58 protein-coding genes (1 of these 58 running past the window's edge) are annotated in these 57,671 nt (G+C 31.7%); 27 read left to right on the forward strand and 31 right to left on the reverse strand.

The annotated features are described in order from the left end of the window. Positions 1-42: 42 nt before the first annotated feature. Positions 43-453 carry a BrxA/BrxB family bacilliredoxin gene (locus tag KLA_RS13890; protein WP_013621169.1) on the reverse strand — a complete coding sequence of 137 codons (411 nt, stop codon included), beginning with the start codon at positions 451-453 and terminating at the stop codon, positions 43-45. A 124-nt stretch (positions 454-577) separates the two neighbouring features. On the opposite strand from KLA_RS13890, the gene KLA_RS13895 reads away from it, so the two are divergent. The 5 genes from KLA_RS13895 to KLA_RS13915 all read left to right on the forward strand — a co-directional run bounded on the left by KLA_RS13895 (position 578) and on the right by KLA_RS13915 (position 5,485). Continuing rightward, the gene (locus KLA_RS13895) at positions 578-1,321 is read left to right on the forward strand and encodes a TerB family tellurite resistance protein (RefSeq protein WP_013621168.1); all 744 of its coding nucleotides are present in this window, start codon (positions 578-580) and stop codon (positions 1,319-1,321) included. Between the two features lie 30 nt (positions 1,322-1,351). After that, positions 1,352-1,936, forward strand: a complete 585-nt coding sequence (locus KLA_RS13900; RefSeq protein ID WP_013621167.1) for a HupE/UreJ family protein — start codon at positions 1,352-1,354, stop codon at positions 1,934-1,936. 78 nt (positions 1,937-2,014) lie between these two features. Next, on the forward strand, positions 2,015-2,437 hold the full coding sequence (locus KLA_RS13905; RefSeq protein ID WP_034646463.1) for a deoxycytidylate deaminase: 423 nt from the start codon (positions 2,015-2,017) through the stop codon (positions 2,435-2,437). A gap of 8 nt (positions 2,438-2,445) precedes the next feature. After that, positions 2,446-4,074, forward strand: coding sequence for a S41 family peptidase (locus KLA_RS13910; RefSeq protein WP_013621165.1), 1,629 nt, complete (start codon positions 2,446-2,448; stop codon positions 4,072-4,074). Positions 4,075-4,117: 43 nt separating this feature from the next. After that, complete coding sequence (locus KLA_RS13915; protein WP_034646464.1) at positions 4,118-5,485, forward strand: aldehyde dehydrogenase; 1,368 nt, start codon at positions 4,118-4,120, stop codon at positions 5,483-5,485. Between the two features lie 61 nt (positions 5,486-5,546). On the opposite strand, the gene KLA_RS13920 is transcribed toward KLA_RS13915, so the two are convergent. The 3 genes from KLA_RS13920 to KLA_RS17865 form a co-directional block, all read right to left on the reverse strand. Next, positions 5,547-6,017 carry a hypothetical protein gene (locus tag KLA_RS13920; protein WP_013621163.1) on the reverse strand — a complete coding sequence of 157 codons (471 nt, stop codon included), beginning with the start codon at positions 6,015-6,017 and terminating at the stop codon, positions 5,547-5,549. Positions 6,018-6,111: 94 nt separating this feature from the next. Continuing rightward, positions 6,112-6,297, reverse strand: a complete 186-nt coding sequence (locus KLA_RS13925; RefSeq protein ID WP_013621162.1) for a hypothetical protein — start codon at positions 6,295-6,297, stop codon at positions 6,112-6,114. A gap of 55 nt (positions 6,298-6,352) precedes the next feature. Beyond that, positions 6,353-6,517, reverse strand: a complete 165-nt coding sequence (locus KLA_RS17865) for a DUF1328 family protein (RefSeq protein WP_013621161.1) — start codon at positions 6,515-6,517, stop codon at positions 6,353-6,355. 304 nt (positions 6,518-6,821) lie between these two features. Here KLA_RS17865 and KLA_RS13935 point away from each other — a divergent pair, with 304 nt between their 5' ends. The 9 genes from KLA_RS13935 (at position 6,822) to KLA_RS13975 (ending at position 15,526) form a co-directional block, all read left to right on the forward strand. Next, positions 6,822-7,331, forward strand: a complete 510-nt coding sequence (locus KLA_RS13935) for a Dps family protein (protein ID WP_013621160.1) — start codon at positions 6,822-6,824, stop codon at positions 7,329-7,331. Positions 7,332-7,376: 45 nt separating this feature from the next. Then, complete coding sequence (locus KLA_RS13940) at positions 7,377-8,255, forward strand: mechanosensitive ion channel family protein (protein WP_013621159.1); 879 nt, start codon at positions 7,377-7,379, stop codon at positions 8,253-8,255. Between the two features lie 208 nt (positions 8,256-8,463). Next, a complete protein-coding gene (locus KLA_RS13945) occupies positions 8,464-9,090 on the forward strand; it encodes an ABC transporter ATP-binding protein (RefSeq protein WP_051456119.1) in 627 nt (208 codons plus the stop codon). Continuing rightward, on the forward strand, positions 9,087-10,295 hold the full coding sequence (locus tag KLA_RS13950; RefSeq protein WP_034646466.1) for an ABC transporter permease: 1,209 nt from the start codon (positions 9,087-9,089) through the stop codon (positions 10,293-10,295). The genes KLA_RS13945 and KLA_RS13950 overlap by 4 nt, the downstream gene beginning before the upstream one ends. Positions 10,296-10,347: 52 nt before the next feature. After that, complete coding sequence (locus tag KLA_RS13955) at positions 10,348-10,794, forward strand: hypothetical protein (protein WP_013621156.1); 447 nt, start codon at positions 10,348-10,350, stop codon at positions 10,792-10,794. Between the two features lie 161 nt (positions 10,795-10,955). Then, on the forward strand, positions 10,956-12,515 hold the full coding sequence (locus KLA_RS13960) for a DUF748 domain-containing protein (protein ID WP_034646468.1): 1,560 nt from the start codon (positions 10,956-10,958) through the stop codon (positions 12,513-12,515). 42 nt (positions 12,516-12,557) lie between these two features. Next, on the forward strand, positions 12,558-12,959 hold the full coding sequence (locus KLA_RS13965; RefSeq protein WP_013621154.1) for a hypothetical protein: 402 nt from the start codon (positions 12,558-12,560) through the stop codon (positions 12,957-12,959). 4 nt (positions 12,960-12,963) lie between these two features. Then, positions 12,964-14,064 (forward strand): DUF748 domain-containing protein, encoded by a 1,101-nt coding sequence (locus KLA_RS13970; protein ID WP_034646469.1) that lies wholly within the window; start codon positions 12,964-12,966, stop codon positions 14,062-14,064. 100 nt (positions 14,065-14,164) lie between these two features. Then, a complete protein-coding gene (locus tag KLA_RS13975) occupies positions 14,165-15,526 on the forward strand; it encodes an NAD-dependent succinate-semialdehyde dehydrogenase (RefSeq protein WP_034646470.1) in 1,362 nt (453 codons plus the stop codon). Positions 15,527-15,600: 74 nt separating this feature from the next. Here the strand turns inward: KLA_RS13975 and KLA_RS17660 are convergent, their stop codons facing one another. The 5 genes from KLA_RS17660 to KLA_RS14000 all read right to left on the reverse strand — a co-directional run bounded on the left by KLA_RS17660 (position 15,601) and on the right by KLA_RS14000 (position 20,994). Continuing rightward, positions 15,601-16,431: a TlpA disulfide reductase family protein gene (locus KLA_RS17660; protein ID WP_051456117.1), complete on the reverse strand. Its 831-nt coding sequence runs from the start codon at positions 16,429-16,431 to the stop codon at positions 15,601-15,603. Between the two features lie 3 nt (positions 16,432-16,434). Continuing rightward, on the reverse strand, positions 16,435-17,019 hold the full coding sequence (locus KLA_RS13985; protein WP_161633468.1) for a TonB-dependent receptor plug domain-containing protein: 585 nt from the start codon (positions 17,017-17,019) through the stop codon (positions 16,435-16,437). Positions 17,020-17,065: 46 nt separating this feature from the next. Beyond that, positions 17,066-18,370: a M56 family metallopeptidase gene (locus KLA_RS13990; RefSeq protein ID WP_034646472.1), complete on the reverse strand. Its 1,305-nt coding sequence runs from the start codon at positions 18,368-18,370 to the stop codon at positions 17,066-17,068. After that, a complete protein-coding gene (locus KLA_RS13995) occupies positions 18,370-18,729 on the reverse strand; it encodes a BlaI/MecI/CopY family transcriptional regulator (RefSeq protein ID WP_013621148.1) in 360 nt (119 codons plus the stop codon). The genes KLA_RS13990 and KLA_RS13995 overlap by 1 nt, the downstream gene beginning before the upstream one ends. Before the next feature lie 180 nt (positions 18,730-18,909). Further along, complete coding sequence (locus tag KLA_RS14000; protein ID WP_034646473.1) at positions 18,910-20,994, reverse strand: M13 family metallopeptidase; 2,085 nt, start codon at positions 20,992-20,994, stop codon at positions 18,910-18,912. A 245-nt stretch (positions 20,995-21,239) separates the two neighbouring features. Here KLA_RS14000 and KLA_RS14005 point away from each other — a divergent pair, with 245 nt between their 5' ends. The 4 genes from KLA_RS14005 to KLA_RS14020 all read left to right on the forward strand — a co-directional run bounded on the left by KLA_RS14005 (position 21,240) and on the right by KLA_RS14020 (position 23,290). Next, positions 21,240-21,683 (forward strand): molybdenum cofactor biosynthesis protein MoaE, encoded by a 444-nt coding sequence (locus KLA_RS14005; protein ID WP_034646475.1) that lies wholly within the window; start codon positions 21,240-21,242, stop codon positions 21,681-21,683. A gap of 2 nt (positions 21,684-21,685) precedes the next feature. Continuing rightward, positions 21,686-22,114, forward strand: a complete 429-nt coding sequence (gene moaC, locus KLA_RS14010) for a cyclic pyranopterin monophosphate synthase MoaC (protein ID WP_034646477.1) — start codon at positions 21,686-21,688, stop codon at positions 22,112-22,114. Positions 22,115-22,121: 7 nt separating this feature from the next. Next, the gene (locus KLA_RS14015; RefSeq protein WP_034646478.1) at positions 22,122-22,850 is read left to right on the forward strand and encodes a hypothetical protein; all 729 of its coding nucleotides are present in this window, start codon (positions 22,122-22,124) and stop codon (positions 22,848-22,850) included. 137 nt (positions 22,851-22,987) lie between these two features. Further along, positions 22,988-23,290, forward strand: coding sequence for a hypothetical protein (locus KLA_RS14020; RefSeq protein WP_034646479.1), 303 nt, complete (start codon positions 22,988-22,990; stop codon positions 23,288-23,290). A 1-nt stretch (position 23,291) separates the two neighbouring features. Here KLA_RS14020 and KLA_RS14025 read toward each other — a convergent pair whose 3' ends face one another. Continuing rightward, complete coding sequence (locus KLA_RS14025) at positions 23,292-24,233, reverse strand: NAD-dependent epimerase/dehydratase family protein (protein ID WP_034646480.1); 942 nt, start codon at positions 24,231-24,233, stop codon at positions 23,292-23,294. A 152-nt stretch (positions 24,234-24,385) separates the two neighbouring features. Here KLA_RS14025 and KLA_RS14030 point away from each other — a divergent pair, with 152 nt between their 5' ends. Both KLA_RS14030 and KLA_RS14035 read left to right on the forward strand, forming a co-directional pair. Continuing rightward, the gene (locus KLA_RS14030) at positions 24,386-24,889 is read left to right on the forward strand and encodes a hypothetical protein (protein WP_152536855.1); all 504 of its coding nucleotides are present in this window, start codon (positions 24,386-24,388) and stop codon (positions 24,887-24,889) included. Continuing rightward, entirely contained in the window at positions 24,882-25,370 is a 489-nt protein-coding gene (locus KLA_RS14035) for a nuclear transport factor 2 family protein (RefSeq protein WP_013621141.1), read from the forward strand. The genes KLA_RS14030 and KLA_RS14035 overlap by 8 nt, the downstream gene beginning before the upstream one ends. A gap of 73 nt (positions 25,371-25,443) precedes the next feature. Here the strand turns inward: KLA_RS14035 and KLA_RS14040 are convergent, their stop codons facing one another. Further along, on the reverse strand, positions 25,444-26,142 hold the full coding sequence (locus KLA_RS14040) for a hypothetical protein (RefSeq protein ID WP_034646484.1): 699 nt from the start codon (positions 26,140-26,142) through the stop codon (positions 25,444-25,446). A gap of 385 nt (positions 26,143-26,527) precedes the next feature. Further along, positions 26,528-27,739: a GTPase HflX gene (gene hflX, locus KLA_RS14045; RefSeq protein WP_013621139.1), complete on the reverse strand. Its 1,212-nt coding sequence runs from the start codon at positions 27,737-27,739 to the stop codon at positions 26,528-26,530. 119 nt (positions 27,740-27,858) lie between these two features. Here hflX and KLA_RS14050 point away from each other — a divergent pair, with 119 nt between their 5' ends. After that, a complete protein-coding gene (locus KLA_RS14050; RefSeq protein ID WP_013621138.1) occupies positions 27,859-28,794 on the forward strand; it encodes an endonuclease in 936 nt (311 codons plus the stop codon). Between the two features lie 8 nt (positions 28,795-28,802). Here KLA_RS14050 and KLA_RS14055 read toward each other — a convergent pair whose 3' ends face one another. Then, positions 28,803-29,516 (reverse strand): 3'-5' exonuclease, encoded by a 714-nt coding sequence (locus KLA_RS14055; RefSeq protein WP_034646487.1) that lies wholly within the window; start codon positions 29,514-29,516, stop codon positions 28,803-28,805. 122 nt (positions 29,517-29,638) lie between these two features. On the opposite strand from KLA_RS14055, the gene KLA_RS14060 reads away from it, so the two are divergent. After that, positions 29,639-30,391: a hypothetical protein gene (locus tag KLA_RS14060; protein WP_034646488.1), complete on the forward strand. Its 753-nt coding sequence runs from the start codon at positions 29,639-29,641 to the stop codon at positions 30,389-30,391. 56 nt (positions 30,392-30,447) lie between these two features. On the opposite strand, the gene KLA_RS14065 is transcribed toward KLA_RS14060, so the two are convergent. The 8 genes from KLA_RS14065 to hemB form a co-directional block, all read right to left on the reverse strand. Further along, positions 30,448-30,918 carry a methylated-DNA--[protein]-cysteine S-methyltransferase gene (locus tag KLA_RS14065; RefSeq protein ID WP_034646523.1) on the reverse strand — a complete coding sequence of 157 codons (471 nt, stop codon included), beginning with the start codon at positions 30,916-30,918 and terminating at the stop codon, positions 30,448-30,450. Further along, complete coding sequence (locus KLA_RS14070; protein WP_013621134.1) at positions 30,918-32,081, reverse strand: CNNM domain-containing protein; 1,164 nt, start codon at positions 32,079-32,081, stop codon at positions 30,918-30,920. Before KLA_RS14070 ends, KLA_RS14065 begins: the two co-directional genes overlap by 1 nt. A 119-nt stretch (positions 32,082-32,200) precedes the next feature. Beyond that, positions 32,201-32,470 carry a hypothetical protein gene (locus tag KLA_RS14075; RefSeq protein WP_013621133.1) on the reverse strand — a complete coding sequence of 90 codons (270 nt, stop codon included), beginning with the start codon at positions 32,468-32,470 and terminating at the stop codon, positions 32,201-32,203. A gap of 100 nt (positions 32,471-32,570) precedes the next feature. Then, positions 32,571-33,449: an AraC family transcriptional regulator gene (locus tag KLA_RS14080; RefSeq protein WP_034646489.1), complete on the reverse strand. Its 879-nt coding sequence runs from the start codon at positions 33,447-33,449 to the stop codon at positions 32,571-32,573. Positions 33,450-33,534: 85 nt separating this feature from the next. Next, positions 33,535-34,449 carry a sialate O-acetylesterase gene (locus tag KLA_RS14085; RefSeq protein WP_034646490.1) on the reverse strand — a complete coding sequence of 305 codons (915 nt, stop codon included), beginning with the start codon at positions 34,447-34,449 and terminating at the stop codon, positions 33,535-33,537. 174 nt (positions 34,450-34,623) lie between these two features. Next, positions 34,624-35,922 (reverse strand): hypothetical protein, encoded by a 1,299-nt coding sequence (locus KLA_RS14090; RefSeq protein WP_034646491.1) that lies wholly within the window; start codon positions 35,920-35,922, stop codon positions 34,624-34,626. 80 nt (positions 35,923-36,002) lie between these two features. Then, entirely contained in the window at positions 36,003-36,752 is a 750-nt protein-coding gene (locus KLA_RS14095; RefSeq protein WP_034646493.1) for a hypothetical protein, read from the reverse strand. Positions 36,753-36,958: 206 nt separating this feature from the next. Further along, a complete protein-coding gene (gene hemB / locus KLA_RS14100) occupies positions 36,959-37,948 on the reverse strand; it encodes a porphobilinogen synthase (RefSeq protein WP_013621128.1) in 990 nt (329 codons plus the stop codon). A 72-nt stretch (positions 37,949-38,020) separates the two neighbouring features. Here hemB and KLA_RS14105 point away from each other — a divergent pair, with 72 nt between their 5' ends. The 4 genes from KLA_RS14105 (at position 38,021) to KLA_RS14125 (ending at position 46,175) form a co-directional block, all read left to right on the forward strand. Beyond that, positions 38,021-40,666, forward strand: coding sequence for a DEAD/DEAH box helicase family protein (locus tag KLA_RS14105; protein WP_034646494.1), 2,646 nt, complete (start codon positions 38,021-38,023; stop codon positions 40,664-40,666). A gap of 107 nt (positions 40,667-40,773) precedes the next feature. Then, positions 40,774-41,655: an ABC transporter ATP-binding protein gene (locus tag KLA_RS14110; protein WP_034646495.1), complete on the forward strand. Its 882-nt coding sequence runs from the start codon at positions 40,774-40,776 to the stop codon at positions 41,653-41,655. A gap of 2 nt (positions 41,656-41,657) precedes the next feature. Continuing rightward, positions 41,658-45,266 (forward strand): M1 family aminopeptidase, encoded by a 3,609-nt coding sequence (locus KLA_RS14115; protein WP_034646496.1) that lies wholly within the window; start codon positions 41,658-41,660, stop codon positions 45,264-45,266. 330 nt (positions 45,267-45,596) lie between these two features. Next, positions 45,597-46,175 (forward strand): fasciclin domain-containing protein, encoded by a 579-nt coding sequence (locus KLA_RS14125; protein WP_034646498.1) that lies wholly within the window; start codon positions 45,597-45,599, stop codon positions 46,173-46,175. Between the two features lie 97 nt (positions 46,176-46,272). On the opposite strand, the gene hemF is transcribed toward KLA_RS14125, so the two are convergent. The 8 genes from hemF to hemA all read right to left on the reverse strand — a co-directional run bounded on the left by hemF (position 46,273) and on the right by hemA (position 53,459). Beyond that, entirely contained in the window at positions 46,273-47,181 is a 909-nt protein-coding gene (gene hemF, locus KLA_RS14130; RefSeq protein WP_034646499.1) for an oxygen-dependent coproporphyrinogen oxidase, read from the reverse strand. 25 nt (positions 47,182-47,206) lie between these two features. Then, positions 47,207-47,836: a hypothetical protein gene (locus KLA_RS14135; RefSeq protein WP_051456118.1), complete on the reverse strand. Its 630-nt coding sequence runs from the start codon at positions 47,834-47,836 to the stop codon at positions 47,207-47,209. Between the two features lie 181 nt (positions 47,837-48,017). Next, a complete protein-coding gene (locus KLA_RS18575) occupies positions 48,018-48,242 on the reverse strand; it encodes a 5-carboxymethyl-2-hydroxymuconate Delta-isomerase (RefSeq protein ID WP_316931899.1) in 225 nt (74 codons plus the stop codon). Positions 48,243-48,247: 5 nt separating this feature from the next. Beyond that, a complete protein-coding gene (locus tag KLA_RS14145; protein ID WP_034646500.1) occupies positions 48,248-49,003 on the reverse strand; it encodes an EI24 domain-containing protein in 756 nt (251 codons plus the stop codon). 26 nt (positions 49,004-49,029) lie between these two features. Further along, positions 49,030-49,461: a DUF6973 domain-containing protein gene (locus KLA_RS14150; RefSeq protein WP_144709160.1), complete on the reverse strand. Its 432-nt coding sequence runs from the start codon at positions 49,459-49,461 to the stop codon at positions 49,030-49,032. 56 nt (positions 49,462-49,517) lie between these two features. Further along, complete coding sequence (gene hemE, locus KLA_RS14155; RefSeq protein ID WP_013621118.1) at positions 49,518-50,546, reverse strand: uroporphyrinogen decarboxylase; 1,029 nt, start codon at positions 50,544-50,546, stop codon at positions 49,518-49,520. 79 nt (positions 50,547-50,625) lie between these two features. After that, positions 50,626-52,203 carry a hydroxymethylbilane synthase gene (gene hemC / locus KLA_RS14160; RefSeq protein WP_034646501.1) on the reverse strand — a complete coding sequence of 526 codons (1,578 nt, stop codon included), beginning with the start codon at positions 52,201-52,203 and terminating at the stop codon, positions 50,626-50,628. Beyond that, positions 52,200-53,459: a glutamyl-tRNA reductase gene (gene hemA / locus KLA_RS14165; protein ID WP_013621116.1), complete on the reverse strand. Its 1,260-nt coding sequence runs from the start codon at positions 53,457-53,459 to the stop codon at positions 52,200-52,202. Before hemA ends, hemC begins: the two co-directional genes overlap by 4 nt. 206 nt (positions 53,460-53,665) lie before the next feature. On the opposite strand from hemA, the gene KLA_RS14170 reads away from it, so the two are divergent. Next, positions 53,666-54,556 carry a helix-turn-helix domain-containing protein gene (locus KLA_RS14170; protein WP_013621115.1) on the forward strand — a complete coding sequence of 297 codons (891 nt, stop codon included), beginning with the start codon at positions 53,666-53,668 and terminating at the stop codon, positions 54,554-54,556. Position 54,557: 1 nt separating this feature from the next. On the opposite strand, the gene KLA_RS14175 is transcribed toward KLA_RS14170, so the two are convergent. Further along, positions 54,558-55,403 carry an N-acetylmuramoyl-L-alanine amidase-like domain-containing protein gene (locus KLA_RS14175; protein WP_034646503.1) on the reverse strand — a complete coding sequence of 282 codons (846 nt, stop codon included), beginning with the start codon at positions 55,401-55,403 and terminating at the stop codon, positions 54,558-54,560. 22 nt (positions 55,404-55,425) lie between these two features. Next, positions 55,426-57,671, reverse strand: partial view of a TraB/GumN family protein gene (locus KLA_RS14180; RefSeq protein ID WP_034646504.1) — the 3' portion only. It continues 1,264 nt past the right edge of the window; the window shows 2,246 of its 3,510 coding nt (coding positions 1,265-3,510); its start codon lies off the right edge, out of view; it ends in the stop codon at positions 55,426-55,428.

The raw sequence follows: 57,671 nt of genomic DNA on the forward strand, positions 1-57,671 counted from the left end.
AATCTGTATCGATTATTTAGGACTAGTCATAAATTCTATTAATTAACAGAATTCGTTGTATGCTTCTTTTAAGTTTTCAGCAATCATTTCAGCTGGTCTACCTTCAATATGGTGGCGTTCTATCATATGCACTAATTCTCCGTTTTTAAATAATGCCATACTTGGAGAAGAAGGAGGAAAAGGAACCATTAGTCCTCTTGCGGCATTAACTGCTTCTGTGTCTACACCTGCAAAAACGGTAACCGTATTACTTGGTTTTTTATCGTTTAATAAGCTCATTTTTGCGCCTGGTCTTGCATTAGCAGCAGCACAACCACAAACAGAGTTAACCACTACCAAAGTAGTACCTTCTGCATTTATTGCTTTTTCTACAGCTTCTGCTGTGAATAATTCTTCAAAACCTACAGAGGTTAAATCCTCTCTCATTGGTTTTACTAATTCTGCTGGGTACATATATTTTTATTTTTTATGTTAATAAGCGTTCTACAAAAGTAACCAATTTGTCGCATTTTTCTACAAACCTTAACTTTTCATTTAATCTTAACGTTTATCTTTGAAAAAATTTTTAGAAAAAAGTATGTTAAAATGGTTATTTGCAATACTAGGCAGTGTATTTTATAAAATTCCTGGTGGTATTGCTGGTTTTTTTATTGGTAGCCTTTTAGACAATCTTGTGGGTAGCAAGGCCAATAAAAGTAGAGGTTCCGTATTTAATGATATGACTCGCCAAAGTGTGTCTCCTGCAGATTTTGAAATGCAATTAATATCTCTCTGCTCTATAGTTATTAAAGCAGATGGCAAAGTAAGTAAAACCGAGTTGGATTACGTACGCCAATATTTTGTACAGACCTACGGAAAAGAAAAAGCTAACGCTATTTTTAGAACCTTTAATGAGGTAAACAAAAAACACGAAATTTCTGCAAAACGTATTTGCTATTACCTAAATCAACGTGTACGTTATGAAGTTAGGTTGCAGTTAGTACATTTTTTATTTGGCATTGCACAGGCCGATGGTTCTGTAACCGCTGCAGAGGTAGAAGTTATTAGAGATATTGCAGCCTACTTTAAACTAGGCAAAAGAGATTATGAAAGCGTAAAAGCAATGTTTGTAGCATCTGCAGATACTGCCTATAAAATATTAGAGATTGACAAAAGCGCTACAGATGACGAGGTTAAAAAAGCCTATAGATCTATGGCTAAAAAATACCACCCTGATAAGGTTGTTACCCAAAACGAAGCAATAAAAAAAGGAGCAGAAGAAAAGTTTAAAGAGGTACAAAAAGCCTATGAAACTATACAGAAGGAACGCGGTATTAGCTAACAAATTTTAATTATTATTTATACATAATTTATGGAACAGTTTTTATTTTATATTGGTTTAGGGCTAGAGCACGTATTAGACCTTAGTGCTTATGATCATATTTTATTTTTAACCGCTTTGGCTATTCCTTTTTCATTTAAAGACTGGAAAAATGTATTGCTTTTAGCTACCGTATTTACAGTTGCACATTGTTTTTCTTTAGGCTTATCTAGCTACGGTTATGTAACACCAGACGTAAGTTTAATAGAGTTTTTAATTCCTGTAACTATATTTATTACTGCATTATTTAATATCTACGCTGCAAAAAACAAGCAAACCTTAGCCTCTGTAAAATTACACGTTATAGCTACGGCATTTTTTGGATTAGTGCACGGTTTTGGATTTTCTAATTATTTTAAAATGCTAATGGCAGAAGAAGATAATAAGTTTACACCACTACTTGGGTTTGCAACTGGTATAGAAATGTCTCAGATACTAATACTAATTTTAGCGCTAGCATTAACTTTTGTAGTTGTAAACTTATGTAAAGTAAAACAATGGTTATATGCTATAATTGCATCTGTAATTGTGTTAGCTATTACAATACCAATGCTATTAGATACGTTTCCTTACTAAAAGGTATTGTGTTAAAATTATCCTTTATTGATTGTGTGCGTTAGCTAAAGCCTGTATCTTGTGGCCATTACAATAAAAATGAAAGACAGTAAACAAAGAAAATACGATGAAGCTTACTTACGTATGGCTCAAGAATGGGGCAAATTATCATACTGTAAACGTAAGCAAGTTGGTGCCATAATTGTAAAAGATAGAATGATAATTTCTGACGGATACAATGGTACCCCAACTGGTTTTGAAAATATTTGTGAAGATGAAGAAGGCTACACAAAATGGTATGTTTTACATGCAGAAGCTAATGCAATATCTAAAGTAGCATCTTCTACACAATCTTGTACCGGGGCAACTTTATACATAACGTTGTCTCCGTGTAAAGAATGTAGCAAGCTAATACACCAGTCTGGCATAGTACGTGTGGTATACCAAAATGCATATAAAGATGATTCTGGTTTAAAATTTCTAGAAAAAGCTGGCATAAAACTAACCCATTTACCCCTGTAAAAGCTGCAATGAAAAATAAAATGTATTACATTTGGCCCGTTTTAATTGCTGCAGCTTTAGCACTAGGCATTTTACTTGGTGGTAAGTTAAATTTTAACGACTCACCAGAGCGTCTTTTTACTACAAACTCTAAAAAAGACAAACTTAACAGGCTTATAGACTACATAGATTATGAGTATGTAGACGATGTTAATACAGATAGTATTGTAGATGTTACCGTAAATAATATTTTAGGCAAATTAGACCCACACTCTGTTTATATTCCTAAAAAAGAAATGGCAGAAGTCTCTGAAAGTATGAAAGGTGACTTTGTTGGTATAGGCATCAATTTTTATATGTACCAAGACACTATTTCTGTTATAAAAACAGTAGAAAATGGCCCTAGTTATAACAAAGGAATAGAAGGTGGAGATCGTATTTTAAGAGCTAACGGAGAAGAATTGTTTGGCAAAAAATTACCTAGTGGTAGTGTTGTAGAGCAATTAAAAGGCAAAAAAGGCTCTACCATAGATTTAGAAGTTTACCGTAAAAAAGAAAATCGCACATTTACAGTAACGGTTAAAAGAAATACCATACCATTAAAAAGTGTAGACAGTTATTATATGCTAACTAATGACATTGGTTACATAAAAGTAAATAGGTTTGCAGAGTCTACCTATAAAGAATTTAAAACAGCTTTAAAAGCGTTGCAAAAACAAGGAGCCACAAAACTTACCTTAGATTTAAGAGACAACCCTGGTGGTTACTTAGGTATTGCAGAACAAATGGCAGATGAGTTTTTAAAAGATGGTAAACTTATTTTATTTACTAAAAACAAAAAAGGTAAAATTGAAAATGCATACGCTACAGACAAAGGTAGTTTTGAAGACAAGCCTGTTTATGTACTAATTAATGAGCGCTCTGCTTCTGCTAGTGAAATTGTTGCTGGTGCATTGCAAGATAATGATGTAGGTACAATTGTAGGAAGACGTTCTTTTGGCAAAGGACTAGTGCAAAGAGAAATGGATTTGGGAGATGGTTCTGCTGTACGCCTAACAATATCTAGATATTATACACCAACAGGAAGATCTATACAACGCGATTATAAAAAAGGTAATGTAGATTATTACCAAGAGCTAATGAAGCGCTATGCTAATGGAGAAATGCGTGAAGCAGATAGTATTAAAGTAGCAGATTCATTAAAATACACTACTCCAAAAGGTAAAACTGTTTATGGCGGTGGTGGCATTATACCAGATGAGTTTGTGCCAATAGGTGATAATGAGCAAGAGGCTATTATAGATTTAGATAGTTATGGATTTTTATCATACTTTACTTTTGAACATTTAGACAAAGACAGGTCTAAATATGATATGTTTACCCGTGATGAATTTATTAGAGATTTTAAGGTTGATGAAAACTTGTTTGTAGAGTTTATTACATATGCCAAAAAAAATAATATCTCTTTAGATTTTTACAAGTATGAAACTAGTTTAAAAAGATACTTAAAAGCCACTTTAGCAGACCAACTTTTTGATGCCAATGCTTATGCCAAAATCAAAAGTAAATCAGACCCAATGCTACTAAAAGTGTTAGAGCTTGCTAATGAAAATTTTAAAGACAAAGATTTAGAAACTACAAATACTCTAAACAACTAGTTTAGTTAAATTACAAAGCTCTTTTTTTGGTATCTTGCATACTATGATGGAGATACTACAAAAGCAACAAACGTTTTTTAAGTCGCAGCAAACCAAAGATATAACTTACCGTAAACAAGCTTTAATAAAACTTAAGCAAGAAATTACCAAAAGGGAAGCAGACATTTGTGATGCTATTTATGCAGATTTTAAAAAGCCACGGTTTGAGTCTATGGCTGCAGAAACGCAATTTGTACTAGCAGAACTTAACTACGTTATTAAGCATCTTAAAAAGTGGGCTAGACCAGAAAAAGTTTCTGGTGCATTATTAAATTTTCCTTCGTCAGATTGGTTGTATAAAGAGCCTTATGGCACTGTGCTTATTGTTGCTCCTTGGAACTACCCTTTTCAATTAGCAATTGCACCCTTAATTGGTGCTATTGCAGCTGGTAATACTGCTGTTATTAAACCATCAGAAATTACTCCAAACACATCAAAAATAATAGTAGAAATTATAACTGCTGTTTTTAGTGATGCCTATGTTGCTGTTGTAGAAGGTGGCGTAGAAGTCTCTAAAAGCTTATTAGATCAAAAATGGGATTATATTTTTTTTACCGGGAGCACCAAGGTCGGAAAAATATTTTACCAAAGTGCTGCAAAACATTTAACACCAATTACTTTAGAGCTTGGCGGAAAAAACCCAGCTATAGTAGATACTACCGCCAACATAAAACTAGCTGCTAAACGTATAGTTTGGGGTAAATTTTTAAATGCCGGACAAACCTGTATTGCTACAGACTACATTTTAGTACATAAAGATGTAAAAGATAAATTAATAATAGCTTTACAAAAAAGCATAGAAGACTCTTATGGTAAAAACATAGAAGACTCTAGTGATTATGCACGTACAGTAAGTAAAAACCACTTTAGCAACTTAAATGATTTACTAGAGGGACAAGAAATTATTTTTGGTGGACAAACAAATGCCAAAGATAATTATATGGCCCCTACACTTGTAAACGAACCTAGTTTAGATAGCAAATTAATGCAAGGTGAAATTTTTGGTCCTATTTTACCAATTATTGCATATACTACAGAAGAAGATATAGAAAAACATATTATGAACTATGGTAAGCCCCTTGCTACGTATGTATTTTCTACAAACAGAAAATTTCAACAAAAAATAATAACCAAATACAGTTTTGGTGGTGGTGCAATTAACGACACTGTTATACATATAACCAATAAAAAACTACCGTTTGGTGGCGTAGGTTCTAGTGGTATTGGCGCCTATCATGGTAAAACTTCTTTTGATACTTTTACGCACCAAAAAGCCATTATAAAAAGAGCCAATTGGTTAGAGGCTCCTTTGAGGTATCCGCCGTATAATTTACCACTAAAATTAGTAGAAAAAGTAAAGCATTTATTCTAACTAAAAAAGGGGAAGCAAAATTTAATTGCCTCCCCTTTTTGTGTGTTATTATCAGTTTTTGTTAAAACTGATATCTAATACCTAATGCTATATCTAAATCTAAATCATCAGAATAGTCATCATTAAATCCTAATTCTGGTCTCATATCTAGTGATAAAATTAAAGGAAAATCAAAATTATATTCAATACCTATATCACCAGCTACCAAAGCAAAAGTACCATCATTTTCACCAGCATCAAAAGATCCAATACCTGCACCAGCACCAACAAACCAGTTAAAATTACCATCTAAAGGCATAACCCATTGGTACAAACCAACTAGTTTAAAAGCATCTACATCATTAGAATCTCTCCATCCTAAATCAAATTCTAATCTATTATTTTCAGATAAATAGCGCTGGTAAGATATTTCTCCACCAAAACCATCATTATCACCAATACGTAATCCTATAGCGTTGTCTGCAATAGATTGCGCTTGTAAACTACATACAGTAAGAGCTAAAATTGAAAATAAACTTAATATCTTTTTCATTGTTTTATGTTTTAATTATTAAATATACGGTGTTACCACCAAAAAAAGACAACACTAACGTTGTCTTTTTGTACTAAAATTATGTTAATTTTAGTTATTCGTTATCATCTACGGCATCATCTATCTCATCTCCAACTTCCTCTACTCCTTCTTCAATTCCGTCTCCAACTTCTTCTACTCCGTCTTCAATTTTTTCCCCTGTAGTTTTAGTGTCTCTACAACTAGTTAATACTGTACCTAGTGCAAATGCAAATACTGCAAAATATGCTATCTTTTTCATTGTTGTTGCTTTTTAAAAATTAATATTCTCGTTTATTTGTGTGAGTTTAGGTGTGCTAAACGTTTCTTTTTCTTCCAGTAATTAATGACACTACAAAAAGTATCAGAAATAAAAAGAATAAAATTTTAGCGATACTGGCAGCACCTGCTGCAATACCTCCAAATCCTAAAACTCCAGCTATTAAAGCTAGAACCACAAACGTAATTGTCCATCTCAACATAATATTTTTAATTTAAAGGTTAATACTATTTTTTGTGAATACTTAAATTCTACACTACAAAGATGAAGCTTGTTTAGAGATCTTCTTAACACAATCAATGCAATTCTTAACTCATTTAAAAACAAGTAAATAAATGCAGTTATATATATAATAGGTATAATTTTTCACTATTTGCATTTGAGTCAATAATCTATTTAAAAGAGCAAAGCTAGCTTGGTTGTTATGGGTAGTTTTGTATAGAACAAATAAGCATAAAGAGTAGATATTCTATTCTTTAACAATTAATCTAAACCCCACAAACCTTATGAATTATTTAAACATTAGCGACAACAAATTAGTACCTGTAGTAGGTGAATTAAATATGCTACTAGCAGACTATAGTGTGTATTATCAAAAATTAAGAAGTTTTCACTGGAATGTTTTAGGTCAGAACTTTTTTGATTTACACGAGAAATTTGAAGAATTATACACAGATGCTAGAGTAAAAGTTGACGAAATAGCAGAAAGAGTCCTAACACTAAGGTACCACCCAGTGAGTAATTTTAGCAAGTACTTAAAAATATCTTCTATAAAAGAAGTTACCCCTTTAATTACTGATAAAGAAATGGTTGCTGAAATTTTAAGTGATCATCAAAAAATATTAAAACAAATGAAAATTACTATTGAAGCTGCAGAAGAAGCTGGTGATGAAGGTACAATAGATATTATGGGGTCTTACATTGCAGATTTAGAAAAATCTAGTTGGATGTTAGACGCTTGGCGCAAAAACACAGAAGACCAATTAAAAATTAGAGCCAAAGAGCTTACCTCATAAGGTAAATTGTTTAACCACAATTATTAACCTTATAAATTACACCACATGAACGACAAAATACAAGCTTCTTTTATAGATATATATGATAAAATTGAAGGCTGGGTAACTGCATTAATAGAAAACTTGCCTAACATAATAGTAGCCATTATTGTAATGGTAGTATCTTATTATGCTGCACGTTTTGTAAACAAATGGGTAGTTAAACTAGCTTCTAAACGCATACCACAAGATAGTATTTCTAACCTTATTGGGCGTATTAGCGCAACTGCCGTAGTATTGCTTGGTTTATTTTTAGCATTAGGTGCAATGGACCTAAGCAAAACTTTAAACACATTATTGGCTGGTGCTGGTATATCTGGTTTAGTTATTGGTTTGGCATTGCAAGGAACTTTATCTAACCTCTTATCTGGTGTGGTTTTATCGTTTAGAAAAAAAATAGAAATAGGAAACTGGATAGAAACAAATGGCTATTCTGGAGAGGTTATAGATATTAACTTAAACAGTTTAGTACTTAAAGAGTTTGATAATAATTTGGTGGTTATACCTAACAAAACCATTATTGAAAACCCCTTTAAAAATTATTCACTTACCACCCGTATGAGAATAGTTGTATCATGTGGTGTTGGGTATGAGTCTGATTTAGAATTGGTGAAAAAATTAACCAAAGAAGCAATTGGAGAGTTATATAAAGATGATGATGACTCTGAAATAGAATTTTACTATACAGAATTTGGAGACAGCTCTATTAATTTTATTTGCAGATTTTGGGTAGATGCACAAAACGCAAAAAACAAGTTAGATGCTAAAAGTGTAGCCATAAGAGCTATAAAAACCAAATTTAATGCCAATGACATTAACATACCGTTCCCTATTAGAACATTAGAGTTTAATAACAAATTAAATATAAACTCTCCTCAAAAATAGTTTGTTGGTTTATACACAAAATACAAACAAGCTTATTGTTGTTGAGTAGGTGATTATTCAACGTTTATTTGTTTGGTTTGTGGTGAAGAAAAAGGCTTCTTTTAATTAAGAGGTCTTTTTCTATTTTTTATAACCAATACAGATTTCATAATAAATTCATAAATACAAAAACGGTATGTATGTACTTATTATATTTGTGTTTAAGCTTATGATAAAGACAAGTAAACTACAATTTTCATATTCATCAGAAAACAGCTTTAGTTTTCCAGATATTTCTTTGCCAAAAGGAGAGCATTTGCTAATATTAGGCTCTTCTGGTGTAGGCAAAACTACTCTTTTGCATTTATTAGCTGGTTTACTACCTGCAAGCTCTGGTAGTATTACTGTGGTTAACACAGAACTCCAAAATTTATCTAGAAAAAAACTAGATGCTTTTAGAGGTAGAGAAATGGGAATTATTTTTCAGAACGATTATTTTATAAATGCACTTTCTGTTGGTGAAAATTTAGAATTACGCCTGTATTTTCCTGATAAAAAAAAGGATTCTGCTAGAGTAAAAGAATTAGCAGAAAGACTAGGAATAAGCAGCTTGTTACATAAAAAAGTAACTGCATTAAGTGAAGGCCAACGCCAACGTTTGTCTATTGCTCTTGCATTAGTAAATAAGCCAAACATAATTTTTGCAGATGAACCTACTGCTAGTTTAGATGATGAAAACTGTGAAAAGGTTGTTACATTACTAAAGGAAGAAGCTAGTAATAGCAATGCAAATTTGCTTATAATTACCCATGACCAAAGAGTAAAAACAATGTTCAAAAACCATTTGTATTTATGAATCTTGTAAAGCTCAGTTTTAAAAATTTAATTTCTAAACCGCTTAATGCTTTATTAAGCTTACTGCTTTTAGTATTAAGTGTAGCCTTGGTTACCTTTATGCTTCAGCTAAGCGCACAAGTAAAAGGTAATTTAGATAAAAATATAAAACCTGTAGACCTAGTTGTTGGCGCCAAAGGTAGTCCACTACAATTGGTACTTTCATCTGTATTACATATAGATGCTCCTACAGGAAATATAAAATTAATAGAAGCAGAAAAACTCAAAAAAAGTAGACTTGTAAAAGCTGCTGTTCCTGTTTCTTATGGTGATAATTATAAAGGTGTACGTATTTTAGGTACAGAAACTAGTTACTTAAAATTATACAATGCAGAGTTAGCAACGGGTGAGTTGTTTAGTAAATCACAGCAAGTAGTTTTGGGTAGCGAAACAGCAAAAAAATTACAGCTAAAATTAGGTGATACCTTTTTAAGTTCTCACGGTTTAGCAGACCAAAATTTAGAAGAGCACCACGGACACCCATTTAAAGTAGTTGGTATTTTAAAACCAAGTGGCAGTGTAGTAGACAATTTAATTATTACAAATTTAGAAAGTATTTGGGATGTACATAGCCACGCTGATGAGCATAGTGATGATGAGCACCACCATCATAAAGAAGACTTAGAGGTAACCTCACTACTAATACAATTTAGCAACCCAATGGCAATGATGCAGCTGCCAAGGTATATTAATGACAAAACCAATATGCAGGCTGCATTACCCTCTTTAGAAATTAACCGTTTGGTTAAGTTACTTGGTGTTGGTGTACAAACAATACAGCTTATTGCTATTGCCATTTTATTGGTTTCTGGCTTAAGCATTTTTATTAGTCTTTTAAAAGCCATTAGAGAACGCAGACAAGAATTGGCTGTATTGCGTACTTACGGTGCTACAAGCGCACAATTATTATGGCTGGTTCTTTTAGAGGGCTTATTTTTAGGCTTTATTGGCTATGTTATTGGTTGGGTAATTGGTAGAGTTGGCCTCTGGGTAATATCTAACTACGCACAAAGCAGTTATGGTTATACATTTAATTTAGCAACTCCTACCAAGTGGGAAGCTATATTATTAGCTGCAACTTTAGGCATTACAGTAATAGCATCTGTATTTGCATCACTATCTGTTTTTAAACTAAACGTTTCTAAAATTTTATCTTCAGAAAAATAAAATTGTATTTGGAACAATTATTGGATTACTATCTTTGATAAAAATTACAACTATGATAAAAAAGCTAAGCCTTATATTTCTTTTTATATTCTCTGCACAATTAGTTTCTGCGCAAGCATTATTAGATTGGGAAGATATGATACAAGGTGTAAATTATACCACACCAGAAGGCGGTGCAGAATTAGGTGAGTTTTTAAAACCTACTTACAGCAAACAAATGCTAGCTTTAGAAGGAAAAGAAATTTCTATTACAGGGTATTTTTTAGTGTTAGAAGGACAAAAAGATTCTTTTATGCTATCTAACAATCCTATGGCATCATGCTTCTTTTGTGGCAATGGAGGGCCAGAAACTATTATAGAATTGTACTTTGACAAAAGACCTAACTTTTTTATGGACGATTTAATATCTGTAAAAGGAATATTAAAACTTAACAGAGACGATCCAGACCACACGTATTACACAATAGAACACGCAAATGGTTTCACCATAAAAATGTAACACATATTATATGTTAACACTACAAAGCTCTTTATATAATTAAAGGGCTTTTTTTTACTCTTTTTCTATATCAGTTAAAGATTTAATTGCTTGCGATACTCGTTTTTTAATTTTCTTAGGAAATTAGTCTTGGTGAAATTTACGCCAATACTACACAAACTATGACAAAAAAAAAGAGTAACATATTAAAAATTACCATAGCTACAATTGTATTGTGCTTAACTGCTCTTTTAGGTACTTATTTATATGCCAAGCATACAATAACACAACATTTACAGTACAATTTGCCTCCCCACATTAAAGTAAGTTACAATAGCATAAATATTAATATTTTATTAGGTAACATTACTTTAAATAACATTGTTTTTAAAGAGTTAACTAAAGATAGTAGCAAGATAAAAACACTATTAAAGGCACAAAAAATAGCGGTTAAAAACATTGGCTACACCAACCTATTAATACACAAAAAGCTTGGTGCAAATAAACTTACTATATACAACCCAAAATTAACCCACAACACCCAATTAAATACGGCAGAAAAATCTAACAAAACTAAAAAACACGGAATACTAGCCAAGCCTATTACTATTGCAGAATTTAAAACCACAAACGGCACAGTAAATTTTATGACCAATAAAATTGATACCACTGCTGCCGCAAAACGTATTTTTATTAGCTTAAAAGGTGTAACGATAAACACAAATAGCACTTCAAACAAATTACCAATAACGTATAAAAACAGTAGCATATCTGCCCAAAAATTGCGTGCTAATTTAGGCCAGTTTGAAGAGCTTTTAGTTGATGAATTAGATGTTAAAAACGAGTCATTTACCGTTAAAAATCTTCTACTAAACACCAAATACACTAAAAAAGAATTATCCCAAAAAATAAAAACAGAACGTGACTATGTAAAGCTTAAAGTACCCAGCATACACATAAATAATTGCAACTATAGTTTTGCAGGTAATAAAGTACTCATTGGCATAGCTAACTTTACTATTCATAAACCAAACCTAGAGGTATATAGAGACAAATTAATTGCCGATGATTTTAGCTACAAGCCAATGTATAGTAAAATGCTAAGAGATTTACCCTTTAATTTAGCAATTACTAGGTTAATAATTAATCAGGGAAAAATTGCCTATCAAGAAAAATTAGAACAAAACATAACTCCAGAAAAATTAACTTTTACAAACTTAAATGCAACCATTTCTAATCTACAAAATCATAAAAACATTAAAACGGTTGTACACACAAACTCTTTACTAATGGGTAAAACACCTTTAGAGTTAAATTGGAGTTTTAATACCTTAAAAAAAACAGACTTTTTTAAGGCTTGGGGAAATTTTAAAAATTTAGATATCCCTAGCATAAATCCTTTTTTAAATACCAACCTACGCGTTAAAGCAGAAGGTGATATGCAACGCATGTACTTTACCGTTAGCGGCAACAAACAAACTGCTCTAGGAGATTTAAAAATAAACTACAACAACTTTAAGTTTAAGGTATTAAAAAAAGACAGACTAGGTGTAAATAAGCTATTAACAAAACTAGGAAACTTATTAATTAAAAAAGACTCTAAGCAAAACCCTACCAACTTTAGGTACGGAGAAATTGAAGTAGAACGCAATACAACAAAATCGTTTTTCAACTATTTATGGATTAATATTAATAACGGACTGCTAGACGCTTTAACCGGAAAAGGCACAAAAAAGGAGTAAAACACCACAAAAAATAAAGTTTAACACACAAAAACAAACAAAATGGGAGTAATTGCAACAGATAATAATAAAGTAACTTTAATATACAATTCAGAAAATAGCATAGGAAAACAAACTATTGGCTATGTAAAATCTGCAGAAAAAGAAGTACTTACCATAGACAATTCTAAAACAAAAATTACTGGCACACAATGGGCAGAAATTGCAGATAAACTAAACATTAATATATGCGATTTAATAGATCAAGACCATCCAAATTTTATAGAAATTTACGGTGAAGACAAAGTAGATATTACTACTGATGATTGTATTAAAGTGCTTCAAAATAGCCCAGAAACACTAGCCTACGCTATTTTAATTAATGCAGATAAGTTTTATGTAATTAAAACACCATCAGATGTAGAAAAGCACATCAAAATTAAATCTAACAACAATAACCAATAACATAATGAGTAAGCGTAAAATACATAATAAGAAAAGGTATGTAATACCACTAACAATACTAACTATTGTAATAGTGGCACGCCTACTTTTACCTACGCTTGTAAAAAATTATGTAAACAATGTTTTAGCAGAAATACCAGGGTATTATGGTCACGTAAAAGATATAGACATTTCTTTAATTCGCGGTGCATACGTAATTAATGGTTTGTATTTAAACAAAAAAGAAGCCAAATCACAAGTTCCTTTTATTGCTGTAGATAAAACAGATATATCTATACAATGGAGAGCTCTTTTAAACGGTGAAATTGTAAGTGAGTTGTATTTAACTAAGCCCAGTATAATTTATGTTTTTGAAGATCATAAAACTACAGACAGTACAGATATAGAAGATTGGTCTAAAGCATTAACAGACATAGTTCCTATAGATATTAACCACTTAACTATTACCAACGGAAAAGCTGCTTTTGTAGAAATTAATACTAGTCCTAGTATAGATTTACATTTAAGAGACATAAATTTACAAGCAAATAACCTTAGAAATGTTGTGCAAAAAAAGCGCAACCTACCTTCTACTATTAATGCCACGGCAGTATCTATAGGAAACGGTAAATTAAAACTAGACGGTAAAATGGATTTGGTAAAGCAGATTCCTAATATAGATGTTTCCTTAGCTTTAGAAAATGCAAATGCAACTGCCTTAAACAATTTTACAAATCACTATAGCGGGATAGATTTTAAAGAAGGTAACTTTAATTTGTATAGTGAAATTGCTATTGCAGATGGTTTTTTAACTGGGTATTTTAAACCTATTTTAAAAGACGCTAAACTTATTAGTAAGGAAGATGGATTTTTTGAAACCCTATGGGAAGGTTTTGTGGGCTTTTTTAAGTTTATATTAAAAAACCAGAAACAAAATACATTGGCAACTAAAGTTCCTGTAGAAGGAGATTTAACCAATGTAAAAACTAAAATACTACCAACAGTAACCAACATTTTTAAAAATGCTTGGATCTCTGCTTTTAAAGGTAAGGTAGATGATAATGTTGCCTTTAAAGATGCAGAAAAAGGAGCCGATAAGAGTAACGAAAAAAAGAAAAAGAAGTAACTTTATACTAGCAATAATTTAATGCTTTGCAGCAAAGAAGAACTTTTATCTTGCTTAATTTTGATGAACAAGAAATACTAATTTTTTAATTATCACAACTATGAGCAATACAATAACAACTATAAATCCGTTTAACGGAAAAGATATAAAAACATACAATTTACATACAAAACAAGAAATAGACTCTGTTTTACTAACAGGAGAGAAAACGTTTAAAAGTTGGAAAAAAACCAGCATTAAAGAACGTACTTCTTTATTAAAAAAATTAGCCAAACAATTAGAAAAAAAACGCGAAGATTTGTCTGCTTTGATGACCGCAGAAATGGGAAAACCCATAGCACAAAGTAGAGCGGAAATAGATAAATGCGTTTGGTTATGCGATTTTTATGCTAAAAACGCAGATAACTTTTTAAGTGACGCTATTATAGACACAGAAGCACAAGAAAGTTTTATTAGTTATGATCCTATTGGTGGTGTGCTAGCAGTAATGCCATGGAACTACCCTTTTTGGCAAGTTTTTAGATTTGCTGTTCCTACACTAACTGCTGGTAATGTTGGCGTTTTAAAACACGCTGCAAATGTAACTGGTTGTGCATTAGCCATACAAGATTTATTTACAGATGCTGGGTATCCACAGGGTTGTTTTCAAACAATAATTGCAGACCATAAAGCAACAGAATCTGTTTTAGAAAGCAGTTTTATGCAAGCTGTTAGTGTAACTGGCAGCGAAAAAGCTGGTAAATCTATAGCTAGTATTGCTGGTAAAAACCTAAAAAAATCTGTACTAGAATTGGGTGGTAACAACGCGTGTATTGTGTGGGATAATGCAGATTTAGATACGTACATACCAACTATGGTAAAAGCTAGGTTTCAAAACACAGGACAAAGCTGTATTGCTGCTAAGCGTTTTATTGTTGAAGAGGGAATATATGATGAGTTTTTAGATAGGTTTAAAAAAGAAGTTGAATCTTTAAAAGTTGGAAACCCTGAAGAGGATGAAACTTTTATGGCTTCTATGGCTCGCAAAGATTTGGCTGAAGAATTAAAAAAACAAGTTGATGAGTCGGTACAAAAAGGAGCAAAAGTAATTTTAGGCAATACGCTTAATGGTGCTAATTATGCACCAACCATACTCACAAATGTTACAGAGGATATGCCTGTTTTTAAGGAAGAAACATTTGGACCAGTAGCTGCAATTACAAAGGCAAATAATAAAGAACACAGTTTGGAGCTTGCAAGCAACTCCAGATTTGGATTAGGAGCTATGTTATTTACAGAGGATATAGATGCAGCCAGACAAGCAATAGACAAAATTGAAGATGGTGCGTTTTTTGTAAACGAAATGGTAAAATCTGACCCAAGATTGCCTTTTGGCGGCACAAAAGCCTCTGGTTACGGCAGAGAATTGTCTAAAGAAGGTATGTTAGAGTTTGTAAACAAAAAGACTGTTTACATTAAATAATATAACTTACAGGACAAAAAAAGCTTCAACCTAATGGGTTTACAAATAGTTTGAAGCTTTTTTATATTAAAATATTAGTTTACTAATTGCTTAATTTTTGCAGCTAATTTATTAAGGTTTTTTTCATTGTATCCCACAGAAATATACACAACCACTCCATTTTTATCTATTATATAGTTTAGCGGTATTCCTTGCTTTCTATAGCCACTGTAAAACTCATTTTTAGGATCTAAATATACATTAAAGTCTACTCCTCTATCCTTAAGCTCGGTCATTTTTTTAACTACAGTAGAGCGGTTTTCTCCAACAGATACTGGTATAAACACAAAGTTTTTACCAGTATTTGGTTCCAAAATAACTTCTGGTATTTCATAAAATTCTCGTAAACAAGGTACGCACCAAGTAGCCCAAAAATTTAACAATACTACTTTGCCCTTTAAGTCTTCCCTTTTTAAAACATCTCCATTTATATCTTCTAGGGCAAAAGCAGCAATAGTATCACCAACTTTAATTTTAGAAGCAGATACCGCTTCTTTTTTTGCAACTTTTACTTCTTTACGTTTAGACTTACTCTTAACTAGCTGTTTCTTTTTATTGGCTAATATTTCTTCATCAGAAAAGGTTTCTATTTTCATTACAAAGTTGTTATCCAATCGTTCTTTAAAACGTTTTACAATGGCTTTTTTCTCTTTTTTAGAAACACCATTATGCATTGCTTTTATCTTATTTTCTTTTTGCAAAACCAAAAGGTATTCTTCTGTTACTTCTTTGCCTTCAACAATAAAAATCATTTTTGGCTTGGCTATTTTTTTATCTTGTGCAATGGTATTAAATGTACTTCCAAGACATAAAAAAAGTACAGAAACACAAGTGTATTTCTGTACTATATTACATATTTTCTTCATTTTTTACTTTAAAGTTATTTCAATAACACCATCTCTACCTCTAGAACCGTATTTAGCTGTTGCACTTTCATTTTTCAAAACACTTATAGCCTCTATATCTTCAGGATCCATCATACCAACATCAAAAGGTTTAGGAACTTCTTGTCCGTTTACAACAAAAAGTATGTTAGAAAGCTGATTGTTATTTTTAGCCTTAAATCCAACCGATGCAACACTTTTGTCTTTTTCCTTCACAGAAAAATAAAAATAGAAAGGCTCTATGCCCCACTTTTTCTCTTTTTTGTATGTTTCTGTTGCGTTGTCTTTAGTTTTATATGTAGCAGATATGCTTGTTATTTCTCCCTCATCATTACGTTTAACATCACTAAAAGATAAAGTTACACCTTCCTTTTTTGCGTCAGCAATATAGCTAGCTAAATCATTTTCTGTTGTTTTAGAGTTTATATCTATTTTTAAAAATTTAAAATTTTCATTACCCTCTTTTTTAGAAAATGTAAAGCTATTAGATTGCGCATTTATACTTAAGCTTAACAGGCAAAATACTGCTGTTAAAATAGATGTAGTCATCACAATTTTTACTGATTTCATTTTTTGTAACATAACTGTTCGTTTTTAATTGATTAAAGATTGATTTTTATTTTTTTGTTGTAATTTCTACCACACCATTTTCTCCTTTTTTACCAAACCTATCTATAGCAGATTGATTCTTAAAGATATTTATATGCTCAATATTTTCAGGAATTAACAGATTCATATCAAAAGAACTTGGCATTACCTCGCCATTTATAATTATTAAAGGTTTTTTACTTCTTAAATAAGAATTTTCAGGTGTTTTGACTTCACGTATTGGCGTAGTCATAGAAACAGGAGTAATAGTAGCTTGCGCATTATCTTCTATTTGAAAATTAAATGTGTTAGACACTTTTGCCTGCTTTTCTTTTGATTGCGCATGAGCAGCTTTAGCTTGTTTTTTAGCTTTATTTTCTAAAGTTTTAACAGAGTCTTTTACACTTATAGTTTTACTATTTTCAACAACTGTTATTTTAGGAGTCTCACTAACTAAGTCATTAGAAACAGATTTAGATTGGGCAATAGTTTTTGTATTAAATGCTACAACAGCACAAAACAACATTGGTATTACCAACCCCATTTTTAGTATGCTTTCTTTTCTGGACTTGCTTTTGTTGAGCATTACAATACGTTTTTTAACTAGTGAATTAAAAAATGTATTGGTTACTGATAAAGATGCCATACTATGTACAGACTGTTGCAATAACAAATACTGGTATTCTTTTTTATTTTGATGAGATACAATTGCATCATCTACAAGGTACTCTAAGTTTACAGAAACCATTTTTTTGTACCACCATGCAAACGGATTTGCCCATTGCAATACACATAACAAATGTGTAAGTAACATATCTAGAGAGTGTTTTTGCTTAGCGTGTAACTCTTCGTGCTTAATAATTGTTTTAAGCTCATTTGCTGTGTGTAAACTTGGATTGTAAACTATGTAATTAAAAAATGAAAACGCACTGGTATCCACAGTAACCTCAATCATTTTATATTTACCTACTCTTGTGCTTGTTCCTTTATTAATTAAACTAAATAAAGATGCTAGTTGCACTAAAAATCTACCTAAGAAAAATATACAACCCATAGCGTAAACAGTCAAAATTACCAACCACCAATTTATATTTTCTACTGATGACTGATTGACAACCGTATTGGTTAATTGATTAAAATCTACAACAGGAGTATTTACAAAAACTACCTTGGTTATAATTAAAAAAGGAAATGCCATTGCTACAAATATACCCGCTAGCAAAAACCATCTTTTAGCTTTAAAAAATGTTTCGTTACGTAAAAACACCTGAAAACAAATAAAAAATAAGGCTATAACCAAACTACTTTTAGCAATAAAAATTAAATACTCCATTATTTATTGTTTTCTATATGGTTAATAATCTCTTTTAGTTCATCTACGCTAATTTTATCTTCATTAACAAAATTAGACACCAAACTCTTGTATGAGTTGCTGTAAAAGTCTGTAATTGCCCTACTCATAAATCCTTTTCTGTACACTTCTTTCTCTACTATTGGGTAGTATTGATGAGTGTTGCCGTATGCAGTATGACTAACATATCCTTTTTCCTCCAAATTCCTAATCATAGTAGATAGCGTATTGTAATGTGGCTTATCTTCTTTAAATTCTGCCAAAACATCTTTAACAAAAGCTTTTTCTAGCTTCCACAAAATTTTAAGTACTTCTTCCTCTTTGTTTGTTAACTTTTTCATATTGTATGTATTACAACTCGAATTTATCAGAAATCAAACTTAAACCTATTTTTTTAGTTACACAACTATTTTTATAGTTAATAAACTAAATAAGTAGTTATGAATCAATAAAAACAAGTAAAGGCTACTCTTTTAGGAGTAGCCTTTACTTTATAAAATTGTGTGATTGTTAGTTTAAAACTACCAAATACGTACTCTTTTTTCTGGAGCAACATACATAGGATCTCCTTCTTTAATATCAAATGCTTCATAAAAGGCATCAATATTTAATAAAGGTTGTACCGCTCTAATCATTCCTGGAGAATGCGGATCTGTTTTTACTTGGTTACGTAAAGCCTCATCTCTAGATTTAGTTCTCCAAACAGTAGCCCAAGACATAAAGAAACGTTGTTCTGCTGTAAAGCCATCTATATCTTCTGGTCTTCCGTTTTCTTCAAATAATAGTTGTAAACCATCATAAGCACCTAAAACACCACCTAAATCACCAATATTTTCACCTAAAGTAAATTTACCGTTTACATAAACGCTATCTAACACCTCTAAGTTACTGTACTGTGCAGCTAAAGCATCACCTCTTTCTGTAAAAGCAGCTAAATCTTCATCTGTCCACCAGTTTTTAAGATTACCATCTGCATCAAAACGAGCACCACTATCATCAAAAGCATGAGATATTTCATGACCAATTACAGCACCAATACCACCATAATTAACAGCGTCATCTGCAGTATAGTTATAAAAAGGAGGTTGTAAAATTGCAGCAGGAAAAACAATCTCATTGTTCATTGGGTTAAAATATGCATTAACAGTTTGCGGAGACATTCCCCACTCACTCTTATCTACTGGCTCTCCAATTTCTGCAAAGTTTTTATCTCTACCCCATTTAGCCACAGCTGTCATATTCTCAAAATAAGATTTATCTGCAGCTACTTCCATAGCAGAATAATCTTCCCATTTGTCTGGGTATGCAATTTTTACAGTGAATTTGTCTAATTTTTCAATTGCTTTAACCTTAGTATCCTCGCTCATCCAATCTAATTTCTTAATTCGGTTTTTATAAGCGGTAATTACATTAGCAATCATTTTCTCTGCCTTAACTTTTGCTTCTGGCGGAAATTTAGCATCAACATATAATTTACCTAAAGCCTCACCCACTGTACCGTTTACAGTTGCTAAAGCACGCTCATCTGCTGGGCGTTGTTTTTTAGCACCTCTTAAATACTTGCTGTAAAACTCCCAACTAGCAGTTTCTGTAGCTGTAGTTAACCTACCTGCAGCACCGTTAAAAGTGTCCCATTTTACAAGAGTTTTTAAATCTTCAATAGGTGTGTTTTTTAATAATTTATCTAATGCAGCTGTGTACTTTAGTTGTGTTACCAAAATAGTATCAAACTCTTTTGTCATTCCTAAATCTGCAATCATTTTTTTAACATCTAAAGAAGATAGCATTGCATCTGTTTCTGCAACAGTTTTAGGGTTGTTAAAGTTTCTTGCATCACGACTCTCTACTTTGTCTAAACGAGGTTCTGCCAATTTAGTTTCTAAAGCTAAAATAGTTACAGCCGCTTGGTCTGCATCTTCTTTAGAATCTCCTAACATTTGTAACATTTTAGAAACGTACTTTTTATACTGTTCTCTAATTTCTTTAGACTTACTATCTTGTTCTAAATAGTAGTCACGGTCTGGTAAACCAAGGCCAGCACCACCCATATAAACAGCATTCATTGCAGAGTTATTTAAATCTGCACGTACACTAAACCCAATAAACGGAGAAGAAACCGCTGGATTTTTTGCTAGAACTGTTTGTAAATCTGATAAGTTTTTAACTTCCTCTATTGCTTTTAAAGCAGGCTTTATTGGGTCTATACCAGCCTTATTTCTTGCTGTAGTATCTAATTTTGTTTCAAAAATAGCTAAAGCTTTAGCTTGGTCTGTGTCTGCACCGTACTTGCCACTTTCTTTAGCATCTTTAATAATTTCTAAAACATCTGCATCTGTAGACTTACGAAGTACAGAAAAACCTCCCCAACTAGATCTATCGTCCGGAATTTCTGTATTCTTCATCCAACTACCATTAACATAGTTGTAAAAATCTTGCTTAGGATCCACATTGGTATCCATATTCTCCAGTACAATACCAGGAATTTTTACTACTTCTTTAGTTTCTGTTTCTGTTGCTGCTGTTTCTTTTTTACCATCTTTACATGAGGTAACCGCCAAAGCACCAACCAAACCTACCATAAGTAGTGATTTGTTAGTAATTTTCATTGTTCTGTTTTTAAGAGTTAATTAGTCCTTAGATTCTAAACAAGTTAGCATCTACACAAAAATAACAAAAAGATAAAATAAAGCGCTATATAGTATGTTAATTACATTTTTAATACTTACTTATTGTATTTAAATAAAAGATTATCAATGATTTTTGCAACTACTCTATATTATACAAGCAACAATTATCATTAAAAAACAGTATTTTTACTTTTTGCAAAACAAACAGTTTTTACATTAGATTTATGAAGAATGATAAAATAAAAAATGTGTTTAAAGAAGGTGCAATATCTAGTGCCTTTATTGGTGACGCTATTGCAAAACACCAAAGTAAAACACAAATTGGTGCTCATAACATATTTTTAGGCCAAGTAAGGCAAGATAAAATTGATAACAATACTGTAAAAGCTATAGAATACACTGCTTATGAAGAAATGGCTAATCTTAAATTTCATGAAATAAAAGAAAATACTTTTTCTAAATTTAACATTACCTGTATGCATATTTACCACAGTAAAGGTATTGTTAATGTTGGTGAAATATGTTTGTTTGTTTTTGTTTCTGCTCCACACAGGCAGGTTGTTTTTGATGCGCTTAATTATGTTGTAGAAGAAATTAAAGCAGAAGTACCTGTATTTGGCAAAGAAATTTTTGAAGACAGTTCTTACCAATGGAAAGTAAATAAATAATAATGGTAGATATTACACACAAAGCTATTACGCTTAGAACAGCTGTTGCACAAGCTGTAGTTAAAGTAAGTTCACAAGCAACTATAGATGCTATTAATACTAAAACTGTACCTAAAGGAGATGTTTTTGCTATGAGCAAAGCTGCTGGCTTACTTGGTGTAAAAAAAACACCAGAATTATTGCCAGATTGCCACCCTTTACCAATTGAGTATACAGATATTAGCTACCAAATTAATGATCTAGAAATTACAGTGTTAATTACGGTAAAAACAAACTACAAAACTGGCGTAGAGGTAGAAGCCATGCACGGCGCAAGTGTTGTGGCGTTAAATATGTACGACATGCTAAAACCTATAGACAAAGGCATAGAAATACACCATATAAGGCTTTTAAAGAAAACAGGTGGTAAGTCTGATATTACCAATAAGTAAAGTAGTAATGAACGAAGCTCTTAACATAAATGAAATAATTAAACAAAGTCCTCATTCAATTTACTTGAATGGACACAATCAGATTGTTTGTGGAATTAGTATGATTCATTTTGCTTCACATCAATTTAACTCGAGTTATGTAATTCAAAATTTAAACATTTTGAAAGAACTATGTCAATTAAAAAAAGAAGAAGTACCAAAAAACCAGACGAAAATAGAAGGTTTTGCTCTTAATGGACTGATTGACTCAATAAAAATATCAATCTGTTTTGAAAACATTGCAAAATCAAAATTATTAGTTGCTGGATACATAATACATGAAATTGACAAAATTAAATTTCCTGAACTAGCAAAAAAACAAAAAAAAGAACCAATAAAAATAAATGAAATTAAAAAAAACTGGAGTGAAAAAAACAATAATCCATCAGCAGTTAAAGCCTTATATGGGCTTAGATTAAAAACAATAAACTACAGCTTGATATTAAAAAACAAAAAATATAATTCACGCTTAAATATAAATGATGCGAATTTAAAACATCTTATTCAACTCAACGATTTGAGGAATGAATTACATTTTCATAATTCATTAAGTTTTAAGTTAAATAATTTCTCTTTTGTACGCTATTCAGAACTAAATGATATAGTAGCAATTAATTCAAACGAGTTTATAAAAAATTTGGCTAAACTTATTAATTTAAAAAAAGAAAATCTAACTCCGAAATTCACACTAAAATAAAGTTAAATGTAACTAGCAGAAATTTTCTTATATATTTTACTTATTGATAACTCTATTGGTTTTGCATTTTTAAGATAATAAACTAATTTTAGTAACTCGCATACTGCGTGTATTACAATTCTCTAAATATATTAGTTATGAATAATCTTAAACGGGTAATTGTAGATTTTAAAAAGCTAACTCCCGAAGTCTTAAAATTATTGGTAGAGCGTTATCCGGCAGGATATGGCGATAATGATATTATTGTTTTTAAAAACGCCAAAAATGAAACCATAGAAGCTGTAGAAGTATTAACTAACAACACTAAATACCTTGTGAAAATTAGTGCCAAGCTAGAGCATACTATGGAAAATTATGACGAGGATGACTATGAGGACTTTAGTAATGATGACCCCACAGCCATCCCAGACATAAATTTAAACTCTAGTAATGATGAGTAATTTAGTTCGCTAAATTCTTTAACATTGTTTCTGTGGTTTTTTCTAAGTCAAATTCTGCTTTCCAACCCCAATCTTTTTCTGCTGTAGAAGCATCAATACTTTGCGGCCAAGAATCTGCTATTTCTTGTCTAAAATCTACATTATAATCAATTTTAAACTCTGGTATTTGTTTTTGTATGCTTGCAGCAATTTCTGTTGGCGTAAAACTCATTGCTGCTAAGTTGTATGATGAGCGTTCTTTTATGTTTTCTGCTTCAGTTTCCATAATAGAAACAGTAGCTCTAATAGCATCATCCATAAACATCATTGGCAGTTTTGTGTCTTCAGACAAAAAACAAGTATATGCCTTGTCCTCTAATGCTTTATGGTATATTTCTACAGCATAATCTGTAGTTCCGCCACCTGGCTGTGTTTTCCAACTAATTAACCCTGGGTAACGCAAACTACGTACATCTACACCATATTTACTATGGTAATAACTACACCAACGCTCACCAGATTGTTTACTAATACCATAAACTGTACTTGGTTCCATTATAGTATTTTGTGGTGTATTTTCTTTTGGCGTATTAGGTCCAAAAACTGCAATACTAGATGGCCAAAATATTTTATTAATTTTTTTGTCTTTTGCTAAGTTTAAAACATTAAAAAGAGATCCCATATTTAAATCCCATGCACGCATAGGAAACTTTTCTGCAGTAGCACTTAACATAGCAGCCATAAGGTATACCTCTTCTATTTCATAATGCATCACAACATTTTCTATAGCCTTATAATCGGTAGCATCTAAAAGCTCAAAAGGTCCGCTAGACATAAGATCCTCACCACCCTCTCTAATATCACTAGCAACTACATTATCGTTACCATGTTTTTCTCTTAAAGCTAAAGTAAGCTCTGTACCTATTTGCCCACAGGCACCTATAATTAAGATAGATTTTTGCACAATAATTGGTGTTCTAAAGTTAGGCTACAAAGATATATTTATTAAATTAACTTTAGTGGTAATTACATATTTACTACTTATTTAACTAAATTTATAAATGAATTGAAAGTGAACAAACTTCTTATCTTATTCTTTTTTTATACTTTCGTCTTATGAAGAGATTTTTCCTTTTTTTTATATTGATTTTTAGCGTTATTTCTTGCAAAAATACCAAGAAAGAAACCGTAAAAGAAGTGCAAGTTTTAGATGAAATTACTTTTAATGCTAAAAAGCTACCAAAAAAAATAAAGCTAGACCCCAAAGTAATTCCTGTTTTAGAAAATTGGCAAGAGTATAAAGATTTTAATACTGCCATAGATGGTATGTACAAGGCAGAAAATGATGAAGACTTACGTTTAACTTTAGACCAAATTATTGAAGCTCAAAAAAAGTTAGAAAAATCTGCTTATCCTGAAGAGTTTAACAAACCTCATATTAAAAGTAGGCAAACTGTTGTTAAAACCTACACCTTAAAAACTAAGGCAGCAATAGAGTATAGTTTAGATGTTTTAGAACCAGCCTCTGAGCTAATTGTTGCTTACAACAACTTTAGAAACCAGTTTAACATTATTGCTAACAATACTTTAGACACTAATTTAATTTTAGAAAATGAATAAAAAGCTATTATTACTTATTATGCTAGTTGCAAGTTTACAAGTAACTGCTCAAAAAACTGAAATTAATACGGTTGTAGATGCTTGGCATAAGGCTGCCGCCGATGCTAATTTTGATACTTACTTTGGCTTAATGACAAAAGATGGTGTTTTTATAGGTACAGATGCAACAGAAAACTGGCAAAATAAAGATTTTAGAGCTTTTGCTAAACCTTATTTTGACAAAGGAAAGGCGTGGAGTTTTACGGCTCTAGAACGCAATATATACCTAGATAAATCTAAAAAAATTGCTTGGTTTGATGAGTTGCTAGATACCCAAATGGAGATTTGCCGTGGTTCTGGTGTTCTTAAAAAAGTAAAAGGAAAATGGAAAATAGCTCACTATGTTTTATCTATTGCCATACCAAATGATAATGTTAGTAAGGTGGTTGAACTTAAAAAAGATAAAGACCTAGAGCTAAAAAAGCAATTAAAACAAAAATAAAAGCTATAAAAATATAAGACAATAAAAAAAGGAGTGCTAACAGCACTCCTTTTTTTATTCTATAATGGTACTATTATTTTTTAGGTGTCTCTACATCTGCCTTTCTTGCCTCAATAGCTTGCATGCTTAAGCTAGCCAAGTTAAAGTTAGGCGCAATTGCTAATGCTTCATTAATTAATGCCAAAGCAACATCTGGTTTAGACTGGTCATTGTTATACTCAATTAATGCTTTTAAATGTAAAAAAGCTGCTTTAATAGGCACTTCATAAGGTTGTTGTCTTTCATAAAAAGCATATTTCATATCATCTTTAGCGTTAGCCAAACCATACTCAATATTAACTAGAGCACCTGCCTTGTCTCCTGTTTGTATTTTTAAATCTGCCAACTCATACGCTAAAAAAGTATTAGGTGTTCTTTTGTTTAAAATTTCAAACTGGGCTATAGCTCTTTTTACATCTCCTAAAGCTTTTAAAGCTAAAGCTCTTACTTGTACAGCAAGGTTAGAGTCACTGTCTTTTGTATCTACACCAATTACACGCAATGCTTGCATATTTTGGTTACTGTTTACATATAAAAATGCCAAAGTATCTTTACGTGCCTCACTAGGCTCCAAAACATTTAGGTGTGTAATGGCATTAATTATACCTTGTGTATCTCCTTGAGACTTCATTTGCTTGTAAAACGCTTTATAATGCGTTAATAAGTCGCTCTTAGTTTGTGCGCCCATACTTACCGTAAAAAGCAACACAACTGCAATAATTATCTGTTTCATTCTCATATTTTTAGTGAGTCAAAACTATAAAAATTATTCAAGTAAACACTAAAAAAAAATACAAGGAAGGTTATAATACTAAAAAAGCCCTCTAAAGAGGGCTTATAGGTTAAATTTGATAATAAGATTTGGGATCTTTTTATATCATTTTTATGAAAAGGCCAGATTTGGGAAAAAAGGCGTTTTAATATCGTTTGTGCAATTTTAAAATTTAGATTTTTACAACCCTTATTTCTTAATTACAGTGTAAAGATATGGCGAACCTTAAAAGTCTGGCAATTTATGTTGTGAACATGCTCTATTCTGTTGTATAAAAAATAAGCGGTTCATTTTCTCCGATAAAGTGCGCTTTTCTAGATAAATAGTAATTTATTTACGCTAACATTTAATATTCATCTAAATGCTCTGGGTATAAAAAGTTGTTGTAAGGAAAACGCGTTACGTGTATGTCTCTAACCTCATCATAAACCCTTTTTCTAAACGTATCTAAATTTTCATTATTTAATGCAGATATAAACAAAGCCCTATCGCCTACTTTCTGCATCCACGTTTTTTTCCACTCTTCTAATGTAAAATGTATTTTGGTTTTTTCGGTTACCAAATCATCATCATCTATAGTCTCATGTGTAAACTGATCTATTTTATTAAAAACAATAATAGTTTTTTTGTCATCAGCCTTAATTTCTTCTAAAATTTTATGTACAGATGCAATGTGGTCCTCAAAATTAGGGTGTGATATGTCTACAATATGCAATAACAAATCTGCCTCCCTAACCTCATCTAAGGTACTTTTAAAACTTTCTACAAGTTGCGTTGGTAATTTTCTAATAAAACCTACAGTATCACTTAATAAAAATGGCAAGTTCCCCAATACAACTTTACGTACAGTAGTATCTAATGTTGCAAATAGTTTATCTTCAGCAAAAACATCACTTTTACTTACCACATTCATTAATGTAGATTTACCTACGTTTGTATAGCCAACCAAAGCAACTCTAACTAAAGCTCCACGGTTACCACGTTGGGTTTCCATTTGCCTATCAATTTTAGACAGTTTCTTTTTAAGTAACGTAATACGGTCACGTACAATACGCCTATCTGTTTCTATTTCTGTTTCACCAGGACCGCGCATACCAATACCACCTTTTTGACGCTCTAAGTGTGTCCATAAACCTGTTAATCTTGGTAAAAGGTATTCATACTGTGCCAGTTCTACCTGTGTTCTAGAATAGCTTGTTTGCGCACGTTGGGCAAAAATATCTAAGATAAGGGTTGTTCTATCTACTATTTTACATTTTAAATGGCGCTCTATATTACGCTGCTGGCCAGGTGTTAGCTCATCATCAAAAATAACAGAACCAATTTTATGTTCTTCTACATACTGTGCAACCTCATCCATTTTACCACTACCTATATATGTTTTAGGATTGGGCTTATCTATTTTTTGTACAAAACGCTTGTAAACTTCTCCTCCGGCAGTGTAGGTTAAAAACTCTAGTTCATCTAAATATTCTTTTACCTTTTGCTCTGTTTGTGTGCTACTTATAACTCCTATAAGTACCGCTCTTTCATATTCTACGACTTTCTTCTCTAGCATATGTTTAATTTATAATGCAAATCTAATCAATACTTGCTAAGCTATTTTTGTATTTTAGCATCTAATATTAAAAAGTAAACACTTTTTTTACTACTTTAAAATAAAAAAATAAGATTAATTTGGTAACAATTGCCTTTTACAATTTAGAAAATCTGTTTGATACTATTGATGACCCCACAACTTTAGATGATGATTTTACTCCTAAAGGTGAAAAAAGATGGACAAATAATAGGTACAAGAAAAAGGTTTTTAAACTCACAAAAACCATATCGGAAATAGGAACACATAACACAAAAGAACCTCCTGTACTTATTGGTATTGCAGAAGTGGAAAATGAAAATGTTGTTAAAGACCTTGTTACTAATAGTAATTTAGAACGTATAAATTATGATTACGTGCATTATGATTCTCCTGATGAGCGTGGCATAGATACCGGATTAATTTACAATAAAGATTATTTTACGGTTTTACATTCTGAGCCTATACACGTACATATTATAAACACTAATGGCGATGTAGATAATACAAGAGATATACTTTATGTACACGGTAAATTAAATGGTGAAGAAGTACACGTTTTTGTAAACCATTGGCCATCTAAAAGAGAAGGCAAAATTACTACAGATTATAAGAGAATTGAAGCTGCAAAAGTGCTTATTAACTTTATGGCTAAAATTGAAGAAAAAAATCCAAACCCTAATTACATAGTTATGGGTGATTTTAATGATAGTCCAAAATCTGATAGCATACAAACATTAATGGATACAAATAAGTTTTATAACCCTAGTGAGCATTTACTAACTTTTGAGAAAGGGAGTGCCAGCTACAAGAGAAAATGGAGCTTATTTGATCAGATTATTATATCTCATAGTTTTTTAAATTATGAAAAAGGAACGCATAGTTTTTTAGAAGCTAATATTTTTGATGAGCATTTTTTAACCGAGTTTGACGGCAAGTTTAAAGGCACACCATTTAGAACATATGTTGGCCGTAAATACGTTGGTGGTTACAGTGATCATTTTCCTGTTTTTATACAGCTTAAGTACAATGAGTAACTAGTGGTTTACACTCGTTTAATTTCATCATCTACCAATAAGTCCTCATTGCGTAGCCTAAGAAAAACTTGGGCTATTGCAATAACATCCAATTCGCAATACTTTACAATACGGTCTATATTATTATCTATATAAAAAACATCCCTAACCATACTACCATCAATATCCTCTTTAGGTGATGGTACACCAAGCACATTGGTCATTAGCTTTAATGAAGTGTAATGCTTAAAGTCTCCAAATTTCCAAAGTTCCATAGTGTCTATATGCGGCACCTCCCAAGGTTTTTTACCAAATAAATTAAGTTTTGGTGGTAAATCTATACGGTTAATAACCATACGCCGCGCAATGTAAGGAAAATCAAACTCTTTACCATTATGTGCACACAAAACGTATTTAGGTGATGCAAAATGCGTGGTTAGCAGGTTTTTAAATTCTTTTAGCAGAATATCTTCTTCTCCAAAAAAAGTAGTCACTCTAAAATTACGTACATCTCCTTTTGTGTTAAAATACCCTACAGATATACATACTATTTTACCAAATTCTGCCCAAATACCTGCCCTATCATAAAATTCTTCAGGCGTAAAGTCGTCTTGCCTTTTATAGGCTGTTTTTTGTGCCCATAGTTCTTTTTTTTTATCTGTCATTTGGTTATAATCCTCATACTCAGGCACTGTTTCAATATCTAAAAAAAGCACATGTTCCAGATTAATTTTATGAAGCATAGTTATGGTTTAGTGTTAAAAGAAAACTGAATATAAGTATAAATAACCGTTTATCGAAATATACTATTCTTAGTCAATAAAATCTTACAAATACAGTTAATTAAAAAACAACTTACATACTTATGAAATTAAAATTATTACCATTAGCCTTAATTGCTGCAACATTTTTTTCTTGTTCTAGTAGTGATGATAGTGATGACACCAATAATGTAGATGATACAGAAAGTTCTGAAGAACAAAACACTAACTGTAGTGAAATTGAGAACTATGTTTTTATTGAAAAAGATGGTCTTATTAGCGTGGAGTTTGAAAACGCTGTGTTTACAGATAACTGGACTCAAAAAAATGACGGGAACAACGTATCTGGAAAAGGATATATGGTTTGGGAAGGAGATCAATACTTAGGAAAACCTGGAGAAGGTTTGGCTACGTATAGCATTAAAATTACCAATCCGGGTACATACCGTTTTATGTGGAAATCTGCCGTAAAAAAAGGAGATAGCGGATCTGACCATAATGATACTTGGTTACGTTTTGCAGATGCAGATGATTTTTTTGGCAAAAAAGAAGGTAGCACAGTATACCCAAATGACACAGGTAAAACTCCAAACCCTAAAGGATCTTCTAAAGACGGTTGGTTTAAAGTATACCGAAGTGGTAACGATTTAGATTTTAAATGGCAAGCAAGTACCTCTGACAATGATAGTCATCCTATTTTTGTGACCTTTAACAACGCTGGTACATACACTATGGAGGTATCTGCAAGATCTTCTGGGCACGCTATAGATAAATTTGTTTTATTTGAAGAGAGTATAAAACAATCTGACGCCACAGCAGATGATGTAAAATCTAGTGAAATTACGTGTAAAAACTAAATACTTACTATAGTAGGTAAAGGAGTCAATTTTTATAAGTTGACTCTTTTTTTATTTTAAAATAAAGAGGTTTGTGTAACAGGACTCTCATGCTCTAACAACCATTTTTTACGGTGTAAGCCACCTGCGTAACCTGTTAAAGAACCATCGCTACCAATTACTCTATGACAGGGAACCATAATCCACAAGGGGTTTTTACCATTTGCAGATGCAACAGCTCTTATAGCTTTTGGATCTCCCAAAATTTTAGATAATTCTAAATAAGAATATGTTTTACCGTACGGTATTTGCAAAAGCGCATCCCATACTTTTTTTTGAAAATCTGTACCAGCAGGATTTAAAGTTAAACTAAACGTAGTGCGTTCTCCTCTAAAATATTCTTGTAGTTGGTAAACAGCATCTTCAAGCACTTCTGGAATTACTTCCGTTATTTCGCCATCATCAAAAACAGAAATTACAGAAAGTCCGTCTTCATCGCCTTCTAATTTAGCAATACCTAACGGAGTCTTTATGTAAGCTGTTTCTATCATTTTGTATCTTCAGCAGCATCTGGTTTTGTTTCAGAAGTATCTGTTTTACCATCTTCTTCAACAATTAGCCCCATTTTTTTAGCTCTGTTCTCCCAATTTTTTCTGGCCAGAGATTGTAGATCCGCAATATGGTCACTCTCATCCATAATCTCCATTCCTAACAAAGTTTCTATAACATCTTCCATAGTAACCAAACCACTTACGGAGCCATATTCATCTACAACCAAAGCAACGTGTTCTCTCTTCTTTATAAACGTCTCAAACAACTGCGGAATAGGTGTATTACGTTCCGTTGCTAAAATTTCTCTTTTTATACTAGACAAAGGAGAATTCCCGTTTTTATTAATAACCTCTTCTAATATATTATCTTTTAATACAAAACCAGTTATATTATCTAAAGAGCCACTGTATATTGGAATTCTAGAAAAACGCATTTTAGGATTAGCTTCATAAAACTCCCCTATTGTAGCTGTTTCTGCCGCAGATTTTAAAACCGTACGTGGCGTCATTATATGCTTGGCTAAAATTTCATCAAACTCTAATAAATTACGTATAATTTTAGATTCAGATTCCTGAAAAACACCTTCTTCATGTGCAATATCTGCCATAGTTGTAAAATCTTCTCTACTTAACACACTACCGTGGTGCTCTTTACTTCCAACTAATTTAGTAAACACTTGCAATAACCAAAGTAGGCCTGTATATTTTAAAATTAAGACCATTATTTTTAATGCCTTTGTTGTAAAATTTGCTAGTTGTTTCCAGTACGTTGCACCAATAGTTTTAGGTATAATTTCTGAGGCTACTAATATTAAAATTGTCATTAAAGTAGACACAATACCAACCATTAAATCTTCTGTAAAAGTAACGCCAAAAACACTAGTTGTTGCAGTACCATACATTTCTGCATAGGCAACTTTTGCTTGTACACCCACTAAAATTGCACCAACTGTATGTGCAATTGTATTTAATGTTAAAATAGCAATTAACGGTTTATCAACATCTTTTTTTAAAGCCTCTAATTCTGTTGCAAAGCTTTTACCCTCTTTCTTTTTAACGTTTATAAATGTAGTAGTAACACTTAATAAAACCGCCTCTAGTATAGAGCACAAGAATGAAAAGAATACCGAAATAAATGCGTAAAATATTAAAAGACCCATAGTATATGATTAGATTACGAAAATAGCAAAAAGTTAGCAGTTCTATGTAATTAAAAATTACTAGTAAAGTAATACTACTTTGTAAAATATCAAAAATAAAAAAAACAGGGTATAATAATTTACATTTTAAATTTTGGCTTAACAAAATAGCGTTGTTTCTTTTTTGTTCTGTAAATAGTTAAGGTAGCCATAATGCACCAAATTAAATTAGAAACAAATGATGGTATAGCATTATAATAATAGCAGTTTATGGCTATTAAAAGTGCTCCAAAAAGATTTAAGTACTTAGCATAGTTAACGTACTTATTGTTTTCTATAAGTGTAATCCCATAAGCAAGGATTAAAAAGCCAGAACCTGACCAACCTAATACATCAATTAACAATTTCATTTTTACTAATTTGTTTCATTTATTGGGGTTAAATTATGAAGCAAATTTGCGCTATCAGGAGTTATGTATTATGATACAAATACGGCTAAAAATGGTAATTTTACGCCAGTAGTATTTTTTTTCTAAATTCGGTTGGTGTAAAGCCTTGGTGTTTTTTAAAATATTTTACAAAATTTGTAGGCTCCTCAAAACCAATTCTGTAGCCAATTTCTTTTACGCTATCCTCTGTGTGCACTAGCAAACGCTTTGCCTCTAATATTACCCTGGCATCTATCATTTGTTTAGGCGTAATATCCATTACTTTTAATGTAGCTGCATTTAAACGTTTTTGAGTTACGTTTAGTTGGTCTGCATACTTGCTTACCGATTTTTGCTCAATAAAATTTTTATCTAACAAGTCTCTAAACTTAATTACGCAATCTATATCTGGCCCCTTATTTATTTTTTTACTATGCTGATTTTGCCTTTCTCTTTCTGATAAAAGTAAAATATTCTGAAGGTAATTTCTAAGTATATCAGATTGGTAATTATCTATACTCGCCTGTAGTTCTTCTTCTATAAATTGAAAAAGACCTGTATAAATAGATGTAAGTTTGTGCACTTGTATGGTAGAGATAGAATACAGATCGTTAAAAAGCATGTTACTTCTTAAAAACTTTGTGTCTTCATCGGTCTTACAAAAAAAGTTATCTGTAAACAGTAAAACTACACCCTCTACTGCCACATCCGCATCAAAACATTGTACACTATTTTTATCTACAAATAAAATTGAGTTTGGTTTAATGTCTATAGGGTTAAAATCTACCATATGTTTGGGATTTCCTTTTTTAAACCATATAATTTGATAAAAATCTGCTCTGTGAGGAACTATTAAATCATCAAAAAAATTGTTGTACAAGTCTGCAAGGTTTACCAACTCAAACTCTTGTGGCAACCCTTCTTTAAAACCATGTTTTTGAATTACTGATGGTGTAGACATCTGTTTACAACTTAAAAACCAAAAGTATGGTATTTTATGTTAGTATTAAAACATTACTAATGTTGTAATATAATGTGGTTGCTTTTTACTTATACTTAAGTTGTAGCATTTTCTGAGCGTATCTTTTTCCTAATTCTCGTACTCCGGCAGAATTAAAATGCACGCTATCTTTACGTGCCTCGCATTCTTTAGAAGAAACAATATGTGCAGTTGGGACTACACTTGGCAATGTATTAACTATTGGATTCATACTTGCACATTTACCTCCTTGATCTTCGTGTACCATTTCACCAGCCAGCAAAGGTACTTCTGCTGCGTTTAATGATAAATCTGCTAACATATTGTTGTAGATAGTAGCTACGTAAGATGGCCATTTTTCATCACCTGTATTGCTTTCTCCTTGGTGTAAAAGAATACCTTTTATAACACCTCTCTTTTGCGCTTGCTTAGCCAATTGTATTAAATGGTTATATGGGTTACCGCCATATGCTTTAATTTTATCTGCAAACCAATCTTCTTTATAAGTATCATCATAATTGGCATAAATTTCTTTATCAAATAACCTAATATCAGATCCGCCAACAGCAACATTTACAAGACCTATACTAATACTATCTGCTAAATTGTTAACCATTGTTTTGCCAAAATAATCTGCAGGAGATAAACCTGTGTAACATTGAGTTAAAGGAGCTACAGCCGTATACCATTCCCCTTTTTTTCTTTTAAGATTATCACAATCTAAAGACTGTAATACTTTAAAACGGCTGTTCTCCAATAAATCTTTCTTTTGTATAGTTGCAGAACCTTCCATATTAGACTGCCCAAAACATAAATAAATATGAAAATTTGGATTAAAATCTAAACTACTATCCTTTGCAATAGTAGGTTCTGTATTTTTAGTGTTAAAAGTAGTTGTAGTTAATGTTGCTGGTAAAAATGCAGTGTAAGAAGTAAACAAAAATGCAGCTAAAGCAATGTATTTTATAAATGTAAATTTCATTGTTTCAATATATTAAGCACCAACAATCTTAATTATTAGTCAACAACGAATGTAAAAATTTTAACAATTAAAAAATTAGTAAATTATGCGATATATTGATACTTTCATGAAAAAACAAAGCGTAATACTAGTTTTAAAACTCATACTACGCTTTTAAAAAAGATAATTTGTAGCTTAATCTAACAACCCTTTTGTTTTGTCCCAAAGACCTTCACCCTGTTGCAACAGCTCTTCTCCTGTTTTCTCTAAATTTTCAGAGCTTGTATACTTATTGTAATTTTTTATAAAGCTGTTAAAATTTTCTATAGCAGTAAACATTTCTTTAGTGTGTGGTACGTTTTGCTCTTCCATTAACTTTTGCCAATCTACCTCTGCTAAAAGAGACAGCATATATTTGGTTGCTATTTTGCTTAAAAAGTATTTATCATAAAAACCGTTTAATACTTTACCTGGCTCTCTATTTTTTACATATACTATAGACTCACCTAACCTTTCTTTTTCTTTAGCTGAAAGCAAATCACTTGTTTTTAATTTTTTTAAAGCAGCTATGGCTTTATCATTTTTTTCTTTTTTAAGATATAAGTAAGACTCTATAGACCAAATTACCTCATTATCTAATCCTATTTTTTTTGAGTCTTCTAAAAACATTTCAAAATCTTCTAATGCACGTTCTTCATCTATATCTCGTTCCATCATTAGCCTATCAAAACCTCTAAATAAATGATTTAAAGAGTGTAAACCAATATGGGTTTGCTCATTATTTAGATTTCCCCACTGGAACATAGCTCTTGTGTATGGCAAGTCTATACCCTCATTAGCATTTAACCAATCTATGTTTCTAGATATTTCATCTTCAGATAAGTAGTATAGTTTTTTCTCAAAAAACAAAAAGCCTCTAAAATATTGCAAAAGTGTTTTTATTTCAGAGTCTGGCAGCAATTCTGGTTTAGTTTTAGAACATTCATACAAAGAGACCTCTTTACCAATATCTCTACTTAAAATAACAATTGCACTTAAAACCGAATGCTCTATATTCTGCACATACTCTTTTTCTTTACCAGCTAAAAATTTTTTTTCTTGTGCATTAGATGCATTAAAAGCTTCTAACAATGTAGGAAACTCATCCTCATCAGTCTCCATAATAAAGTTTTCCATTTTTTTGTAATCTCTATAAATAGAAATGTAATCTAAAACAGATAAACTCTCTTGGTCATTAGAGTTGTACTTAGAAATTTTAGAGAAAACCCTATCTAAATCCGACTTAAACTCTGCAAATTCTGGAGAGACAGTGTCTTTTGCCACAGATGCTTTAATTAGTATTTTTCCAAATTTATAGGATAACACCTTGTCAGAGTCTATACTAGCTACAAGAGTTTTTTTGTCTTTAGCCAACAATTCATCATCAGTTTTATCTCCGCCAAAACAGCTATTAAATAGTATTACAATTAATAATAGTAGTAGGTTTTTTTTCATAGATAATTATTAAGATTGATGCAGTGAGGTGTAAAATTAAAAGAATAGTTTATACAATTATACCCTGTTAAAAGGGATTATTAAAGTTTACCTTCTCTTAGCTTATCAGACAGCTGACTTAAACCTATTACATTACTTATTTCTCCATTTTTAACCACAAATAGATCTTCACATAAAAGTTCACAATTCTGCTTGTTAGTTAATATCATATATGTATGAATGTCTATAAATTGATATATATGTTTGGTGTCTAGCAAATAAGAACAAACATAAATAAGCCCTTTTCTTGGAATAGAAACCAATAGCTCATTAGAGTTTAGCATTTTGTGAGCCTCTAACATATGTTTTCTACTCAATATTTTTTCACTTGAAAGCGGAGTAATTCTGGCTGATAAAATATCATACTCATTTTTTTCATCAGTGAAATCCCAATACATAAAAGGCAATTCTAAATTATCCAAATTGGTTATGCTATGTTTATCAAGCTTTTTATAGTCTTTTTCAGTTTTATTACTTGTTTTTAAATGAAAAACATCTATTTCTCCGTTTGCATCCTCTTTGCTTTTATCCATCATTACAAAAGCCTGTACAGTAGGAGCATAAATATCTTCTGATTCATAAAAAACCGAAACTAAATCATCGGTCAAATCTATTTCTTTTGTTTTTTTAGAAACCAAATACGGATAAACCATAGTATAATCCATTTCCAAATTATCAGTAATAACTTCTTTTGCAAGAGTTCTGGCTTGTGTATTAGCTGTGGGCTTTTTACGCAAATTTGTGGGTTCTGCAGGGCCAAGTCCTAAAATATTTCTTAAAAACTGTATCATATATATTGTGTTAGCACATTAAATGAGGGTATTAAACAGGACTAAACTATATATTTTTATAGGACTGCTATAATACGCACCTATTTCCGAAAGGTTTTAACCTTTATTCGTAATAAAAAATTGCATATTATAACGTATTACAAAAAAAGCTTGCTAAAAAGTGTGTTGTACTTTTTAGCAAGCCTTTATAATTTGTATTTAAAAAATTACCCTAAAATACGAATTGCATCTTTAGCAAAGTAGCTTGCAATAATATTTGCACCTGCTCTTTTTATTGCGGTAAGTTGCTCCATAACTACTGCATCATGGTTTAACCAACCTTTTTCTGCTGCTGCTTTAACCATTGCATACTCACCACTAACTTGGTAAACTGCCACTGGTACATCTACCTCATTTTTAATTTCACGTACAATATCTAAATAACAAAGTCCTGGTTTTACCATTACAATATCTGCACCTTCATCAATATCCATTTCTGTTTCTCTAATGGCTTCAAAACGGTTGGCATAATCCATTTGGTATGTTTTTTTATCCTTAGGTATATCTTTTTCATCTACTGGTGCAGAGTCTAAAGCATCTCTAAAAGGGCCGTAAAAAGCAGAGGCATACTTTGCACTGTAGCTCATAATACCAGTGTTGTAAAAACCATCATCCTCTAAAGCTTCACGTATGCTTAAAATACGTCCATCCATCATATCACTAGGTGCAACAAAATCTGCTCCTGCTTCTGCATGCGACACGCTCATTTCTGTAAGCACCTCAACAGATTCATCATTTAAAACCAACCCATTTTCTATAATACCATCATGGCCGTAAGAAGAATAAGGGTCTAAAGCAACATCTGTCATTACCAACATATCTGGACAAGCGTTTTTTACTGTTTTAACAGCACGTTGCATTAATCCGTCTGGGTTTACAGCTTCTGTACCTTTATTATCTTTTAAATTATCGGGCACTTTTGCAAAAAGTAAAACCGACTTTAAGCCCATTTTCCAAAGCTCCTTCACCTCATTTTCTAACAAATCTAAACTATACCTAAAATAATTTGGCATAGACGGTATTTCTTCTTTTATAGCTTTACCTTCTACCACAAAAAGTGGCACTAAAAAATCATCTGGAGATACTATGGTTTCACGAACCAAAGAACGGATTGCCTCGTTACTACGCAATCTTCTGTTTCTAATAATTGGATACATAATTATTGTTTACTTTAGTAGTGTCAAAGTTACTTAATATCAACCAAAAATACAGAAACCAAGAGCCTTCATTTGAGTACTATTAACAACATTTTACAATTTAAGTTTACTTGGCGTACCTATCAGCAAAAATTCTTAGACAATTTTGATACGCATATTAACGACAAGCACCTACACGTTGTAGCGCCACCTGGATCTGGAAAAACAATTTTAGGCATAGAAATGCTTAAAAGAGTTAACCAAACTACCTTGGTATTATCACCTTCTTTAACCATTAGAAACCAATGGAGAGACAGAATGCTTACCTTTTTTTTAGAAGATAAAAGTTATACAAACTACTCTTTAAACATAAAAAAACCAAAGCAAATTACCTTTACTACCTACCAGGCTTTGCACGCTTTACATAAAGATTTTAACAAGCTAGACAACCCTAAAACTCTAGTTAACTTTATAAAGAAAAACAACATAAAAACTATTGTTTTAGATGAAGCACACCACCTAAAAAATGAGTGGTGGAAATGCTTATTTGAAATTAAAAAGGCAGATGACATAACGGTAATATCGCTAACCGCTACACCGCCTTACGATAGCGAAGCTAATGAGGTAAAAAAATATTTTGATTTATGCGGACCAATAGACGATGAAATTGTGGTTCCTGATTTAGTTAAAAATGGAGACTTATGTCCGCACCAAGATTATGTGTATTTTTCTAAGCCAGATAAAAAACAAATAGAAAGTATTGTTACCTACCGTGAAAACATTTTAAACTTTATAAATACACTTGTAGATGATACTGAGTTTACCAACATTTTACAAGAACATCCTTTTTACAAAAACACAGAAGAAGAGCTAGAAAGTATATACAACAAACCACTATTTTACTCTTCTTTAATTATATTTTTAAATGCAGCAAAAATAACTGTTCCAAAAGAAAAAATAGCAATTTTAGGTTTTAAGGATGATAAAATTGAGTTTCCAAACTTAAACTACAACTGGCTACAAGTTTTACTGCAAGAAATACTGGTTGTACAACGAGATTTACTTTTACCTTTTGAAGGGAAGCTACATACCATTGAAAGGGATTTACGAAAAATTGGTGCTTTTAGTAAAATGCGAGTAGATTTTGTTGGTGTTGAAGATTTGTACAGAACATTAGCCAATAGCCCTAGCAAATTAAAAAGTATAAATACCATTATTACTGCCGAAAGTGATAATTTAAAAGACGATTTAAGAGCTGTTATTTTAACAGATTTTATACGAAAAGAATTTCTGTATTTTGATGGCTCTAAACTTGAAGAATTAAATAAATTAGGTGTTGTATCTATTTTTCAATACTTACGCACACAAGGCAAACATAAAGAACAACTAGGTATTTTAACTGGCTCTATTGTAATTTTGCATAAGAGTGCCCTCATCAATTTAAAAAAAATAGCAGCCCATACTACATTTACTGTAAAACCTTTAGAGGCAGATAAAGATTTTGTTATTATAACTTCATTTAAAAAAGGGAAAAACACAATAGTATCTGCAGTTACAGCGCTTTTTGAAAACGGAACCGTAAAAATACTAATTGGTACAAAATCTTTACTTGGCGAGGGTTGGGATGCTCCTGCAATTAACACCTTGGTATTGGCGTCTTATGTTGGCTCGTTTGTATCATCTAACCAAATGCGTGGTAGAGCTATTAGAACTCAAGCTGGCAATAAAAACAAAACTGGTAATATTTGGCACTTGGCTTGTTTAGATCCTACAGATCCCGAAGGTGGTAAAGATTTAGAAAAACTAACCCGCAGATTTAATGCTTTTATGGGTGTTGCTCTAAAAGGAGAACCCTACATTGTTAATGGTTTAGATAGGTTAGGTTTACCTTTGCAATACTCACCAGAAATAAACATAGAGCAATTAAATAAAGATACTTTTGCCATTGCAACCAAAAGAGATTTAATTGCCACCAGATGGAAAAAAGCAATTGGTAAAGGAGATGTTTTTATTAGAGAATTAAACATTTTATACCCTTACAAAGAACCTTATACCAAACAAAAAAAATTACGCAGTGTAAACGCTAGTAAATATCTTTTTTTAGAAGTGCTAGTTGGTACATTTGCTATAATACCAGAGTTTATTTTAAAAAATGTAGGCATACTATTAAGTAAGGGAGTAATGCAATTTATATCGCTATTTTTTGGCGCTATTTTTTTAGGTTTCATACCTAAAGCATACAAAGCACTAAAGCTTTACTTTTTATTTGGCAATATGGAGCGTAAAACACAAAAAATAGCACAAGCTGTATTACATTCCTTAGTGACATTACAAAAAATAACAACACCAATAAACAAAATTAAACTAGAAACCGACCGGTATAGTAATGGTGTTTTTGCATTTTACATAACAGGCGTAACTACTAATGAGAGCTCTTTATTTATTACTGCTCTAGAAGAAATTATTGCTCCTGTAGACAATCCAAAGTATTTAATAGACAATAGCTCTTGGTTAAAAAGAAAATGGAATTTGCGAACCTATTACGTTGTACCTACCATTTTTTGTAAACGTAAAGCAGAAGCCAAAAGATTTCATTTTTATTGGGAAGAATTTGTTGGTAATTCCTCCCTAATATATACCAGAACAAAATACGGCAGACAACAACTAATTAAAGCAAGGCTAGCACATATTGTTTATCAATTTAAAGATGCTTCTAAAAAAGCCATTACTTGGAGATAATTGTTAAAACAGTAAGACATTTCTTAAATTACACACTTAATTATGTAACAATTTAACAACTAAGGTTACTAACCAATTAATATCAACAAAACTTAAAAATATTACATATGCTATCTATTAAAGACCTTAACAAAACGTATCCTAACGGAACAAAAGCATTAAACAATGTAAATTTAGAAATTAGCAAAGGTATGTTTGGTCTTTTAGGTCCAAATGGCGCTGGTAAATCTAGTTTAATGAGAACCATTGCCACATTACAGTTAGCAGATAGCGGTAGTATAGAGTTTAATGGTGTAGATGTTTTTAAAACTCCTGAAGAATTACGCAAAGTATTAGGTTATTTACCACAAGATTTTGGCGTTTACCCTAAAGTTTCTGCAGAAATGATGCTAAATCATATTGCAAAAATAAAAGGAATACAAAATAGTAGTGAGCGCAAAGCATACGTAGCAGATTTGCTAAACAAAGTAAACTTATACAAGTTTAGAAAAAGAAATTTAGGAGATTACTCTGGTGGTATGCGCCAACGTTTTGGTATAGCACAAGCACTAATTGGTAATCCTAAATTAATAATTGTAGATGAGCCAACTGCTGGTTTAGATCCCCTAGAGCGTAACCGTTTTCATAATTTATTAAGCGAGTTGGGAGAAGATGCTGTAGTAATTTTATCTACACATATTGTAGATGACGTTGTTAACCTATGCACAAATATGGCAGTTTTTAATGAGGGGCAAGTACTGGTACAAGGGCACCCAATGGAATTAACCAACTCTTTAAATGGTAAGGTATTTAGAAAAAGTATTCATAAAGAAGAAATTGCTGAGTATGAAGCCAATTACACCGTACTATCATCATACCTACGCAGTGGCAGCCTAAACATTAATGTTTTTGCTGAAAGCAACCCTGGTGAGGGTTTTGAAGTTATAAGCAACACCTTAGAAGATTTTTACTTTTACAGTATTAACCAAATGGCTAACCAAACTGTGTAATTATGAAAGAAATATTTTTATTTGAAATAAAGTACAGGTTACGCAGACCAGTAACCTACATCTACATTTTTTTAATGTTTATAATTCCGTGTTTACTAGCGTTATTTAGCTTGGATTCTGGCACAGCACAATTTGTAAACAGTCCAAGCTCTATTGCCAGTGTTTTGGGAGCATTGAGTATGCTTGGTTTGTTTTTTTACGCTGCAATTATGGGCGTACCAGTATTTAGAGATGAAGAGCACAAAACCGCACAAACCTACTTTACATTTCCTGTAACAGAAAAAAACTATATTCTTGGTCGCTTTTTAGGTAGTTTTACTATTGTAACTATTATGAATATTGGTGCCGTATTAGGCACTATGATTGGTATTGGTATTGGAGCTTTATGGAACAGACCAGATTATGGCGTTTATACAGCTTTTGACATCACATCTTACATACTCCCTTTTGTATTTTTCTTAACGCTTAACTCATTATTTATTGGCGCATTATTCTTTAGTCTAATGACATTTTTTAAAAGAATGTCTATTTTGTATTTAGGCGGAATTTTAATTTTTATACTTAGTAATGTTGCTGGTACTTTATTAAGCAATTTAGATAGTCAATGGTTAAGTATTTATGTAGATCCTTTTGGCTCCGAAGCGTATAAGTACATAAAAAAATACTGGTCTATTAACGAGGTTAACACCTTGTATTTACCAATGTATGGAGAGTTTTTAGTAAACCGCTTGCTATGGTTAGCAATTAGTATTGGTATATTTTTATTTACATTATTTAAATTCTCTTACCCAAGCTTTTTAATACCTAAAAAGGCTAAAAAATTAAAAGAAGATAATAGCACACCACAAACAACAATTGCTACAAATAGTATAAAACAAGTATTTAGCAACAAAGCTATTTGGGGTAATTTATGGTCTTTAAGTAAAATTGAATTTTTATCTATTGTAAAAGAAAATGCTTTTAGAATACTTATTCTGGTTGGTATTATTTTCTCTGTATTTATTGCAACACAAACTACACAAACCTACGGCACACCATCTTTACCAATAACCCGTTTTATGGTACAAGAGTTAAGTTCTGGGCTATTAGTTTTTTCCATTATTATACTGGTTATTTATGCTGGTGAAGCGGTACACAGAACAAGAAAAAGTAAAACATTTGAATTTTATGACGCACTACCAGTAACCAACGCAACATTATACATCTCTAAAATTATTGCACTTATAGGCGTAGCTGTTGTACTTACATTAATTACCATTTTAGTTGGTATGTTATATCAAACTTATAATGGCTATTTTAATTATGAGTTGGGAATGTATCTTACATTTAATTTTGCCTACATTTTTCCGGCTTACATTACAACAGTATTGCTGGCGTTTTTTATTCACATATTGGCAAACAATAAATTCTTAGGTCACTTTTTAGTTATTGTAATTTCTTTAGGCTTACCGCTACTAATTACCTTAGTTTTTAAAGTAAACAACCCATTATTTCTTTATGGCGGTGTACCTGGTAGCTTTTTAAGTGATTTAAATGGCTTTGGACATTATTTAACAGGTAGTTTTTGGCTAAATCTGTATTGGATATTATTTAGCTGTATTTTAGCTGTAGTTGGCTATGTTTTTTGGAGCAGAGGATTTTACTCTTCTTTTAAAGAAAGGCTACGCCTTGCTGCTAGTCGTTTTAAAGGAAAAACAATAATTGCTTTTGTTGTATTTAGCATTGGCTTTGTTGCTGTTGGTGCATATAGCTACTATAATTTACAAGTTTTAAACAGTATAGGAAGCGCAGACTACAGCAATAAAATTGCAGCAGATGCAGAAAAAAAATATGCCAAATACATAAACAAGCCTCATATACAAATTATAGATTTAAAGGCTAAAGTAGATATTTACCCTGAGGAAAGAGACGTTTATGCAGAAGGTAATTTTACTGCAGTAAATAATTTTGATACTCCAATAGACACACTTTTAATGGAAGTTAAATTTGGTGTTGCAGATACTAAAATAACTAAGGTTGTATACAACGGTAAAGAACTACAACCATTTTTAAAAGATAGTATTTACAGGTTATTTATATATAAATTACCGCAACCTTTACAACCAAAGGATACTGCTTCTTTAGTTATAAATACTAGAGCTATTACCAAAGGTTTTTCTAACGGACTAGAAACAAATGTGTTAAATAACGGCTCTTTTTTTAGAGATGATATTTTCCCTTCTTTTCATTATGAAATTGCTTTAAACGACAACGGTACGCGTAAAAAATATGGGTTAGAAGAAATGGATTATCTGTTGTCTCCAAGAACAGATAGCATTGCCTTGCGTAAAAATTTATTTAATGAAGATGCAAATTATATGAATTTTGAAGCTACTGTAAGCACCGCTAAAGGGCAAACAGCTATTGCTCCTGGTAACCTTATTAAAAAATGGGATAAAGACAATAGAAGTTACTTTACTTATAAATTAAGTGAAAAAACAGATTATTTCTTCAACTTTGCATCTGCTGCTTATGATGTTAAAAAGGATAACTGGACAGCCCCAAGCGGAAAAAAAGTAGCTATAGAAATTTACCATTCTCCTAAACACAAGAAAAATTTAGAACACTTTATTAATGGCATAAAAATATCTTTAGATTACAACTCTAAAAACTTTTATGAATATCCGTATTCTATTATCAGAATTGTAGAATTCCCTGCATACTCAACTTTTGCACAGTCTTTTGCCACCACAATACCATATTCTGAAGATTTTGGTTTTGTAGCTAACTTTTCAGAAGCAGAAGATTTTAATTATGCGTTTAGAGTAACATCTCATGAGGTGGCACACCAATGGTGGGGACATATTGTAACTCCTAGTAAAACCTCTGGATCTAATATAATTTCTGAAACCTTAGCAGAATACGTGTCATTAATGACAATGAAAAAAGAGTATGGAGAAAACGGAATAAAATCGTTCTTAAAAAATTCTTTAGACTCTTATTTAAGTGCACGCCAGTTTAGTTTTAAGCCAGAACGGTCTTTACTAAATGTAGAAACTGGTCAGCATATTTGGTACCGTAAAGGCTCTATGGTTATGTATGAATTACAAGATGTTATTGGCGAAGACAAAATTAATAGTGCGCTAAAGCAATTTTTAAACGAGTATAAATACTTTAACAAAGGAGTGTATGCTACATCTGAAAATTTATATGATGCCATTTATGCTATAGCACCAGACTCTTTAAAATATAAGGTTACTGATGGTTTTAAAGAAATTGTTTTGTATGAAAATAAAGTTGTAAATGCTAAAACCAAAAAATTAGACAACGGAAAATGGGAAACTACTTTTACTGTAAATTCTTCTAAAATTTATTATGATGACAAAGGAAAAGAAAGAGAAACTGACACTAAAAAGAATTTAGTTGACATAGGACTTTTTGGACCTGATATTAAGAATGATGAGAATGTTACCATAAAAGACCCTTACTATTTTGAATTAAAATGGTTGGCACCAGGAGACAATACATTTACAATTGTAACAGATAAAAAGCCTGAAAAAGCTGGTATAGATCCTTACAACAAATTAATAGATCGTAAATCTGGCGACAATTTAAAAGATGTATTAGAATAACATAAAAACACTTTTTACTCTATAAAAAAACGCTCCATATGGGGCGTTTTTTATTTCTTATAAACTCCCACTATAACAAACTACATAGTTTCTTGTAGCTTAATATGTTTTTTAAATATGCCTTTAATACTGCTCTTTAACCTAAAAACAGAGAATATTACCACAATATAAGATTGTAGCAACTTATAGTATATACAATTATACCAGGTAGTTGGTTTTGTAATTTTCACCATAAACAATACAACAATATAAAAAAGAGACATTTTTGTAAAACCCTGTTTTACTTTTTACCGTAGGTAAGGTTGAAACAGAAATTTAAAACACTTATAAATGAAATTATCTAAAGTATTAAAATCGACATTATTAGCAGCAACACTTTTAATTGGAGCAAACACTTTTGCACAAGATAAAATGATGAAAGCTGAAACAAAAATGGTTGGTGGCGCAGAAATGTACCCAACAAAAGATATTATAACTAACGCTGTAAACTCTAAAGACCACACAACACTTGTTGCTGCCGTTAAAGCTGCAGACTTAGTAAAAACATTACAAGGAGAAGGTCCTTTTACTGTTTTTGCACCAACAAATATGGCTTTTGAAAAATTACCAAAAGGTACCGTAGAGACATTATTAATGACTGAAAACAAAGCAACATTACAAAAAGTACTTACCTACCATGTAGTTGCCGGTAAATACTCTGCTAAAGACATTATAAAAGCAATAAAAATGGGCAAAGGAAAAGCTGAATTTACCACTGTTGCTGATGAAAAACTAACTGCAATGGTTACAAACGGTAAAGTGCAGTTAAAAGATGTTGCAGGTAATATTTCTACAGTTACAATTGCAGATGTAAATCAATCTAACGGCGTTATACACGTAGTAGATACCGTTGTTTTACCAATGAAATAGTTTTTTTTATTAGTTTAATTGATTGTTCCCCAAATGTAAAAAGGTGTCTAAAATTACTTTAGACACCTTTTTTATTTCAATACTCTAATATAACTTTTTATACTAACACCCATTCTTTAGGTGTTTTTAAAACCTGAAGCAATTTTTCTTCTTCACTACCTTCCTCTGGAGTATGATCATAAACCCATTGTACATGTGGCGGTAAACTCATTAAAATACTCTCTATACGCCCGTTTGTTTTTAGCCCAAACAACGTTCCTTTATCGTGCACCAAATTAAATTCTACATAACGGCCACGTCTAATCTCTTGCCAATCTCTTTCTTCTTTGGTATAAGGCAATTCTTTTCTTTTTTCTACAATAGGCACATAACAATCTAAAAAACTATTGCCTACCTCAGTAACAAAATTGTACCAATCTTGCATAGACATAGCGTCTGTTGCTTTACAATAATCAAAAAATAAACCACCAACACCACGCGCTTCATTTCTGTGTGCGTTCCAAAAATACTCATCACAACGAGCTTTGTATTTAGCGTAAAACTCTAGATTGTGCTTATCACAAGCAGTTTTACATACGTTATGAAAATGAGTAGCATCTTCATTAAACAAATAATAAGGGGTTAAATCTTGCCCACCACCAAACCATTGGTCTACAATGTTACCGTCTGTATCATACATTTCAAAATAACGCCAATTTGCGTGTACTGTTGGTACCATTGGGTTTTTAGGGTGTAATACTAAGCTTAGTCCACAGGCAAAAAAGTTAGCATCTTCTACACCAAAATACTTTTGCATACTTTCTGGTAACTTTCCGTGAACTCCAGATATATTAACTCCACCTTTTTCAAAAACAGCACCATTTTCTATAACTCTGGTTCTACCTCCACCACCTTCTGGACGTTTCCAAATGTCCTGCTTAAATTTAGCATCTCCATCTATAGCTTCTAACTTAGTGGTAATAGTATCCTGTAATTCTTGTATATAGTTATAAAACTTATCTTTCATTATATCATAAATTTTTAAATGTCTTTTATAAATCTTGTCTACTAGCTACTACTTTATTGCTATCATTAATTAAATATGCATCGGTTATTGCTAAAAATAAATAATAGAGAACCCCAAAAAATAGCGGAATTTGTGGTTGACTAACAAACAAACCAGTAATTGTAAGATCTTTATAAAAATTAGATTTTGCTAAAAAATCTTTAGTTAAACCTAGTTCTGGAATTACAGATTGTATTAGTAGTGTTCCCAATAATAAAAAAAAATAACCTATTACAGAAATAACAGACTTTAGTATTAATTCATTTTTCAACTCTTGTTTAACATTAAAAAAAGCATAGCGCATACGATTAAAAACTACAACACAATACAGTATTAAAATATCATTGCCTTCTATAAAACTATTAAAAGCAAGAGCAAAAGCACCATATAAAGGTACTAAGAGAAATAATGATGTCCGCTTAGGTAAAAAAGCCATAAATAAACCAGAATGCACCATAGCAAATTCAAAAGCCATAAGGGTAACATATGATAATATTTTAGTAGCATCAGTAATGTTTGGCGTGTACCAAACTACAAATAACTTATAGGCAAAAATTACATTTAAAACTATAGCTCCGTACCGAAAAGGTTTATCGTATTTCTCAATAATATTCATTTATTATTTTATAAGTGCATTTATCTAAACAAAGCATATCTCTTAAAACCATACTATTTTAAATCATTGATTTATTGTAATAAGTTTCCTTTTCAAAATCTCTAATATTAATAGCTATAAAAGGGATTTCTGGGAATAACTGGCTTAATTTACGTGTTATTTCTTTTGATAAATTTGCTTTTTATTCCTTAGTTCTACCCTCCATAATGTTAGCAAAAACGTGAATAAAAGGTTTTTGCTTACCTCCTACCAAATAGTGCTCTGCAAAAGGGTTTAAACGTACTTTTATATCTGCTTCATCAAATAAATTAGAAGCTACTGCTACAGCGTGTATTGATTGTAAAACCTCCGCTGGATTTTGCAGTTTTAAAATATCACTAGAACAATCTATAACAAAGTGTGGCATACTAATTATTTTTTAATAGTTAAAGTATCTTTCTTTAAAATTTCTACTGTTTTTAATGTTGCAGCAGTAACAGACAAAGGCAAAACAAGAATAATACCTACTAATGGTACAAACAAAAACAGCATAAAAACAATACCATTACCTATAGCTAAACCTCTATTTTTTTTAACAAATGCAACACTCTCTTTGTAGTTAAAATGGCGTTCTAAAGTATAGTCCATATTACCAAAACCTGCGTAATATGCTTGCATTAAAAACAGTAACACTGTAGAGACTACCCCAATTACTGGTATAAAACCAAGTAATAGAATTGGTATTGTAAATAAAATTTCTTTAGCTAAGTTTCTTACGTTTATGCGTATACCACGCCATAATTGCTCACTAAAAGTAGTGTTTGTATGGCTATGTGCCGGTACACCTGTTAAATGTGCCTCTATTTTTTCTGATACAGGACTCATAAAAGGTGCAGATAATGCCATTACAATGTGTTTGTATAACAATAAACCTATTACAACAATTACTATTGCGCCTATAAAGTTAGAAACTGCAGTAAAAGCCTCTTTGCCCCAATCCCAAATCCAGATTTGCGCTATAAAACCACCAATACTACCAGACAACCAAATAGCTAACAAAACAATTATTGCTGCTGTTAATACGCTAATTAGTACAGGAACAAGAAAATATTTCCAAAGTTTTAGCTTAGAAATTAAAGCAAAAGTACCAGCATAGGCTTTTATTCCTTTTAAGATATTTTTGAGCATTTGTTATGTTTTAAAATTCTTAAAAACTAAGATACAATATATACCATATTTGCAGGATATAGTTTTATGTCTTTTGCATTTGCAATTTTTTCGGCTACCTTACTTTTTTCAAAAATAAAGTTTATTAATTCCGATTCCTTTTTGTCTGCATAATTAAAAAAATAAAGTCTACCAACAGCATTGTTCTGTAGGTCCATTAGTTCATCTAACTCATTATTATTAGTAACTTTTTCATACAAATCGGTTACTTTTTGAGCCCAAAACACACTTTTTTGCTTGCTTTTTGTGCGTTTTAGTGAGTAAGTACACAAAAGAGCATTCCACACTGCGTGTCTAAACGCATTACCTTTATTACTTTTACCGTGCCCACCTGGATAGTAGGTATTGCAAAGAGCAAATGTTTGTTTTGTTGCTTTTATACTAGGAACCAATAATAACGGATGTCTTAAAAACAGCAAAGACAGTTTAAAAAACTGTCTTACACTTAAACTTTTTATTCTGGTCCAGACTTTCACTAATTAGCTTTATACTCTTTTACAGCGTCTATAAATGCTTTTGCATTTTCTAACGGTATGTTTGGCAAAATACCGTGACCAAGGTTTACTATATACTTATCCTTACCAAACTCATTTATCATTTGGTGCACCATTTTTTTAATATCTTCTGGTGGAGATAATAACCTAGACGGATCAAAATTACCTTGTAATGTAATATTACCTCCAGTTAAGTAACGTGCATTACGTGCAGAACAAGTCCAGTCTACACCTAATGCAGATGCACCAGATTTAGCCATATCACCCAATGCAAACCAACATCCCTTACCAAAAGCTATAACCGGAGCTTCATCTTTTAAGGCATCTATAATTTGCTGTATGTACTGCCAAGAAAACTCTTGATAATCTGTTGGTGATAACATACCTCCCCAAGAGTCAAACACCTGAACAGCGTTAACACCAGCCTTAACTTTTTCTTTAAGGTAAGCTATTGTAGTATCTGTAATTTTTTGCAATAATTGATGAGCTGCAACCGGGTTGGTAAAACAAAATTCCTTTGCTTTATCAAACGTTTTACTACCTTGCCCTTGTACGCAGTAACATAAAATTGTCCAAGGAGAACCTGCAAAACCAATTAAAGGAATATCATCATTTAACTTCTCTTTTGTCATTTTAATAGCATCCATAACATAACCAAGTGTGCTGTTTATGTCTGGTACAATAACAGATTCTAAATCTTTAGAAGTACGAATAGGGTTTGGCAAATAAGGCCCAAAATTAGGTTTCATTTCAACCTCTATATTCATTGCCTGTGGAATAACCAAAATATCAGAAAATAAAATAGCAGCATCCATACCATATCTACGTATAGGTTGCACTGTTATTTCTGATGCCAACTCTGGTGTTTGGCAACGCGTAAAGAAATCGTATTTTTTCTTTATTTCCATAAACTCTGGCAAGTATCTACCTGCCTGACGCATCATCCAAACTGGTGGTCTGTCTACGGTTTCACCTTTTAAGGCTCTTAAAAATAAATCGTTTTTTATCATATCCTTTCCCTAGCCCTCTCCGCAGGAGAAGGAATTTATTTAACTTAAACTATATTTTTTAATAAACAAAAGCTAAAAACTATTTATAATGCTCGTTTACTAAATCTATAACACTTTCTACAGTTGGTAGTTTTGCTACTCTAACATCTGCAAAATGTTTTTTTGCCTCTGCTGCTGTTGTATCTCCTATACAAAAAGCAATTGCATTGGCTTTATTTTCTTTTAAAAAGCTTTCTATACCAGACGGACTGTAAAACAATACAGCCTCTACAGTGCTTGGCACCTTTTTGGCATCAAACTTTGTTTGGTAAGCTTCTATTTCATTAACTTTAATATCATTTTTTTCTAAAATAGAAGGCATATCATCTAACCTTAAATTACCAGAAAAATAGGTTATTTCTTTTACCGCTAAATTAGCTACTAAATACTCTGCTAATTCTTTTGCACTTTTTTCAAAATGTGCAACCGGACCAATATTGTTTTTTATAAAACGTCTGGTTTTACGACCTACACAGTAAATATTATTAAACTGAAGCTCTGACCCTGCGTAATTAGTTAGTACAGATTCTACTGCATTTTTACTAGTAAAAACTACATTTTCAATCTCTTTTTTAAATACTCTTGGTGGTATTCTGTTAGAACTAATTTTTATAAAATCACTACTTTCTGCAGCAATACCATTTGCTAACCTATCTTTTTGGTCATTAGTTAACAATTTGGTAGAAAAAACAGTGGTTTCTTTATTAGCACTGTGTAAACCTTCCATGATATACTTACCACCACGTTCTAAAACGTGTTCTGCAGCTTCTATTGCCAAGTTATTATGATCGCCTAATTTTACAAGTCTGTCTACCTCTATTTTCTTAGTTCCATCTGGACTTAGTAATACGGCTCTAAAAATTACTTGTTCACTTTTTATGTATGCCAAAGCACCAATTGGAGCAGTACAACCACCCTCTAACCTATTTAAAAAAGTACGTTCTATTGTTGTACAAATTTCAGTTTCTCTATGGTTTATTTCTTCACAAATAGCTAAAATTTCTTCTTCGTCTTCTTTTGCTGTAACCATTATTGCACCTTGTCCTGGCGCAGGAATCATCCAATCTAAATTAACAGCTTCCTCTGGTCGTAAATTTAATCTACCTATACCAGCGGCAGCAAATATTGCTCCGTTCCATGTTTCAGAATCTTCTAATTTTTGCAAACGTGTATTTACATTACCACGTATATCTTCTACCTTATGAGTTGGGTAACGGTTTAGCCATTGTGCTTTACGGCGCAAACTACTGGTAGCAATAACACCATCACGGGCACCTAAAAACTCTTCGTTATTTTTATATACCAAAGTGTCTTTAACATTACCACGTTCTAAAACAGCTGCTTGTACAATACCTTTAGGCAAAACAGTTGGTACATCTTTTAAAGAGTGTACTGCAATATCTATTTCTCCTTTAAGCATTGCTATATCTAGGGTTCTAGTAAAAATACCCGTAATACCAAGCTCGTACAAAGGTTTATCTAACTCTAAATCTCCTGCAGATTTAACAGCTACTATTTTAGTTTTAAATCCTAGGGTTTCTAATTCTGACTTAACTCTGTTTGCCTGATACAATGCAAGTTCACTATCTCTGGTACCAATGCGTATTATTTTGCTCATTTTGTTGTATTCACTTCTAATTGAAAAACTTTCTGTATTAAGTCTAAACTATTGTTAGCGTCTGTATTTTCATCTTTTAAGTGATTGGCAAACTGCTTTGTAATTTTCTGTATAATACGGTCTGTTATAATATCTGCCTCTTCTAAGTTAAAGTTAGCAGCCTTTTTGCTATGAAAATCTAGCTCTTCTTCTTTAATAGTATTTAGCTTTTGCTTTAATGCCTTAATTACCGGAGCAAATTTGCGGGTCTCTAACCACTTTATAAACTCGGTTTTAATTTCATCATTAATGGCTTCTGCTTGTGGTATAAACTGCTTTCTTTTTTCTAAAGTTTCATCAGTCATTTGAGATAAATGATCTAAATGAATAAGCGACACATTATCTAACTCCTCTACATTATCTGCCACATTTTTAGGTATAGAAAGATCTAAAATTAATAGTGGTTTTTTTGTATAAATTAACTCTTTAGAAATGGTTGGTTGTGCAGCACCAGTGGCAACTATTAATACATCTGTATTTCTAATTTCTGCCTGTAAATCTCCATAATCTTTAACCACCAAATTAAACTTACCAGCAACTTTCTCTGCCTTGTCTTTGGTTCTATTAATTAAAGTAATGTGTGAGTTTTGTGTGTGTTTTATTAAGTTTTCACACGTATTACGCCCTATTTTACCTGTTCCAAAAAGTAAAATATTCTTTTCTGATATATTAGGTACGTTTTTAATAATGTATTGTACAGATGCAAAAGCTACAGATGTTGCTCCGCTAGATATTTCTGTTTCGTTTTTAATACGCTTACTTGCCTGTATAACCGCATTACATAAGCGCTCTATAAAAGGGTTTGCTAAATTGTGTTTTTTAGAACGAACAAAACTTTGCTTAAGCTGACTTATAATTTCAAAATCTCCTAGAATTTGACTGTCTAAACCTGTACCAACTTTAAATAAATGGCTAATAGCATCGTTATTTTTATATACATATGCTACTTCCTGAAACTCTTCTACAGTACCAGAAGCATTATCACACAACAATTTTATTAATTGAAATGGATGCTTTGCAAAACCATGCAATTCTGTTCTGTTACAAGTAGAGGTTACCAACAAACCATCTATACCTTCTTCTGCCGCCTCTACTAGCAATGTGTTCATTGCTTTTTCATCTAAACTAAATTTGCCTCTTACTACTGCATCTGCCTTTTCATAATTAAGACCTATGGTGTAAAAGGAACTATGTTTAGAAATATGATAATTCTTCATTGGGAATTTTTCAAATCGGTTACAAAAATAATTCTAGCATTAGAATAAAAATAACGCTAGAAGAACAATAAGTATCGATTACCGCTTTTTAACCTCTTATTTACACTAAAAAGAGGCTAAATGCTTATATTTGTTATGGTAACAATGAATAGCTCTTTTCTATTTAGAAAGTTTCTAAATAGAGTGAAACTGTAACAAAATTTAAAATGGAAGTAAAAAATACCGCTCAAGGTTCATTTGAAGAAGTACTAATTGAAGATGGTTTTTATGTACTTAAAATACAAAACGATAGTATTGAAAATCAAAAAGTTGAACGTGAAATAGACAGCTCTTTCATACAGTTTCATTACTGCTTAAAAGGCAACGGAAAGTTTATTTTTAATGACAGTAGCTATGCTTTAGAGGTTTCTGAAGAAAACTCTCTATTACTTTACAATACACAAAAAGATTTGCCACTAAACCTAGAGTTAAGCCCTAACTCTTGGATGGTATCTGTGGTAATGACAATTCGTAAATTTCATTCATTATTTTCTAAAGAAGCAGATTACATTCCGTTTTTAAGTTCAGATTTTCAAGATAAAAAATATTACTCACAGGAAAATGTGAGTCCGGCTACAGCAATAGTTCTAAGTCAGATAATGAATTACAATCTGCACTCTTCTATAAAAAGCCTATACATAAAAGGCAAAGTTTATGAGCTTATTGCTTTGTATTTTAACAAAAGTGAAGATGCAGATATTGAGCAATGTCCTTTTTTGGTTGATGAAGATAATGTACAAAGAATTAGAAAAGCCAAAGAAATTATTATTGCTAGAATGGCAGAACCACCAACATTAGCAGAATTGTCTGATGAAATTGGCTTGTCTTTAAAAAAGCTAAAAGAAGGTTTTAAACAAATTTATGGCGACTCTGTATATAGTTTTTTGTTTGAGCACAAAATGGATTACGCACGTAAAATGCTAGAGACCGGCCAACATAATGTTAACGAAGTTGGCTTAAAAGTAGGTTACAGTACTGCAAGCCATTTTATAGCTGCTTTTAAAAAGAAATATGGCACAACACCAAAAAAATATTTAATGTCTTTAACTAACGGCTAATTTAAATTGGTCTTGCAACCATAATACCAATGTTACTTTTTATGTTTTTAAGGTAATCTACCAATGGCATTTTTGTAATCTCTACTTGCATAGATCCTGTAGAGGCGTGCAACATATGTATACGCCCATCTTCTGCACGTATAGCAATACCTGTATGCGTAACATCTAAACCATTAATAGAGGTTGCTAGCGCAATAATATCTCCAGATTGTATTAGGTGTTCGTTAGCTGCAATATCTTCTTGTGACAATACACAAAACTCTTTCTGTTTAAGTTCAGCTTCTGTTTTTAATATGGTGTTATAATTTGCATCATCTTTTAAAAATGGATATAAATCTCTGTGTGTACCCATAAAGTTAATTTCCTTTTTAACAATTTTACCGCCAATTTTATTGGTAATATTTTTTACCAATCCCTTAGTTTCATTGTTAGAAATCCACTCTGTAAAATAATGTAACCTAGACCCATAACCATCTAAATTACCATCTCTGTATCTAATTTTTTTTAAGGCCGAAGTAAATGAAGGAAAATACAAACTATCTGCTCTAGAGATTAACCCAAAAGCAAGTACATTCTCTACAAAAGTGGTACAGTCTAAACCCTGAAGATTAACCACTAAAGATTCTTTTTCTCCTATCTCTAATGTTTTTGCAACATATGGTATTTTTAAAAATGTTTTACCAATAGCAATTAAAGAGTCGCCAAAAGTAGTTGCCTTACTCACTAATTTTATTTCATTAATTTTATTAGCAAAAGCAACGCTATCTTTAGGAGAACACGTAATATCTTGTGCATTACAAAATACACAACTTGCAAGTATAAATATTAAAAACAATTGTTTTTTCATAGCTAGTAAAAGTAACTAAAGTTTAGTAATTGTAATATCCAAATTGCGTATTGTATGCATTAGGTCTGTATACTGCTGCACGTTTTCTATCCTTTAAAATAAACTCTTCTGTAACCATATCTATAACCTCATCCTGACTATAAACATCTTCAAAATTTCTTCCTTTATTTTGATAAAAAGGTTGTACACCAATTTCTTTGCTTTTTGGATAAACTATAAGGTAAATTTTTTCAGTTTCATCATAACTAGTTTTTTGTGTAAACTTGTAATAATACCCAACATAATTAGTGCCCTTGTACATCAAATCTTTCTGATTAATAAAATCTACCGTATACTTATTTCTATTGTACTTGTTACGCAGGTAAATTAAACTCTCTCCCAAGCTTTCTTGCGTGTAATAATCTTTAGGAAATACTTGTAATTTTTTAGCAACTTTAAGCTTATCAAAAAGTAATTTTCTGCTTGCAGGTTTGGCTGCTAAAGAATCTAAAATACCATTTGGTATAGATGAATTAGACCTAGCTAACAAAGCTACATAGGTTGTTTTAACGGCAGCGTCATTACTTAACAATAGTTTTGTATAAAACCATTGCACTTCTTTTTCTTTACGAAAAGGAAAAAGTAGTATTGTATAATCTTCTAACGTGTTATAAGTAAAATTTCTTGAGCCAAATACACCACTAATACCATTTACCTTGTCCTTTCCTAAATGTCTTTTAAGCTGAATTTTAGCATCATTTAAAATTTGCTTTTTATATTTTTTATAGGCGCCAACTTTTATGTGAGAATGCAATTGCAAACGTGCTAAAATTGAAAATATAGGCGCCTTGTATTCTTCTATTGCACTATACTCTAAAATTTTAGGAAACAGTTGTTTTGCTAAAGGCAAACTATCTAAATACGGTTTAAATATGGTGTTAATTTCATAACTATTACTCACCAAAGGCAAATCTTTAGACATTAGGTCTAACAATGTTTTTACAGATGCCTCATTGGCTTTAGCCGCTACTGCTTGTAATATTTTAGTTTGGGCGCTAGAGTTGTTATAAGAGTCTTCGTAAAAAGTAGTAAAAAACGGCACAACCCTGTTACTTTTTAGTTTGCCCATTTGCTGTATTAAATGAGATTGTATTTTCTTTTGACTGTCATTAAAATCAAACTTAGTTACATAATGTACTAAAGAATCTAAGTGTTTAGGTTCAAAATTTATAAATCGATATCCATTAAGAGCAATACTATCATTTTCACGCAGAGCTTTAAAAAACAAAGGTGTTTTATCTTCTAAAAACGATTTACCAATAACAGTATCTACAGGGATAAAATTATTAATAAATGTTGTCACATATTTGCTAGATTTTTGAGTGGTGTCTACAACTGCTTTAATCTCATACAACAAACCATCTTTAGATATGTTTCTAACAAAAATACCTCTTGTACTTGCGGTATCTGTTAAAATTAAATTTAACTGCTCATAGCCCTCTGGGGTTGTAGATTGTTGTTCTTTGTGAATTACAAAGCTCTTTTTTCTGTATATTTTTTTACGCAATGTCCAAAGAGAGTCTACACTTGGTAACATTAAAAAATCATGTGCCTTGTTTACAGAAACACTAACCATTTCTCCGTTATTATTTTGGTAGATATTGGTTTTGGTATACGGGTTGTATTCTTTGGGCTTTTTTCTACCATTATTAAAACTGTAGTTATTTACCGAAAAATTAGGTGGCTTAACCGTAGATTTTGTGGTAAAGTACAACGCAGTATCCTTTACAAAAGTAAACTCCTTTTTATAAGTTGGACTCTTTAACTCTAAAGAATTAAAATAGGTGTTTGCTACGGTAGAATCTGTGCTAACCGTGCCTAGCAAATAATAGTTTATGCCGTTTACAACAGATTTTAAAAATAATTTTTTACCAGAAACAGAATCTAAAACTGCGCTAGAAACAAGTGATTTATTTTTAGTGTCTTTATACTTAGGTTTAATTTTTAGTTGCTGGTAAAATCGTTTTTGAATTTGCTTAAGCTCAAACGTATCTTCTTCAATAAAACGTAGATCGTTTTGTACTACTCTTTTAAGAAAAAAGTAATCGTCTGTAGCCTCATCTACACCTTGCACCAAACGACTTCCCAACCTATATTTATTAGGAAAAATGTAATTAGATGGCATTTCCACAGAAAAATCTTTAAATCCGGATGTAACTTTTGCCTTTTTTAAAACATCTTTTTTTAACTTAATGGTATTAAAAATAGTATCTGAGTATTGTTGCACAT

The sequence above is a fragment of the Cellulophaga geojensis KL-A genome, from assembly GCF_000568425.1.
GTDB classification, from domain to species: domain Bacteria; phylum Bacteroidota; class Bacteroidia; order Flavobacteriales; family Flavobacteriaceae; genus Cellulophaga; species Cellulophaga lytica.

Coding starts and splice junctions, on each gene's coding strand:
- KLA_RS13890 (WP_013621169.1), bottom strand. CDS start 453: ATGTACCCAGCAGAATTAGTAAAACCAATGAGAGAGGATTTAACCTCT.
- KLA_RS13895 (WP_013621168.1), top strand. CDS start 578: ATGTTAAAATGGTTATTTGCAATACTAGGCAGTGTATTTTATAAAATT.
- KLA_RS13900 (WP_013621167.1), top strand. CDS start 1,352: ATGGAACAGTTTTTATTTTATATTGGTTTAGGGCTAGAGCACGTATTA.
- KLA_RS13905 (WP_034646463.1), top strand. CDS start 2,015: ATGAAAGACAGTAAACAAAGAAAATACGATGAAGCTTACTTACGTATG.
- KLA_RS13910 (WP_013621165.1), top strand. CDS start 2,446: ATGAAAAATAAAATGTATTACATTTGGCCCGTTTTAATTGCTGCAGCT.
- KLA_RS13915 (WP_034646464.1), top strand. CDS start 4,118: ATGATGGAGATACTACAAAAGCAACAAACGTTTTTTAAGTCGCAGCAA.
- KLA_RS13920 (WP_013621163.1), bottom strand. CDS start 6,017: ATGAAAAAGATATTAAGTTTATTTTCAATTTTAGCTCTTACTGTATGT.
- KLA_RS13925 (WP_013621162.1), bottom strand. CDS start 6,297: ATGAAAAAGATAGCATATTTTGCAGTATTTGCATTTGCACTAGGTACA.
- KLA_RS17865 (WP_013621161.1), bottom strand. CDS start 6,517: ATGTTGAGATGGACAATTACGTTTGTGGTTCTAGCTTTAATAGCTGGA.
- KLA_RS13935 (WP_013621160.1), top strand. CDS start 6,822: ATGAATTATTTAAACATTAGCGACAACAAATTAGTACCTGTAGTAGGT.
- KLA_RS13940 (WP_013621159.1), top strand. CDS start 7,377: ATGAACGACAAAATACAAGCTTCTTTTATAGATATATATGATAAAATT.
- KLA_RS13945 (WP_051456119.1), top strand. CDS start 8,464: ATGATAAAGACAAGTAAACTACAATTTTCATATTCATCAGAAAACAGC.
- KLA_RS13950 (WP_034646466.1), top strand. CDS start 9,087: ATGAATCTTGTAAAGCTCAGTTTTAAAAATTTAATTTCTAAACCGCTT.
- KLA_RS13955 (WP_013621156.1), top strand. CDS start 10,348: ATGATAAAAAAGCTAAGCCTTATATTTCTTTTTATATTCTCTGCACAA.
- KLA_RS13960 (WP_034646468.1), top strand. CDS start 10,956: ATGACAAAAAAAAAGAGTAACATATTAAAAATTACCATAGCTACAATT.
- KLA_RS13965 (WP_013621154.1), top strand. CDS start 12,558: ATGGGAGTAATTGCAACAGATAATAATAAAGTAACTTTAATATACAAT.
- KLA_RS13970 (WP_034646469.1), top strand. CDS start 12,964: ATGAGTAAGCGTAAAATACATAATAAGAAAAGGTATGTAATACCACTA.
- KLA_RS13975 (WP_034646470.1), top strand. CDS start 14,165: ATGAGCAATACAATAACAACTATAAATCCGTTTAACGGAAAAGATATA.
- KLA_RS17660 (WP_051456117.1), bottom strand. CDS start 16,431: ATGAAGAAAATATGTAATATAGTACAGAAATACACTTGTGTTTCTGTA.
- KLA_RS13985 (WP_161633468.1), bottom strand. CDS start 17,019: ATGAAATCAGTAAAAATTGTGATGACTACATCTATTTTAACAGCAGTA.
- KLA_RS13990 (WP_034646472.1), bottom strand. CDS start 18,370: ATGGAGTATTTAATTTTTATTGCTAAAAGTAGTTTGGTTATAGCCTTA.
- KLA_RS13995 (WP_013621148.1), bottom strand. CDS start 18,729: ATGAAAAAGTTAACAAACAAAGAGGAAGAAGTACTTAAAATTTTGTGG.
- KLA_RS14000 (WP_034646473.1), bottom strand. CDS start 20,994: ATGAAAATTACTAACAAATCACTACTTATGGTAGGTTTGGTTGGTGCT.
- KLA_RS14005 (WP_034646475.1), top strand. CDS start 21,240: ATGAAGAATGATAAAATAAAAAATGTGTTTAAAGAAGGTGCAATATCT.
- moaC (WP_034646477.1), top strand. CDS start 21,686: ATGGTAGATATTACACACAAAGCTATTACGCTTAGAACAGCTGTTGCA.
- KLA_RS14015 (WP_034646478.1), top strand. CDS start 22,122: ATGAACGAAGCTCTTAACATAAATGAAATAATTAAACAAAGTCCTCAT.
- KLA_RS14020 (WP_034646479.1), top strand. CDS start 22,988: ATGAATAATCTTAAACGGGTAATTGTAGATTTTAAAAAGCTAACTCCC.
- KLA_RS14030 (WP_152536855.1), top strand. CDS start 24,386: ATGAAGAGATTTTTCCTTTTTTTTATATTGATTTTTAGCGTTATTTCT.
- KLA_RS14035 (WP_013621141.1), top strand. CDS start 24,882: ATGAATAAAAAGCTATTATTACTTATTATGCTAGTTGCAAGTTTACAA.
- KLA_RS14040 (WP_034646484.1), bottom strand. CDS start 26,142: ATGAAACAGATAATTATTGCAGTTGTGTTGCTTTTTACGGTAAGTATG.
- hflX (WP_013621139.1), bottom strand. CDS start 27,739: ATGCTAGAGAAGAAAGTCGTAGAATATGAAAGAGCGGTACTTATAGGA.
- KLA_RS14055 (WP_034646487.1), bottom strand. CDS start 29,516: ATGCTTCATAAAATTAATCTGGAACATGTGCTTTTTTTAGATATTGAA.
- KLA_RS14060 (WP_034646488.1), top strand. CDS start 29,639: ATGAAATTAAAATTATTACCATTAGCCTTAATTGCTGCAACATTTTTT.
- KLA_RS14070 (WP_013621134.1), bottom strand. CDS start 32,081: ATGGGTCTTTTAATATTTTACGCATTTATTTCGGTATTCTTTTCATTC.
- KLA_RS14075 (WP_013621133.1), bottom strand. CDS start 32,470: ATGAAATTGTTAATTGATGTATTAGGTTGGTCAGGTTCTGGCTTTTTA.
- KLA_RS14080 (WP_034646489.1), bottom strand. CDS start 33,449: ATGTCTACACCATCAGTAATTCAAAAACATGGTTTTAAAGAAGGGTTG.
- KLA_RS14085 (WP_034646490.1), bottom strand. CDS start 34,449: ATGAAATTTACATTTATAAAATACATTGCTTTAGCTGCATTTTTGTTT.
- KLA_RS14090 (WP_034646491.1), bottom strand. CDS start 35,922: ATGAAAAAAAACCTACTACTATTATTAATTGTAATACTATTTAATAGC.
- KLA_RS14095 (WP_034646493.1), bottom strand. CDS start 36,752: ATGATACAGTTTTTAAGAAATATTTTAGGACTTGGCCCTGCAGAACCC.
- hemB (WP_013621128.1), bottom strand. CDS start 37,948: ATGTATCCAATTATTAGAAACAGAAGATTGCGTAGTAACGAGGCAATC.
- KLA_RS14110 (WP_034646495.1), top strand. CDS start 40,774: ATGCTATCTATTAAAGACCTTAACAAAACGTATCCTAACGGAACAAAA.
- KLA_RS14115 (WP_034646496.1), top strand. CDS start 41,658: ATGAAAGAAATATTTTTATTTGAAATAAAGTACAGGTTACGCAGACCA.
- KLA_RS14125 (WP_034646498.1), top strand. CDS start 45,597: ATGAAATTATCTAAAGTATTAAAATCGACATTATTAGCAGCAACACTT.
- hemF (WP_034646499.1), bottom strand. CDS start 47,181: ATGAAAGATAAGTTTTATAACTATATACAAGAATTACAGGATACTATT.
- KLA_RS14135 (WP_051456118.1), bottom strand. CDS start 47,836: ATGAATATTATTGAGAAATACGATAAACCTTTTCGGTACGGAGCTATA.
- KLA_RS18575 (WP_316931899.1), bottom strand. CDS start 48,242: ATGCCACACTTTGTTATAGATTGTTCTAGTGATATTTTAAAACTGCAA.
- KLA_RS14145 (WP_034646500.1), bottom strand. CDS start 49,003: ATGCTCAAAAATATCTTAAAAGGAATAAAAGCCTATGCTGGTACTTTT.
- hemE (WP_013621118.1), bottom strand. CDS start 50,546: ATGATAAAAAACGATTTATTTTTAAGAGCCTTAAAAGGTGAAACCGTA.
- hemC (WP_034646501.1), bottom strand. CDS start 52,203: ATGAGCAAAATAATACGCATTGGTACCAGAGATAGTGAACTTGCATTG.
- hemA (WP_013621116.1), bottom strand. CDS start 53,459: ATGAAGAATTATCATATTTCTAAACATAGTTCCTTTTACACCATAGGT.
- KLA_RS14170 (WP_013621115.1), top strand. CDS start 53,666: ATGGAAGTAAAAAATACCGCTCAAGGTTCATTTGAAGAAGTACTAATT.
- KLA_RS14175 (WP_034646503.1), bottom strand. CDS start 55,403: ATGAAAAAACAATTGTTTTTAATATTTATACTTGCAAGTTGTGTATTT.